The sequence below is a fragment of the Streptomyces sp. NPDC020489 genome (assembly GCF_044386545.1).
Classification (GTDB): Bacteria; Actinomycetota; Actinomycetes; order Streptomycetales; family Streptomycetaceae; genus Streptomyces.
Window position 1 is genome coordinate 489,110 of the sequence record NZ_JBIRUZ010000001.1, and the last position, 57,237, is coordinate 546,346.

Consider the following 57,237-nt stretch of genomic DNA (forward strand, 5'->3'; position numbering starts at 1 on the left):
CGGACTGCCGAGGGCCGCCGACGGAACCTCCGGCAAGGGGCAGGCCCCCGCCCGTCTACCCGAAGGGGAGGCACCCCCGACCGCCGAGGGCCGTCCACAACAGCCCCGGCAGGGGGCAGGCCCCCACAGGCCCCGCCGTCTACCCGAAGGTGGAGCACCTCCGACCGCCGAAGGCCGTCCACGGCGTCCCCGGCAGGGGGCAGGCCCCCGCAGACCCCCACCCGTCTAGTCGAACCGTTCCAGATCCCGGAGCCACGCCGCTGCCGAGCTGTCCGACGGGGCCCGCCAGTCGCCCCGCGGGGACAGGGAGCCGCCCGCCGACACCTTCGGGCCGTTCGGCATCGCCGAGCGCTTGAACTGCGCGAACGCGAAGAAGCGGCGGCAGAACACCTCCAGCCACCGCCGGATCTCCGGCAGGTCGTACGTCACGCGCTTGGCCGCGGGGAAGTTCGGCGGCCAGTCGCCGGACTTCTCGTCGTGCCAGGCGTGCCAGGCCAGGAAGGCGATCTTCGAGGGCCGGAAGCCGTAGCGCAGGACGTGGAAGAGCGTGAAGTCGTGCAGCGCGTACGGGCCGATCTTCGACTCGGTGGACTGCATCTCCTCGCCCGGCACCAGCTCCGGGCTGATCTCGGTGTCGAGGATCGCGGCGAGGATGTCACCGGTCTCCTCGTCGAACTGCTCGCTGCTGATGACCCAGCGGATCAGGTGCTGCATCAGCGTCTTCGGGACGCCCGAGTTGACGTTGTAGTGGCTCATCTGGTCGCCCACGCCGTACGTGGACCAGCCGAGCGCCAGCTCGGAGAGGTCGCCGGTGCCGAGCACGATGCCGCCGCGCTGGTTGGCGAGCCGGAACAGGTAGTCGGTGCGCAGGCCCGCCTGGACGTTCTCGAAGGTGACGTCGTAGACCGGCTCACCGGCGGCGAAGGGGTGGTCCATCTCCTTCAGCATCAGCCGCGCGGTCGGCGTGATGTCCAGCTCGGCCGCGGTGACGCCGAGGGCCCGCATCAGCTTGTGGGCGTTGCCCTTGGTGTGGTCGCTGGTGGCGAAGCCGGGCAGCGTCCAGGCGAGGATGTCGCTGCGCGGGCGCCCCGCCCGGTCCATCGCGCGGGCGGCGACGATCAGGGCGTGGGTGGAGTCCAGGCCGCCGGAGACGCCGATGACCACCTTCGGGCCACCGATCGCCGCGAGCCGCTGCTGGAGCCCGGCGACCTGGATGTTGTAGGCCTCGTAGCAGTCCTGGGCGAGCCGGTCGGCGTCGGCCGGCACGAACGGGAAGCGTTCCAGACGGCGCCTGAGGCCCAGGTCGCCCGCGGGCGGGTCGAGTTCGAACGACACCGTACGGAAGTCACCGGCCCGCGTCCGATGGGTGCGCCGGTTCTCGTCGAACGAGCCCATCCGCATCCGCTCCTGCCGCAGCAGGTCCAGGTCCACGTCGGCCACCGCGTACTCGTCGCCCAGCGGGAACCGCTCGGTCTCGGCCAGCAGCACACCGTTCTCGTAGACCATGGCCTGGCCGTCCCAGGACAGGTCGGTCGTCGACTCGCCGAGTCCGGCCGCCGCGTAGACGTACGCGGCCAGGCAGCGCGAGGACGCCGAGCGGCACAGCAGCTTGCGGTCCTCGGCCCGGCCGACCGTGATGGGGCTGCCGGAGAGGTTGACCAGCACGGTCGCTCCGGCGAGGGCGGCCTCCGCGCTGGGCGGCACCGGCACCCACATGTCCTCGCAGATCTCCGCGTGCAGCACCAGACCGGGGACGTCGGCGGCCTCGAACAGCAGGTCCACACCGAACGGGACGACCGCGCCGCCCAGGCGGATCGACCCGCCGCGTTCGTCGGCGCCGTCGCCGATCTGCCGACGCTCGTAGAACTCGCGGTAGTTGGGCGGGTACGACTTCGGTACGACCCCGAGGACCCGGCCGCGGTGCACGATCACCGCGCAGTTGTAGACCCGGTTGCGGTGGCGCAGCGGGGCGCCGACGACCAGCACCGGGAGCAGGTCGGCCGACCCGGTGACGACGTCCGCGAGCGCGGTCTCGACCTCGTCGAGCAGGGCGTCCTGGAGGAGCAGGTCCTCGATGGAGTAGCCGCACAGCCCCAACTCCGGGAAGACGGCGACCGCGACCCCCTCCTCGGAGCACCGGCGCGCGTGCCGCAGTACCGCTTCGGCGTTGGCGGGCGGGTCCGCGAGGACGGTGTGCCCCGTGCACGCGGCGACGCGTGCGAACCCGTGCTGATAGATGGACCAGAAGTTCGAGGCAGTCACGGGATCAGTGTAATCGTCAGAGCGACGCGATGGGCTGGGGGTGCGCGGGCTCTTACCCGCGCCCCTTACTTCCGCCCTCTACCCTCCCCCTCGATGAGCGCCATGAGCGGCATGAGCGCCACGACCCGGGGGCGGGACGAGCGGCATGAGCGATGACGGTCCGAGCCGTACGGCGGAATGGGGCTGGTTCCTGGCCTGGCTCCTGGTGGGAGCGGGCGCCGGCGTCGGTCTCGCGGCGATCCTGACGGTGGGCGCGGCCTTCGTCGTGCTCGCCGTGCTGGCCGCGGTGGCGCTGCTGCGCACAGGGCCCGCACGCGCTGTCGTGGGCGCCGTCTCGGGGCTGGCCCTGCCCCTGTTCCACCTCGCCTACCTGAACCGGGGCGGCCCGGGCGAGGTGTGCCACGCGCTGCCGGGCGGGCAGAGCTGCACCGAGGAGTACGCGCCGCTGCCGTTCCTCGTCGCCGGGGTTCTCCTGCTGGCCGCGGGGCTCGTGAGCCACCTGATGATCGGCCGCCGGGCGCGTACGGCTCCCGGGGCGCGACGGTAGGCGGGGCATGCGCGAGGGTCCGGTCCCGAAGGTGCTCGCCTTCGGGACCGGGCCCTCACAGACGTACTCGGGACCGGGCCCTCACAGACGTACGTCGTCCGGTCAGTGCTGCTTGAACGACTGGACGTACCCCTTCGCGGGCGTGCCCACGCCGGTGACGTCGTCGTAGCCCTTGACCGCGGACAGCGAGCTGTCCTTGCCGAGGCTGCGGACCGAGGTGGTCAGGCCGTCGGCGGCGTCGAAGCCGTTGGTGTAGTCGACGCGCGCCACCGCGAGTCCGGAGCCCGTCGGGTCGTCCGTGACGTCGTGGTACGCGCGGGACCCGTACTTCGAGTAGATCGACGGGTTGGCGAACCCGAGCGCCTTGCCGCCGCCCGCCTGCTGCGCCAGCGCCTGCACGGCCGCGATCACCGGCGAGGCCAGCGAGGTGCCGCCGATGCGGTACTCGCTGTACTGCTGCGAGCCGTCCGGGAAGGTCTGCGTCTGGCCCACCAGGAAACCGGTGTTCGGGTCGGCGACCGCCGCGATGTCCGGCACGACACGGTTGCCGGCGGCGTTGTTGGCCTTGGCGAGCGCGTCCGGGACGACCTTCTTCTGGTAGAAGGGCTCGGCGACCGTCCTGCTGGTGCCCCCGCCCGCACCCGAGGTGAACGCGCCGGGGAAGCCGGTCCAGCTCTTGCCGTCCGCGGACAGCGTGGCCTTCTCGGTGCCCCAGCCGGTCTCCCACTGGTAGGTGTCGCCCTTGCCGACGGCCAGCGAGGTACCGCCGACCGCCGTCACCCACGCCGAGTTGGCGGGGGTGTCGACCTGCTTCGTCCCGGTGTTGGCGACCTCGTCGCCGTTGTCGCCGGAGGAGAAGTAGAAGCCGATGCCCTCGACCGCGCCGAACTGGAAGACCTGGTCGTAGGCGGCCGCGAGGTCCGGCGTCTGGTTGGCCTCGATGTCGCCCCAGGAGTTGGAGACGATGTCGGCCAGGTGGTCGTCGACGATCTTGCTGAGCGAGTCGAGCAGGTCGTCGTCGTAGCAGGACGCGGCACCCACGTACGTGATGTTCGCGTCCGGCGCGACCGCGTGCACGGCCTCGACGTCGAGGGTCTCCTCGCCGTACCAGCCGGCCGCCCCGCACTCCTCGGTCTTGGTGTAGTTCTTCGGCAGGACCTGCTTCAGCTGGCCCGTCCGGTAGGCGGCGTCGCCGTTCTTCTTCGCGTAGGTGGCCGCGTCGAAGGCGATCGTCGGGGAGGCGTACGCGTCGGTGATCGCGACGCGCACCCCCTTGCCGGTGTACGTGCCCGCGCCGTAGGCGGCGCGCAGCTGCTTGCCCGTGTAGCCCTTGATCGCGTACGGGATCTTCGCGCCGTAGGCCTCGGGCAGCGTCTTCGCGATCTTCGAGCCGTAGTACGAGGAGAACGGCCCGGCGTTCTTGAACACGGCGTCCGGCGGCGGCAGTTGGTCCTTGCTGCTGGCCTTGTGCGGCGCGTTGTCCAGGCCGGTGACGGTCAGGACGGCACCGTTCAGGCTCTCCGGCGCGGAGGCCGCCTTCGCGGGCGCGCGGTAAGTCTTCGAGCCCTTGGCGTAGTTGTGCAGCTGGGTGCCGAACGCCTTCTCGGCGGCGGCCACGTCACCGGAGACGGCGACGTAGTGGCGCGTGACACCGGTGACCTTCAGACCCGCCGACGTCAGCCAGGACGTCACCGCCGCCACCTGGGCCCTCGTCGCGCCGAAGCGGGCCTGCGCCTGCCGCGCGGTCAGGTGCTTGCCGTAGGACGCCGAGGACGGGTCGGAGACGGCCTTCGCGTACGCGGCGAGGCCGGCCGCGTCCCGCCCTGCGAGGTAGACCCGGGCGGACACCCGGGAGGTGTCCGCCGTGGCGCCCTTGTCGGCCTTGGCCGTGGCCCACGCGGGCCTGGTCCCGGCCAGCGTGTCCCGGGCGGGGCCGTCCGCGGCGTGCGCCGCGGGTATGCCGAGCGCGAGCGCGCCGACGATCATGGGCAGTGTCGCTGCCATGCTCACACCGGCGCGCGTCGCGGCGCGGTTGGATCTCATGGAACCCCCTGGGTGCGGTTCATCTCGAGTGGATCACTCGACGGTGGTCACTCTGTCGACGAACCGTTCATGTCAGGGGAATACGAGCCCCAAGAGGAGCCCAATTAACCTAATGACCACGCCATTTGAGGGTTGAGACGCGCCTTTGACCGAGGGTTAACCCTCTATGGACGGGCCTTCGCGCCCCGCTCCTCGAGCATGTCGGCCATCAACTGGATCTCCGACTCCTGGCCGTTGACCATGCCCTGCGCGATCTGCTTCTCCACCGTCACCGAGCAGCGTTCGACACAGGCCTCGGCCATGTGGATACCGCCCTTGTGATGGTCGGTCATCAACTGGAGATAGAAGACCTCGGCCTGCTTGCCGCTGAGCTTGCGCAACTTCGCCATCTCGGTGTTGGTGGCCATGCCCGGCATCAGCGCGCCGTCCTCGCCAGAGGCCATGCCGCCCATGCCCATCCACGTCATCGGCGGGTCCGAGGACACCTTCGGCAGCTCCCACAGGTCCAGCCAACCCAGCAGCATGCCGCGCTGGTTGGCCTGGGTCTGCGCGATGTCGTACGCGAGCAGCCGCACGTCCTCGTTCTGCGTGCGGTCGCGGACGATGAACGACATCTCCACCGCCTGCTGGTGGTGCACCGCCATGTCCCGTGCGAACCCGGCGTCCGCGGAGTCCGCGGCCGGGGTGTCGCCGGAGCCGCCGTCCTGGGCGACGGCACAGGTGATCCCGCCGGCCGCGACGAGTACCGCCGCCGCGGCCGAGGCAATCCAGCCGGCCTTCCTCACTACGACAGACCGCCCGTGCACGCCGCACCCTTCTCCGGTGTCTGCTCGCCCTGGACGAACTTCTCGAAGAACTTCGCCACGTTCGGGTCGTCGGCGCTCGTCACCGTCCGCTGGTGGCCCCACGCCGTCAGCATGATCGGGGCCGCCTGCTTCTCGTACGGGCTCATCAGCGTGTACGGCGTCTTCTTCACCTTCGCCGCCAGCGCGTCCACGTCGGCCTTCTTGGCCTTGGAGGTGTACGTCACCCAGACCGAGCCGTGCTCCAGCGAGTGCACGGCGTTCATGTCGTTGAGTTCCTTGGTGTAGACGTCGCCGTTGCAGTTCATCCAGCGGGCGTCGTGGTCACCGCCGGCCGGGGGCGTCATCGGGTACTTCACGGTCTTGGTGACATGGGTCTGGCTGAGCTTCGCCGACCAGGTCTTCACGCCGTCCTTGCCCGTGGTCCAGTGCCCCGGGTTGCTGGAGTCGGCCACCGAGCCGCCGTCGTCGTCCTGCGACTGCACGAGCACGACACCGCCCACGACGAGACCGGTGACGACGACCACGCTCGCCGCGATCGTCAGGAGCCGGTTGCGGCGCTCGCGGGCCTGTTCGGCACGCCGCATCTCCGCTATTCGCACCTTGCGCTCGGCGGAGTTCTTGTTCTTGGCGGAGCCCATGGGAGGTGTCCTTCTGGGTAAGGAGTGCCGATCGGGTCCGCTGATCGTAATGGGGAAGGGGGTGCTCTTAGAAAGGGAGGGCACAGAATGGCCGAAGAGCCGATGATCGCCGCGCGGCAGGTTCCGGCCCGTCCGGCATTACGGATGGGGGCGCGAGCAGGCAAGATGGGCGGCGGAACAGTACACCTGCCGTACGTGGGGCGTTCGCTCAGGGGTCGGCCCGCCGATCATGGTCCGCAACACGGATGAAATGGTGTTGTGGTGGGATGCTCAGGTGTCCGGTCCGTCTCGACGGGACCCGAGACAGGCGGCCTGACCAGCAAGGATGGGGAAGCTAGATGGACAAGCAGCAGGAGTTCGTGCTCCGTACGTTGGAGGAGCGGGACATCCGGTTCGTACGCCTGTGGTTCACGGACGTGCTGGGCTTCCTCAAGTCCGTCGCCGTGGCCCCGGCCGAGCTGGAACAGGCCTTCGACGAGGGCATCGGCTTCGACGGCTCCGCGATCGAGGGCTTCGCCCGGGTCTACGAGTCCGACATGATCGCCAAGCCGGACCCGTCGACCTTCCAGGTCCTGCCCTGGCGCGCGGAGGCCCCCGGCACCGCCCGGATGTTCTGCGACATCCTGATGCCGGACGGCAGCCCGTCCTTCGCGGACCCCCGGTACGTCCTCAAGCGCGCCCTGGCCCGCACCTCCGACCTGGGCTTCACCTTCTACACCCACCCGGAGATCGAGTTCTTCCTGCTGAAGGACCGCCCGCTGGACGGCTCGCGCCCCACCCCGGCCGACAACTCCGGCTACTTCGACCACACCCCCCAGAACATCGGCATGGACTTCCGCCGCCAGGCGATCACCATGCTGGAGTCCATGGGCATCTCGGTCGAGTTCTCCCACCACGAGGGCGCCCCCGGCCAGCAGGAGATCGACCTGCGCTACGCCGACGCGCTCTCCACGGCCGACAACATCATGACGTTCCGCCTGGTGATGAAGCAGGTGGCGCTGGAGCAGGGCGTCCAGGCGACCTTCATGCCGAAGCCGTTCTCGGAGCACCCCGGCTCGGGCATGCACACCCACCTCTCGCTCTTCGAGGGCGACCGCAACGCGTTCTACGAGTCGGGCTCGGAGTACCAGCTCTCCAAGGTCGGCCGCTCCTTCATCGCGGGCCTGCTCAAGCACGCGGCGGAGATCTCCGCGGTCACCAACCAGTGGGTCAACTCCTACAAGCGCATCTGGGGCGGCACCGAGCGCACCGCCGGCGCCGGCGGCGAGGCCCCCTCGTACATCTGCTGGGGCCACAACAACCGCTCCGCCCTGGTCCGCGTCCCGATGTACAAGCCCGGCAAGACCGGTTCGGCCCGCATCGAGGTCCGCTCCCTCGACTCCGGCGCCAACCCGTACCTCGCCTACGCCCTCCTGCTGGCCGCCGGCCTCAAGGGCGTCGAGGAGGGCTACGAGCTCCCGCCGGGCGCCGAGGACGACGTCTGGGCCCTGTCGAACGCCGAGCGTCGCGCCATGGGCATCGAGCCCCTGCCCCAGAACCTGGGCGAGGCCCTGACCCTGATGGAGCGCAGCGACCTGGTCGCCGAGACGCTGGGCGAGCACGTCTTCGACTTCTTCCTGCGCAACAAGCGCCAGGAGTGGGAGGAGTACCGGTCCGAGGTCACCGCGTTCGAGCTGCGGAAGAACCTGCCGGTGCTGTAGCGCGCGGTACGAAGGGGCCGGCGGTCGTGGACCGCCGGCCCCTTCGGCGTACGGGGGAGTCCGAGGACTACTGGCCCGCCGGCCTGGCCAGCACCTGGTGCAGCGGTTCCGTCAGCCGGCGCTTGTACTCCTGGATCGCCCAGCCGTTGCCGTCCGGGTCCCGGAAGTACATGAACGTGGCGCCGTCGTCGGGGGTGTACTGGACCGGCTCGGACACCTCCAGACCGCGCTCGGTGAGCTCCGCGTGCGCCGCCTTGATGTCGCTCACGCACAGTTGCAGGCCCTGATAGGAGCCGGGGGCCGGGCGGGGGCCGTCCATGGTCTCCCAGATGCTGTCGCCGAGCGCGATCGAACAGCCCGAGCCCGGGGGCGTGAGCTGGACGATCCGCATGCCGGGCATGACCTCCTGGTCGATGTCGACGTGGAAGCCGACCTTGTCCCGGTAGAAGTCCCGGGCCCGGTCGATGTCGCTCACGGGCAGCGGAATCACTTCGAGCGTGAAGTCCATCGCTAGTCCTCCTGGAATCGCCAACGGGTCTGGCTGAACGGCTCCCCTTACCGAAGCCGAAAACGGTGCGCGGCGCCACCGAGAACACGAAAGCGCCCCGCCCCGCGGTGTACGGCGGTCCCGCCGGGCCGCTGGACGATCGAGGCTCGCGGTGTCGGCACCGCGCGGTGCGGGCCCGTCACCCCGCTCCCTCCGTCCCGGCGCTTCTCACCCCCTGTCCGGTTAGGCTCGGGCGGGTACGACCTTGATCGGAGGAGGCCGAGGATGACGGCGCCGGGGCGCAGGAGCAGTACCTTCAGCCGGCTGCTGCGGCACGGGTTCACCGATCCCTCGGCGGCCGAGCGGCTGCTGGAGAGCGGCGAGCTGTCCGCCGTACGCAACGACCCGGTGCTGCTGGAGGCCCTCGGGGCCACCGCCGACCCCGATCTCGCGCTGCACGGTCTCGTACGGCTCCTGGAGGCCCAGCCCGACCGCGAGCTGCTGGACACGGTGATAGCGGCCAAGCCCCTGCGGGACCGGCTGCTGGGAGTGCTGGGCGCGTCCTCCGCGCTCGCCGAGCATCTGGCCCGGCACGCGGGCGACTGGCAGGCGCTGGTGATGTACGAGCCGCGCGATCTGCACCCGGGGGTGGAGGAGTTCGAGCGGGGACTGGCCGAGGCCACGGACCCCGTCGCGCTGCGGGTCGCCTACCGGCGCTGTCTGCTGTCCATCGCCGCCCGTGACGTGTGCGGCACCACCGACGTCGCCCAGACCGCCGCCGAGCTCGCCGACCTCGCCACCGCGACCCTGCGCGCCGCCCTCGCCATCGCCCGCGCCGCCGCCCCCGAGGACGCCGCGCTGTGCCGGCTCGCGGTCGTCGCCATGGGCAAGTGCGGTGGCCACGAACTGAACTACGTCTCCGACGTGGACGTCATCTTCGTCGGCGAGGCGGTGGAGGGCGCCGACGAGGGCAAGGCCCTGCGCTCCGCCACCAAGCTGGCCTCGCACATGATGCGGATCTGCTCCGAGACCACCGTGGAGGGCTCGATCTGGCCGGTCGACGCCAACCTCCGCCCCGAGGGCCGCAACGGCCCCCTGGTGCGCACGCTCGCCAGCCACCTCGCCTACTACCAGCGCTGGGCCAAGACCTGGGAGTTCCAGGCCCTGCTCAAGGCCCGCCCGGTCGCCGGGGACATCGACCTCGGCGAGCAGTACGTCGCCGCCCTCGAACCCCTGGTCTGGAAGGCCGCCGAGCGCGAGAACTTCGTCGCCGACGTGCAGAAGATGCGGCGCCGGGTCGTCGAGAACATCCCCGTGGCGGAGGTCGACCGCGAGCTGAAGCTCGGGCCCGGCGGCCTCAGGGACGTCGAATTCGCCGTGCAGCTCCTGCAGTTGGTGCACGGCCGCGCCGACGCCTCGCTGCGCAGCGGCACCACCCTCGACGCGCTCCAGGCGCTCGCCGCCGGCGGCTATGTCGGCCGCGACGACGCCGTCCAGCTCGACGACGCCTACCGGTTCCTGCGCACCATGGAGCACCGCATCCAGCTGTACCGGCTGCGCCGCACCCACCTCGTCCCCGAGGACGAGGCCGACCAGCGCCGCATCGGCCGCTCCCTCGGCCTGCGCACCGACCCGGTCGCCGAGCTGAACCGCGAGTGGAAGCGGCACAGCAGTGTCGTACGACGGCTGCACGAGAAGCTTTTCTACCGGCCGCTGCTCGATGCCGTCGCCCAACTCGCCCCCGGGGAGTCCCGGTTGAGCCCGGAAGCGGCCCGGGAACGGCTCGTCGCCCTCGGGTACGCCGACCCGGCCGCGGCCCTGCGCCACCTGGAAGCCCTCGCCTCCGGCGTCACCCGCAAGGCGGCCATCCAGCGCACCCTCCTGCCCGTCCTGCTCGGCTGGTTCGCCGACTCCGCCGACCCGGACGCCGGTCTGCTCAACTTCCGCAAGGTGTCGGACGCGTTGGGCAAGACACCCTGGTACCTGCGGTTGCTGCGCGACGAGGGCGCCGCCGCCGAGAACCTCGCCCGGGTCCTGTCCGCCGGGCGCCTCGCCCCCGACCTGCTGATGCGCGCGCCGGAAGCGGTGGCGCTGCTCGGCGACAGCGACGGCACCGGCGGCGGGCTCGCCCCGCGTGGCCGGGCCGCCCTCGAACAGGAGATCCTCGCCGCGGTCCGGCGCGCGGACGGCGCCGAGCAAGCGGTCACCGCGGCCCGCGGAGTACGCCGCCGCGAGCTGTTCCGCACCGCGGCCGCGGACATCGTCGGCTCCTACGGCACCGAGACCCGGCCCGTCGAGGCCGACCAGGGCGCCCTGGTGGACCGGGTCGGCGCGGCCGTCTCCGACCTCACCGCGGCCACCCTCGCGGGCACCCTGCGCGCGGTCGTGCGGGACACCTGGGGCGACACCCTGCCGACCCGGTTCGCCGTCATCGGCATGGGCCGCTTCGGCGGCCACGAACTCGGCTACGGCTCCGACGCGGACGTCCTGTTCGTCCACGAGCCCCGCAACGGTGTACCCGAGCGGTCCGCGTCCGAGGCGGCCAACAAGGTCGTCTCCGAGATGCGCCGCCTGCTCCAGATCCCGAGCGCCGACCCGCCGCTGCTGATCGACGCCGACCTGCGCCCGGAGGGCAAGTCCGGGCCGCTGGTCAGGACGTTGAAGTCGTACGAGGCGTACTACCGCCGGTGGTCCCTGGGTTGGGAGTCCCAGGCGCTGCTGCGCGCCGAGGTCGTCGCGGGCGACGAGGATCTGGGCCGCCGCTTCATCGAGCTGATCGATCCGCTGCGGTACCCGGAGCGGGGGCTCGGGGAGGACGCCGTACGGGAGATCCGGCGGCTGAAGGCGCGCATGGAGTCCGAGCGGCTGCCTCGCGGGGCCGACCCCAAGCTGCACACCAAGCTCGGGCCGGGCGGGCTGTCCGACGTCGAATGGGTCGTGCAGCTCATGCAGTTGCGGCACGCGCACGCCGAGCCCGGCCTGCGCACCACCCGGACCCGGGAAGGGCTCGCGGCGGCCCGCGCGGCCGGGCTGGTCTCCGAGGAGGACGCCGAGACCCTCGACGAGGCGTGGGTGCTGGCCACACGCGTGCGCAACGCGGTGATGCTGGTCCGCGGACGAGCCGGGGACACGTTCCCCTCCGACCCACGTGAACTGGCCGCGGTGGGCCGGTACTTGGGGTACGGCCCCGGCCATGTGGGCGACATGCTGGACGACTACCGACGCACCACGCGCAAGGCGCGGGGGGTCGTGGAGACGCTGTTCTACGGGGCGTAGCCCTTCTTCGGGGCCGGCCGGGCGGTGCAGGCCCCTTCGGGCCCGGCACCGCCCGGCCGGCCCGCGCGGCGGGACCCCTTCGGGCCCGCCACCGCAGCACTGGCCCGCGCGGCGCCGGCGGCGGACCCGGCGCGGCCCGGCACCGCAGTGGTCGCCTACGCGGCGCTGGCTGCGGACTCGGCACGGCCCGGCACCACCCGGCTGGCCCTCGCGGCAGTGGCTGCGGACTAGGCACGGCCCGGCGCCGCCGTGGTGGTCCGCCCGCTCTGGCTGCGGACTCGGCACCGCTCCGCGCCGTCGTAGTCGCCTGCACGGCGCTGGTCGCGGACCCGGCGCGTCCGGCACCGCCCGGCTGGCCCGCGCGGCCCTGGCCGCGGACTAGGCACGGCCTGGCGCCGCCGTGGTCGCCTGCACGGCGCTGCCCGCGGACCCGGCACGGCCCGGCGCCGCCGCAGTCGCCCGCGTCGCGCTGGTCGCGGACCCGGCACCGCCCCGCGCCGCCGTGGTCGCCCGCGCCGCGGCCCCCGCACCACCCCGCGCCGCCCTCGGGCGTGTCATCGCGACGCCTGTCAGGACGATCGCCATGCCTGTCAGGACTCGGATGCCGACCTGTTCGCCCAGGACCAGCGCGCCCAGGGCCACGGAGACCACCGGCAGGAGGTAGCCGACCGTTGCCGCCGAAGTGGGGCCCTCGTCGGCGATCAGGCGGTAGTTGAGGTAGAAGGTCACGCCGGTGCCCAGGACGCCCAGGGCGGTGACCGCGAGGAGTGCGGTGAGGTCCGCCTCGACCGGGCCGGCGACCGGCAGGGACAGGGTGGTCCAGCCGGTCGCGACCATCAGCTGGGCGGCGGACATCGCCATCGGGGCCCGCTTGTCGGTGAGCTTGCGGGCCATGTACGCGAACGCCACGGCGTAGCTCGCGGCCGCGCCCAGCAGGGCCAGCGCGCTCCAGCTCAGTAGGCCGGAGCGCTGCCACGGGGCGAAGATCAGCACCGTGCCGGCGAAGCCGAGAAGGAGACCGGCCAGGCGCAGCGGACGCAGTCCGCGGTCGGTGCCCAGCAGGACGCCGATCAGCAGCGACCACAGGGGCGTCGTGGCGTTGAGGACCCCGGCGATGCCCGAGTCCAGGTTCTGCTCACCCACCGCGAACAGGGCGAAGGGGATCGCGTTGCAGAACAGCGCGGCCACGACCAGGTGGCCCCAGGCGGCCCGGGAGCGGGGCAGCCGCTGACCGGCCGCGCGGGCCAGCACCAGCAGGGTCGCGGTGCCCAGCGCGCACCGCACGATGGTGATCTGCGCGGGGGACAGGCCGTGGTCGAGAGCGAGCTTGATCCAGAGGAACCCCGAGCCCCACAGGAGGGCGAGGACGGCCATGCGGAGCGTGGAGGCGGGAGACATGGCTCTACCGTCCGCGACAGAACGCGTGAGGACAAGTGAAGAGTTCTGGATGAGTCGTTAAGCTGTCCTACATGTTGGATGTGCGTCGGATGCAGATGCTGCGGGCCGTGGTGAGCAGCGGGTCGGTGACGGGCGCGGCGACGCTGCTCGGCTACACGCCCTCGGCGGTGAGCCAGCAGATCGCCGCGCTGGAGAAGGAGACCGGCACGGACCTGCTGGAACGGGTCGGGCGAGGGGTGCGCCCCACGGCGGCGGGGCTGCTCCTGACCGAGTACGCGGACACCATCAGCCGCCAGGTCGCCGAGGCGGAGACGGCACTGGCGGATCTGCTGGCGGGACGCACGGGCCGGCTGTCGGTGCGGTACTTCGCCACGGCGGGCGCCTCACTGGTCGCCCCGGCGGTGGCCCGGCTGCGGAGGGAACACCCCGGCGTGCAGATCGAGTTGAAGCTGATCGACCCCGACGACCCGCTGCCGGACGTCCGGGAGGGCCGGGCGGATCTGGCGCTGGTGGTGGGGCCGCGGACCGCGGCTCCCGACGGCGTGCGCCTGCTGCACCTGCTCGACGACCCGTACCTCGCGGTGCTGCCCGAGGGGCACCGCCTCGCGGACGCCGCCGTGCTGGAGATGTCCGACCTCGCCGAGGAGGCCTGGGTCGGCAGCGAGTGGCCCGGCCCCTGCCTGGACGCCCAGCTCGGCGCCTGCGAGGCGGCCGGCTTCCGCCCTCGGTTCGTGGTCGACAGCGAGGACTACGTCACCGCGCAGGGCTTCGTCGCGGCCGGGCTGGGCGTGAGCATGATCCCCAGACTGGGGCTCGGTGTAGGCCTCCGGCCGGGTGTGGTCGTACGGCAGCTGCGGGGCCCGCGGCCGACGCGCTCGATCCACGCGGCCGTACGGGAGACGGCACCGCCGCAGCCGGCGCTGCGGGCGTTCATCGCGGCCATGCGGGAGGCGGCCGGAGCGGAGCCGGTCGGCCCCTCCGGGCGGCAGGACGGCCGGTAGGCTCCCGTCCATGGGTGCGTTACTGCCGTTCCTGTTCCTGCTCGGCGGCCTCGCCGTGGTCCTGGGCCTGCTCACCTGGCTGGCCGCGCGCATCCGCCGCCGAGGGCTGGCGGGCGGGGCGATGAGCGCGGCCCTGGCCTCCTACGAGGAGGCGTTCCGCGTCACCGCGCACGCGTCGCACGTGGAGATCCGCGCGCAGGCGGAGCGCAAGGCGCCGCTGCTGTCCCCGGACGACCACTGGCAGCGCGACGACCCCGGTGCCGCCGCGACGGGACCCCGGCGGCCGGTGCGGTCGGGGCCGCGGCGGGCCCGACGCGGGCTCGGGCGCTGGGTGGGACGCCTGCGGTCCGGGCGCTGAACGACGAGCGCAGAGCTAGGAGCGGGAGACCGTCCGCGAGGCCGGCACGCGTCCCGTCGGTACCAGCCGCGGCAGGGAGTACGGCAGGGCCCCGTACCAGAGGCGGGCCACCGCGAAGCCGAAGGCGAGGCAGAGGACGCCGCCGACCGCGTCGAGCCAGAAGTGGTTGGCGGTGGCGACGATGACGACCAGGGTGGCCGCCGGGTACAGCAGGCCCAGGACCTTCACCCACGGCACCGACGCCAACGCGAAGATCGTCAGACCGCACCACAGGGACCAGCCGATGTGCATGGACGGCATCGCGGCGTACTGGTTCGACATGTTCTTCAGGTCGCCGGACGCCATCGAACCCCACGTCTGGTGCACCACGACCGTGTCGACGAAGTCGCCGCCGTTCATCAGCCGGGGCGGGGCCAGCGGGTACAGGTAGTAACCGACCAGGGCCACGCCGGTCGTCGCGAACAGCACCGTGCGCGTCGCCGCGTAACGGCCCGGGTGACTGCGGAAGAGCCACACCAGGACACCCAGCGTCACCACGAAGTGCAGTGTCGCGTAGTAGTAGTTCATGCCCACGATCAGCCAAGTCACCGAGTTCACGGCGTGGTTGACCGACTCCTCGACCGCGATCCCCAGGTCGTGCTCGACCCGCCAGATCCAGTCGGCGTTGCGCAGCGCCTCGGCCCGCTGCTCCGGGACCGCGTTGCGGATCAGTGAGTACGTCCAGTAACTCACCGCGATCAGCAGGATCTCGAACCAGAGGCGGGGGCGGCGCGGGGTGCGCAGCCGGTGCCGGAAACCCGGCCTCGTGTCGGCCGCGACAGGCTGGGACACGGCCTCTTCGCGGCCTTCCAGTGTCGTCACGGTCGAATCACCCATGGACACAGAGTCTGCCAGAAAAGCCCTTGCCCCCAGATCATCCCCCGGTCGGGTCCAGGACGCATGTCCTACGGCGAGACGAGGCCTCGAGCTCATCCCTGCGCATGCCCCGGGAGGCCCGGTTCCTCCGCCCTAAGGACGATTCCGGTCCCCAGGGGCCGAAGCGGTCGAACCGCGCACCACCAGCTCCGGCATGAACACGAACTCGCTGTGCGGCGCGGGCGTTCCGCCGATCTCCTCGAGCAGCGTGCGCACCGCGGCCTGTCCCATCGCGGGCACCGGCTTGCGGACCGTGGTGAGCGGCGGGTCGGTGAAGGCGATCAGCGGGGAGTCGTCGAAGCCGACCACCGAGATGTCCTTCGGTACCTCCAGGCCGAGCTGCCGGGCGGTCCGTATCGCCCCCAGCGCCATCATGTCGCTCGCGCAGACCACCGCCGTGCAGTCGCGGGCGATCAGCGCCGCGGCGGCGGCCTGGCCGCCCTCCAGGGTGTAGAGCGAGTGCTGGACCAGTTCCGTCTCGATCGTCTGCGCGGGCAGCCCCAGCTGGTCCTGCATCGCGCGCACGAAGCCCTCGATCTTGCGCTGCACGGGCACGAACCGCTTCGGCCCCAGCGCCAGGCCGATCCTGGTGTGCCCGAGCGAGGCCAGGTGCGTCACCGCCAGCGTCATCGCCGCCCGGTCGTCGGGGGAGATGAACGGCGCCTGCACCTTCGGCGAGAAACCGTCCACGAGCACGAACGGCACGCCCTGGCCGCGCAGCTGCTCGTAGCGCTGCATGTCGGCGGAGGTGTCCGCGTGCAGTCCGGAGACGAAGATGATGCCGGCCACGCCCCGGTCGACGAGCATCTCGGTGAGTTCGTCCTCGGTGGAGCCGCCCGGGGTCTGGGTGGCGAGGACCGGGGTGTAGCCCTGCCGCGTCAGCGCCTGCCCGATGACCTGGGCCAGCGCCGGGAATATGGGGTTCTCCAGCTCCGGGGTTATCAGGCCCACCAGGCCCTCGCTGCGCTGGCGCAGCCGCACGGGACGCTCGTAGCCGAGCACGTCCAGTGCGGCCAGCACGGACTGGCGGGTGGTGGCGGCGACCCCCGGCTTGCCGTTGAGGACCCGGCTGACGGTCGCTTCGCTCACCCCCGCTTGCGCGGCGATGTCCGCAAGCCGTGTGGTCACAGGGGTGGACTGTACCGGCCGGGTCTGCCCTTGCCCACCAATGGGGCGCCGCGGCCGACCTGTTGGCCGTGTGGCTCCGGGTTGCTGCGTCATCGCGCTCCCTCATGAAAGTGATGGCAAGAGCTTGCAGAGTCTTGCACAACCCGCCGTGTGCCGCCCCACCGTTGGAAACAAGGGTCTCACGGCAGTTGCCCCCAGGTCACGCGCGGATAACTTCGCGGGCGTCTTGCACTTTTTTGCTGCAAGGTCTTTCGCAACGCTTACAGCGCTGTTACGTTCGGCCACGCCCGGCGGCGGCAACGGCGCAGTCGGCACGACGGCAGGGAGAGCGGTCGGGACCGCACCCCCTGCACCAGCAGGGACGGCAGACGGGGCCACCCCTGCACCACACGGGCTTTCACCCTCAAGGAGAACTCATGCGGCGTGGCATAGCGGCCACCGCACTGGTGGCGTCCCTCGCCCTCGCGGCGACGGCCTGCAACGGCGACAGCGACAGTGGCGGCGACTCGAGCGGTCCGGTGACCATCACGTGGTGGGACACCTCCAACGCCACCAATGAGGCACCGACGTACAAGGCCCTCATCAAGGACTTCGAGGCCGCCAACAAGGACGTCAAGGTCAAGTACGTCAACGTCCCCTTCGACCAGGCGCAGAACAAGTTCGACACCGCCGCCGGCGCCTCGGGCGCCCCGGACGTGCTGCGCTCCGAGGTCGGCTGGACCCCGGCCTTCGCCAAGAAGGGCTACCTCCTGCCGCTGGACGGCACCGAGGCCCTCGCCGACCAGAGCAAGTTCAAGCCGAACCTGATCGAGCAGGCCAAGTACGAGGGCAAGACCTACGGTGTCCCGCTGGTCACCGACACCCTCGCCCTCGTCTACAACAAGGCCCTCCTGAAGAAGGCCGGCGTCGAGGCCCCCAAGACCTGGGACGACCTGAAGAAGGCCGCCGCCACGATCAAGGACAAGACCGGCGTCGACGGCTACTGGGGCTCCACCCAGGCCTACTACGCCCAGTCCTTCCTCTACGGCGAGGGCACCGACACCGTCGACGCCGACGCCCGGAAGGTCACGGTGAACTCCGCCGCCGCGAAGAAGGCGTACGGCACCTGGCTGAGCCTGTTCTCCGGCAAGGGCCTGCACAAGGCCGACACCACCGCCGACGCCTACGCCCACATCCAGGACGCGTTCGTCAACGGCAAGGTCGCCGCGATCATCCAGGGCCCGTGGGAGATCACCAACTTCTACAAGGGCGCCGCGTTCAAGGACAGGAACAACCTCGGCATCGCCACCGTGCCGGCCGGCTCCACCGGCAAGGCGGGCGCCCCGACCGGCGGTCACAACCTGTCCGTCTACGCCGGCTCCGACGAGGCCCACCAGAAGGCCGCGCTGAAGTTCGTCAACTTCATGACCTCCGCGAAGTCCCAGTCGGCCATCGCGCTGAAGAACTCCACGCTGCCCACCCGTGACGACGCCTACACCACCGAGGTCAAGGCCGACCCGGGCATCGCCGGTTACGGCACGGTCCTGTCCGCCGCCCAGCCGCGCCCGGCGCTGCCGGAGTACAGCTCCCTGTGGGGCCCGCTGGACACCGAGCTGCCCAAGATCGCCGGTGGCAAGGAGTCCCTGGACAAGGGGCTGAGCAACGCCGAGACCGCGATCGCCAAGCTGGTCCCGGACTTCAGCAAGTAAGCCCCGAGCGGCCGCCGGATCCCCGGACCACGGGGGAGGGATCCGGCGGCCATCGGCCTGTGAGCCGTACACCCCTTGAACTCCCAGAAGGTGTCGAACCATGACAGTCGCCATCGACCGCGCGACCGGCAAGCGCCGCGGTGACCGCGGGCCGGGCCCCGGGCTGGGCCAGCGCCTGAAGAACCGCTACCACAAGCACTGGTACGCGTACGCGATGATCGCCCCCGTGGTGGTCGTGCTCGGCGTCCTCGTGCTCTACCCGCTGGTGTACGGCCTCTACCTCACGCTCACCGACGCCAACAGCCTGAACACGGCGCGGACCATCGGCGTCAACCACATCGACGCCACCTACAAGTTCATCGGCCTGGACAACTACGCCGACATCCTGTGGGGCGACACCGCCTACGACCGCTTCTGGTCGCACTTCATCTGGACGATCGTGTGGACGGCCGCCTGTGTGGCCCTGCACTACGGCATCGGACTCGCCCTCGCCCTGCTGCTCAACCAGAAGCTGCGCGGCCGCACCCTCTACCGGCTGATCCTGGTCCTGCCGTGGGCCGTGCCGACCTTCGTCACCGTCTTCGGCTGGCGGTTCATGCTCGCCGACGGCGGCGTCATCAACAGCTTCCTGGAGACCCTCCACCTGCCCGCCCCGCTGTGGCTGGAGGACACCTTCTGGCAGCGGTTCGCCGCGATCATGGTCAACACCTGGTGCGGTGTGCCGTTCATGATGGTCTCGCTGCTCGGCGGGCTCCAGTCCATCGACGCCTCGCTGTACGAGGCCGCCGAGATGGACGGCGCCAGCGCCTGGCAGCGGTTCCGCTACGTCACCCTGCCGGGGCTCAGGTCCGTCAGCTCCACCGTGGTCCTGCTCGGCATCATCTGGACCTTCAACCAGTTCGCCATCATCTTCCTGCTGTTCGGCGACACCGCCCCCGACGCCCAGATCCTGGTCACCTGGGCGTACTACCTCGGCTTCGGACAGCAGCCGCGTGACTTCGCCCAGTCGGCCGCCTACGGCATTCTGCTGCTGGCCATCCTGATCGTCTTCACCTCCTTCTACCGCCGCTGGCTGAACCGCAACGACCAGCAGCTCGCGATCTGAGGCAGGAGCCCCATGAGTACGACCACAGTCGAGACCTCCGCCGCGGTGTCCAAGGCCGGCCCCGCACCGGCCCCCGGCCGGATCCGCCGCGGTGAGCAGAGCCGCGCCGGCTCCCTCGTCTCGCACGGCATCCTGATCGTCGCGAGCCTCGTCGCGCTCTTCCCGATCGTCTGGCTGGTCTTCCTGTCCCTCGGCCCGGACAAGGACGACTACCTCCACCCGGGCGGCATCTGGAAGAAGATGACGTTCGAGAACTACGCGTTCGTCCTCCAGCACACCGAGTTCTTCAGCTGGCTCAAGAGCTCGCTGATCGTCTCGCTGGGCACCACGGTGATCGGTGTGCTGCTGGCCGCGACCACCGGGTACGCCGTGTCCCGGATGCGCTTTCCGGGCTACCGCAAGTTCATGTGGGTGCTCCTGGTCACCCAGATGTTCCCGGTGGCCGTCCTCATGGTGCCGATGTACCAGATGCTCTCGGACCTCCAGCTCATCAACAGCTACCTCGGGCTCGTCCTGGTGTACTGCACCACGGCGGTGCCGTACTGCGCCTGGCTGCTCAAGGGGTACTTCGACACCATCCCGTTCGAGATCGACGAGGCCGGACGCATCGACGGGCTGACGCCCTTCGGGACGTTCGCGCGGCTGATCCTGCCGCTCGCCAAACCCGGACTCGCGGTCGCCGCGTTCTACAGCTTCCTCACCGCCTTCGGCGAGGTCGCGTTCGCCTCGACGTTCATGCTGTCCGACACGAAGTACACGTTCGCCGTCGGCCTCCAGAGCTTCGTGAGCGAGCACGACGCCCAGCGCAACCTGATGGCCGCGACGGCCGTGCTGATCGCGATACCGGTCTCGGCGTTCTTCTACCTCGTGCAGAAGAACCTCGTCACGGGCCTGACCGCGGGCGGTACCAAGGGCTGAGCGCCCTCCCGTTGCCCGGGGCGGCCGTGGTCGCCATCCGACCCCGCTGTGACCACGGTCGCCCCGTCACCCTCCTGCCTTTGACCTGATGAACCCGTCACCCACCAAGGACGCCATGAGCCAGCAGCACTCCGCCCTCGCCCCGGCCCCCCACCCCGCCGAAGCCAAGCGCGGCGACTGGTGGCGGGACGCGGTGATCTACCAGGTGTATCCGCGCAGCTTCGCCGACAGCAACGGCGACGGCATGGGCGACCTGGAAGGCGTACGCTCCCGACTCCCGTACCTGCGCGACCTCGGCGTGGACGCCGTGTGGCTCAGCCCCTTCTACGCCTCCCCGCAGGCCGACGCCGGCTACGACGTCGCCGACTACCGTGCCGTGGACCCGATGTTCGGCAATCTGCTCGACGCCGACGCGCTGATCCGCGACGCGCACGAACTGGGTCTGCGGATCATCGTCGACCTGGTCCCGAACCACTCCTCGGACCAGCACGAGTGGTTCAAGCGGGCGCTGCGCGAGGGCCCCGGCTCGCCCCTGCGGGACCGCTACCACTTCCGCCCCGGCAAGGGCGCCGACGGTGAACTCCCGCCCAACGACTGGGAGTCCATCTTCGGCGGCCCGGCGTGGACGCGGGTGACCGAACCGGACGGCACCCCGGGCGAGTGGTACCTGCACCTCTTCGCCCCGGAGCAGCCGGACCTCAACTGGGAACACCCGGCCGTCGGCGACGAGTTCCGCTCCATCCTGCGCTTCTGGCTGGACATGGGCGTCGACGGGTTCCGCATCGACGTGGCCCACGGCATGGTGAAGGCCGAGGGCCTGCCCGACATCGGCGGCGCCGGCGATCAGCTCAAACTGCTGGGCAACGATGTCATGCCGTTCTTCGACCAGGACGGCGTGCACGAGATCTACCGCGAGTGGCGCCTCATCCTCGACGAGTACCCCGGCGAGCGCATCTTCGTCGCCGAGGCCTGGACCCCGACGGTCGAGCGCACCGCGAACTACGTCCGCCCCGACGAACTGCACCAGGCCTTCAACTTCCAGTACCTGAGCACGGCCTGGGAGGCGGCGGAGCTGCGGCAGGTGATCGACCGCACGCTGGAGGCGATGCGCCCGGTGGGGGCCCCGGCCACGTGGGTCCTGTCCAACCACGACGTCACCCGCCACGCGACCCGCTTCGCCAACCCGCCCGGCCTCGGCACCCAGATCCGGGAGGCCGGCGACCGGGAGCTGGGTCTGCGCCGCGCACGGGCGGCCACGCTCCTGATGCTGGCCCTGCCCGGCTCGGCCTACGTCTACCAGGGCGAGGAGCTGGGTCTGCCGGACGTCGTCGACCTCCCCGACGAGGTCCGCCAGGACCCGGCCTACTTCCGCGGCCAGGGCCAGGACGGCTTCCGCGACGGCTGCCGGGTGCCGATCCCGTGGACCCGCGAGGGCTCCTCGTACGGCTTCGGCTCCGGCGGCAGCTGGCTGCCGCAGCCCGCGAGCTGGGCGGAGCTGAGCGTGGAGGCCCAGACGGGCACCCCGGGCTCGACGCTGGAGCTGTACCGCGCGGCACTGGAGATCCGCCGCACCCGGCCGGACCTCGGCGCCGGTGACGCGGTGGAGTGGCTGCGCGCACCCGAGGGCGTCCTCGCCTTCCGCCGCGGCGAGTTCGTGTGCGTGGCGAACACCAGCGGCGAGTCGGTGGCGACCCCCTCGTACGGCCGCGTCCTGCTGACGAACGGTGAGCTCACGGAGGCCGACGGCGAGACGAAGGTGCCCTCGGACACCACGGTGTGGTGGACCACGGCCTGACCGACCCGCGGCCTGCCAGGGCCCGTCGCCCCGACAGGCGGCGGGCCCTGGCCTGTTGCCGCCGCGCCGCCGTCCCGTACCCTCGCCGACCGTGGAGATCGCACGGATGATCCGGGGCCGCTCACGGGAGTCGGCCGCTGTGGACCGCCTCGTCCGGCTCTGGCAGGACGGCGCGTACGAGGAGCTGGAGGCCGGGGCGAGGGAGCTTCAGGCGCAGGCAGGGCGGCTGCGCGGGCGCGAACAGCGCCTCGTGTGGGAGCAGTGCGCCAGGGCCATGGCGACCGGGGCCGCGTGCGCCCTGGGGCGGGGCGCGCGAGTGCTCCCCGAACTGGAGTCCCTCGCCGCGGAGTTGCGGCAGACGCCGGGTACGGCGGCGCAGCAGCTGTCGCTGATGGTGCGCAGCAACCGCATGGTGGTCCTCGCCGAGGCGGGGCGCCACGTCGAGGCCGAGGCGGAAGGCCTGGACATCCTGCGCGGGGTCACCCGGCTCAAGCATCTGGCCCCGGTGTGGGACATCGAGCTGTCCGTGCTGGACAACCTGGTCGCCGTGCTGTGCGTACAGGGCCGCCACGAGGAGGCCGAGGCCATCGCCCGCGGGAACCTGCCCCGGGCCGAGGGCGCCTCCCTCGCCGCACTCCACTGCGGCCTGGTGCGCAGCCTGAGCGGTCAGGGACGGTACGAGGAGGCCCTGGCCGAGGCCCGCCGGTACACCCCGCCCCGGGTACGGGCCCACAGCGGGGGCCTGGATCTGGCCACCGCCGAGGCCCTGCACGGCCTGGGGCGCCGGGACGAGGCGGAGACGGTCGCGCGGCGGGCGGTGAGCGACTGCGAGCGGTTCCTGCACCCGGAGCATCCCCGGATCCCCAGGGCCCGGGCCCTGTTGGCCGAGATCACCGGCGAGGACCCGGAGAGTCGGTGAAAATTCTTGCCGTCGGTTTCAAGCCTCTTGCTGTAAACCTTTCGTCGGCGGTACGTTCACGCCGACGTCGGGCAAGGGTGCCCGCCCGTCCGCAAGGAGCCCCCCGTGATATCGAGATGGTCCGCCAGCGCCTCCCTGACCGCGCTCGCCGCAGCCGCGGCCCTCCTCACCCCCGCCGGGACCGCCCACGCCTCCCCGCCCGGCACCAAGGACGTCACCGCGGTGATGTTCGAGTGGAACTTCGCCTCCGTCGCCAAGGAGTGCACCCGCACCCTCGGCCCCGCCGGTTACGGCTACGTCCAGGTCTCCCCGCCCGCCGAGCACATCCAGGGCTCGCAGTGGTGGACGTCGTACCAGCCCGTCAGTTACCGGATCGCCGGGCGCCTCGGCGACGCCACCGCCTTCAAGAGCATGGTGGACACGTGTCACGCGGCCGGCGTGAAGGTCGTCGTCGACACCGTGATCAACCACATGTCCGCGGGCAGCGGCACCGGCACCGGCGGCTCGTCGTACACCAAGTACGCCTACCCGGGCCTGTACTCGTCCTACGACTTCGACGACTGCACGTCCACCATCACCGACTACACCAACCGCGCCAACGTCCAGAACTGCGAACTCGTCGGCCTCGCCGACCTGGACACCGGCGAGCCGTACGTCCGCGCCACCATCGCCGGATACCTGAACTCCCTGCTCGGCTACGGGGTGGACGGCTTCCGCATCGACGCGGCCAAGCACATCCCGGCGGCCGACCTCGCCAACATCAGGTCGCGGCTGTCCAACACCTCCGCGTACTGGAAGCAGGAGGTCATCTTCGGCAGCGGAGAGGCCGTCCAGCCCACCGAGTACACGGGCAACGGCGATGTGCAGGAGTTCCGTTACGCCTTCGACCTCAAGCGCGTCTTCACCAACGAGAACCTCGCCTATCTGAAGAACTACGGCGAGGGCTGGGGGTACCTGAGCAGCTCGGTCGCCGGTGTCTTCGTCGACAACCACGACACCGAGCGCAACGGCTCCACCCTCACCTACAAGGACGGCGCGACCTACACCCTGGCCAACGTCTTCATGCTCGCCCACCCGTACGGCGCCCCGGACGTCAACTCCGGCTACGAGTGGTCCTCCACCGACGCCGGGCCGCCCAACAACGGCTCGGTAACCGCCTGTTGGCAGGACGGCTGGAAGTGCCAGCACGCCTGGCCGGAGATCCTGCGCATGGTCGCCTTCCGCAACGCCACCCGCGGCCAGGCCGTCACCGACTGGTGGGACAACGGGGGCGACGCCATCGCCTTCGGGCGCGGCAGCAAGGGGTACGTGGCGATCAACCACGAGTCGGGCAGCCTGAGCCGCACCTACCAGACCTCCCTCGCCGCCGGTACGTACTGCAACGTGCAGAACAACACCACGGTGAGCGTGAACTCCGCCGGCCAGTTCACCGCGACGCTGGGCGCCCACACGGCCCTCGCGATCTACGCGGGCAAGTCGAGCTGCTGAGTCGTTCTGAAACTTCTTTCCATTGCTTTCACGACTCTTGCTGTAAGCGTTGCGGCGGCGATACGGTCGCGCGGGGTCGGACCCACGTAGAGCCGCCGCAATCGCAAGGAGTCCATCCGTGATACCGAGATGGCCGTCGCCGTCGAGGCGCCGCACCGCCCACGCCGGACGGATCGCCGCGGTCACCGTCACCGCGCTGGCCGCAGCGCTCGTCCAACCCCTCGCGGCGCGGGCCGACACCCCGCCTCCGCCACCGTCCGACGCCAAGCTCGCCGCCGAGCCCGCCCGGCACGACGCCACCCGCGAGCAGTTCTACTTCGTCCTGCCGGACCGTTTCGCCAACGGCGACACCGGCAACGACAAGGGCGGCCTGACCGGCACCCGCCTCACCACCGGGTACGACCCCACCGACAAGGGCTTCTACCAGGGCGGCGACCTCAAGGGCCTGACGCAGAAGCTCGACTACATCAAGGGCCTGGGCACCACCGCCATCTGGATGGCCCCCCTCTTCAAGAACCAGCCCGTGCAGGGGACCGGCAGCGACGCCTCCGCCGGCTACCACGGCTACTGGATCACCGACTTCACCCAGGTCGACCCGCACTTCGGGACGAACAAGGACCTGGAGAACCTGATCTCCAAGGCCCACGCCAAGGGCATGAAGGTCTTCTTCGACGTCATCACCAACCACACCGCCGACGTCGTCGACTACGAGGAGAAGTCTTACGGCTACCTCTCCAAGGGCGCCTTCCCGTACCTGACGGAGGACGGCGAGCCCTTCGACGACTCCGACCACGCCGACGGCGAGCGGGACTTCCCCGACGTCGACACCGACTCCTTCCCGCGCACGCCGACCGTGGCCGCCGCGAGGAAGAACGTCAAGGTGCCGTCGTGGCTCAACGACCCCACGATGTACCACAACCGCGGCGACTCCACCTTCGCCGGTGAGAGCTCCGACCAGGGCGACTTCTCCGGCCTCGACGACCTGTGGACCGAGCGTCCCGAGGTCGTCAGCGGCATGGAGAAGATCTACGAGAGATGGGTGCGGGACTTCCGGGTCGACGGCTTTCGGATCGACACCGTGAAGCACGTCAACACCGAGTTCTGGACCCAGTGGGCCACCGCCCTCGACGCCTACGCCGCCAAGAGGGGGCGCGAGGACTTCTTCATGTTCGGCGAGGTCTACTCCGCCGACACGGACGTCACCTCGCCCTACGTCACCCAGGGCCGCCTCGACGCCACGCTCGACTTCCCCTTCCAGGAGGCGGCGCGGCAGTACGCCTCCCAGGGCGGCAGCGCCCAGCGGCTGGCCGCGGTCTTCGGCGACGACTACAAGTACACGACCGACAAGGCCAACGCGTACGAGCAGGTCACCTTCCTCGGCAACCACGACATGGGCCGCATCGGGTCCTTCCTGAAACAGGACAACCCGAAGGCGACCGACGCCGAGCTGCTCGCCAAGGGCAGGCTCGCCAACGAGCTGATGTTCCTCAGCCGCGGCAACCCGGTCGTCTACTACGGCGACGAGCAGGGCTTCACGGGCGCCGGCGGCGACAAGGACGCCCGCCAGACGATGTTCGCCTCGAAGACCGCCGACTACCTCGACGACGACGAGATCGGCACCGACCGCACCCACGCGAGCGACGCGTACGACACGAACACGCCGCTCTACCGGCAGATCGCCGCACTCGCCAAGCTCCGCAAGGCCGACCCGGCCCTCACCGACGGCGTCCAGACCGAGCGCCACGCGGCCGACGGCCCCGGGGTCTACGCCTTCTCGCGCACCGACGCCAAGACGGGCACCGAGTACGTCGTGGCGTTCAACAACGCCGGTGAGACCAAGTCGGCGACGTTCGCGGTGGGTTCGGCCGGCATGACGTACCACGGGCGCTACGGCACCGACGCCACCGTGACGTCGGGCGGCGACAAGAGGCTCACCGTCAGCGTCCCGGCCGGCTCCGCGATCGTCCTCAAGGCGGCCGGCAGGCCCGCCAAGCCCGCCACCGCGCCGACGCTCACCCTCAAGGCCCCGACCCCCGGCGCCACCGGCACGGTGGAGATCTCCGCCGACGTCGACGGCGGCGGCCTGAACCGGGTCGTCTTCGCCGCGCAGGTCGCGGGCGGTAAGTGGCGCACCCTCGGCTCCGCCGACCACGCCCCGTACAAGGTCACACAGGTCCTCGGGAAGAAGCTGCCGACCGGAACCGCGCTGCGCTACAAGGCCGTTGTCATCGACTCGGCAGGCCGCACCGCGAGCGCCACGGCGGCCTCCACCACCGGCACCCCGCCCGCCGAGGAGATCCCCACCGCCTCCTCCCGCGACTACGCGATCGTGCACTACAAGCGCACCGACGGCGACTACGCCAACTGGGGCCTGTACGCCTGGGGCGACATCGCCGACGGCGAGGCCACGAACTGGCCGGACAGCCACCCCTTCATCGGCCGTGACGCCTACGGGGCCTTCGCCTGGGTCAAGTTGAAGCCGGGCGCCAGCAGCGTCGGCTACCTCGTCATCGACAAGGACGGCACCAAGGACGTCTCCGCCGACCGCACGATCGACGTCACCAGAACCGGCGAGGTGTGGATCGAGCAGGGCAAGACGGACGTCGTCACCGAGAGGCCGGACTACCCCGCGCAGGACAAGACCAAGGCGGTCCTGCACTACCACCGGGCCGACGGGAACTACGACGGCTGGGGACTGCACGTCTGGACGGGCGCCGCGAACCCCACGGACTGGTCGAAGCCCCTTCAGCCGGTGAAGACTGACGCCTATGGCGCGGTCTACGAGGTTCCGCTCACCGACGGGGCCACCAGCCTCAGCTACATCCTCCACAAGGGCGACGAGAAGGACCTGCCCGGCGACCAGTCGCTGGACCTCACGGCGAACGGCCACGAGGTGTGGCTGGTGAACGGCCAGGAGAAGTACCTGCTCCCGCAGCCCGCGGGCACCGCGGCCGCCCTCGACCTGACCACCGCCAAGGCGGTCTGGCTCGACCGCGACACGGTCGCCTGGAACGGCGCCGAGACGGCCGCCTCCACCCAGCTGCTCTACAGCCGCAGCGGCTCGATCACGGCCCGGAACGGGACGCTGACCAGCGACGACGAGCGCTGGCTGCGACTGTCGAAAGCCACCCTCACCGACGCCCAGAAGAAGAGGTTCCCGCACCTGAAGGGCTACACCGCCTGGACGGTCGACCCGCGGGACCGCGACCGGGTCCGCGAGGCACTGAGGGGCCAGGTCGTCGCCTCCCAGCGGGCCGTGAACGGCGCCGTGCTCGCGGCGACCGGGGTGCAGCTCGCCGGCGTCCTCGACGATCTGTACCCGGGCGCGACCAAGGCGGAGCTGGGCCCCACGTTCGACAGGAGCGGCCGCCCGAGGCTGTCCGTGTGGGCGCCGACCGCGCAGAACGTGGCCCTGGAGCTCGACGGCTCCACGGTGCGGATGAAGCGCGACGCCGCCACCGGCGTCTGGTCCGTCACCGGCCCCACGTCCTGGAAGGGCAAGGCCTACCGGTACGTGGTGAAGGTCTGGGCCCCCAGCGTCCGGAAGGTCGTCACCAACAAGGTCACCGACCCCTACTCGGTCGCCCTGACCACCGACTCCGAGCGCAGCCTCGTCGTCGACCTGCACGACAAGTCCCTCGCCCCGCGCGGCTGGTCGACGTACACCAAGCCGAAGGCCGTCCCGCTCAAGGACGCCCAGATCCAGGAGCTGCACGTCCGGGACTTCTCCGTCGCGGACCGGACCGCCAGTGACCCGGGGACGTACCTCGCCTTCACCGACAAGGACAGCGACGGCTCCAGGCACCTGAAGGCGCTCGCGAGGTCGGGCACCTCCTACGTCCATCTCCTCCCGGCCTTCGACATCGCCACCATCCCCGAGCGCCGCGCGGACCAGGCGACCCCGGACTGCGACCTGGCCTCCTACCCGGCCGACTCCGACAAGCAGCAGGAGTGCGTGGCGAAGTCCGCGGCCAAGGACGCCTACAACTGGGGCTACGACCCCTACCACTACACGGTCCCCGAGGGCTCGTACGCCACCGATCCCGAAGGTACCGCCCGTACCGTCGAGTTCCGCGAGATGGTCAAGTCCCTGAACGAGGACGGCCTGCGGGTCGTCATGGACGTCGTCTACAACCACACCGCCGCCAGCGGCCAGGCCGACACCAGCGTCCTCGACAAGGTCGTCCCCGGCTACTACCAGCGCCTGCTCGCCGACGGCTCGGTCGCCAACAGCACCTGCTGCTCCAACACGGCCACCGAGAACGCCATGATGGGCAAGCTGGTCGTCGACTCCATCGTCACCTGGGCCAAGGAGTACAAGGTCGACGGCTTCCGCTTCGACTTGATGGGCCACCACCCGAAGGCCAACATCCTGGCGGTCCGCAAGGCCCTGGACGCGCTGACCCCCGCCAAGGACGGCGTCGACGGCAAGAAGATCATCCTGTACGGCGAGGGCTGGAACTTCGGCGAGGTCGCCGACGACGCCCGCTTCGTCCAGGCCACCCAGAAGAACATGGCCGGAACCGGCATCGCCACCTTCTCCGACCGGGCCCGCGACGCGGTGCGCGGCGGCGGCCCCTTCGACGAGGACCCGGGCGTCCAGGGCTTCGCCTCCGGCCTCTACACCGACCCCAACTCCTCCACCAGCAACGGCACCTCGGCCGAGCAGCGGTCCCGCCTGCTGCACTACCAGGACCTCATCAAGGTCGGCCTCTCGGGCAACCTGAGCGCGTACACCTTCACCGACACCAGCGGCAAGGAGGTCAAGGGCTCCGACGTCGACTACAACGGCGCCCCCGCCGGCTACGCGGACGCCCCCGGCGACGCCCTCGCCTACGCCGACGCGCACGACAACGAGTCGCTGTTCGACGCGCTGACGTACAAACTGCCCGCCACCACCAGCGCCGACGACCGCGCCCGGATGCAGGTCCTCGCCATGGCGACCGCGACCCTCTCGCAGGGCCCGTCGCTCTCCCAGGCGGGCACCGACCTGTTGCGCTCCAAGTCCCTGGACCGCAACTCCTACGACAGCGGCGACTGGTTCAACGCCATCCACTGGAACTGCCGGGACGGCAACGGCTTCGGACGCGGACTGCCGATGGCGGCCGACAACGCGTCCAAGTGGACCTGGGCCAAGCCGCTGTTGGGCTCGGTCGAGGTCGGCTGCCCGCAGATCGAGGGCGCCTCGGCGGCCTACCGGGACCTGCTGCGGATCCGGGCGACGGAGAGCCTGTTCTCCCTCGGCACGGCCGCGCAGGTGCAGTCGCAGCTCTCCTTCCCGCTCTCGGGCACCGAGGAGACGCCGGGCGTGATCACCATGGCGCTCGGTGACCGCAGCGATCTCGTCGTGGTGTTCAACGCGACGCCGCGGGCGCAGGAGCAGCGGGTGGCCGCGCTGGCCGGTACGGCGTACGCGCTGCACGAGGTGCAGGCGGCGGGCGCGGACTCCACCGTCAAGAGGTCGTCCTACGAACGGGCTTCGGGCACCTTCACCGTTCCCGGGCGGACCGTGGCCGTATTCTCCCGCGATTCCTGACCAGGGCACTACCGTGGTGGGGCAGGCCCGTCCGGGTCTGCCCCACCGTGCTGTCCAAGGGCTGAACGCATGGACGTCAAAGGAAACCCGACCGGCACGACCGTGATGCTCGTGGACGACACGGAAGCGAGCCGGTCCGCCCTGGGCACCCTGCTGAGCCGGGCGGGCCACCGGGTCGTCCCGGTCGCCACCGGCGCCGAGGCGCTCGCCGAACTCGACGCACGGCTGCGCAAGGGCACCCTGCCCGACGTGGCCCTCGTCGACGTGGGCCTGCCGGACATGAGCGGCTTCGACCTGTGCCGCCTGTTCAGACAGCGGCCCCACACGGCCGCACTGCCCGTCGTGCACTTCTCGGCCGCCCCGGTGGCCCCGGCCACCTACTGCGAGGGCCTGGGCGCGGGGTTCGAGGCGTATCTGAAGGTGCCCGCAGATCCTCTGGAGATCGAGGCCGTGGTCCGGGCCGCCGTGCGCCACGCACAGGTGCGGGCCGACGACCGGGCCCTCGTGCGGCGGCTGACCCAGCTGTCGGAGACCATCGTCACCATTCAGGCGGCACGCTCCCTGCCGGAACTCGCCGACGCGGCGGCCGAGGGCACCGCCCGGCTCACGGGCACCCCCGCCGCCGCCTTCGTCCTGGACCAGGGCGACCGCCTGTACCGCGGCCTGTCCCGGGACCGCATCCCCGTGGCCCTTCCCGACGACGCGGCCAACCGGGCGGTGGCCACCCTGCTCCAGCGGCTCGCCCGGGGACAGTCCGCCATGCAGCTCACGACGGTGCCCGCGCCGATGTGGCCGGCCGGGTACTTCCGGCCCGGCGTGGAGCACGACGCCCGGCTGGCACTCGTCCCCACCCAGGACGGCAGGGCGGCCGTGTGCCTGGCGGCTCCCGCCCGCGGGATGCGCCGCATGGGCGGCGAGAGCGACACCCTGCTGGCCCGGCTGGCCCAGGCCACCGCGTTCGCCGCCCATCCGCTGCTCATGTACCAGGTGGAGCGGCACGTCGCCCTCACCCTCCAGCACAGCTTCCTGCCCCAGCCGCACCGGCTGCCGGAGCTGCCGGGCGTGGACGTCGTGGTCCGCTATGTGCCCGCCTCCCAGGAGACCGAGATCGGCGGCGACTTCTACGCGGTGCTGCGGACCGACGACGGCGTGCTCACCGCGGTCGGCGACGTCGTCGGGCACTCGCTGGACGCGGCCACCGTCATGGTGGAGATCCGGCACGCGCTGCGCGCCTACGCCGTCGAGGACAGTGACCCGGCCGTGCTCGCCGAGCGCCTGGACCGGATGCTCCGGCGCTACCACCCCGACCTCACGGCCACCGTCTGCCTGGCCCTGATCGACCCCGGCACCGGGCGGACGCGCCTGGCCAACGCGGGGCACATCCCGCCGCTGATCGTCCGGGACACCGGCGGCGCCGACTACGTCAAGGCGGCAGGACCGCTGCTCGGCATCGGCCTGCCCCGTCCGCCGGCCACCGAGTTCTTCCTCGAACCCACCGACCGGCTCCTCATGGTCACCGACGGCCTGATCGAGACCCGCGGCGTCGACCTCGCGGCCTCGATGGAGCACCTCCGCGCGGCCGCGGTCGGCTCCCTGCCTGGCCTGGACGCCCTGTGCGACACCCTCCTGGCCTCCTTCGGCCATGACCGGGAGGACGACATCGCCATGCTCGCGCTGCGGTTGCGATGAGACGGCCCTGTGAGGGCTCCCGCACGACGGTTAGGGTGCCCTCGTCGCCCTAGAACAGGAGTCCGTCCTCATGCCGCAGATCACCATCGAACGCTCCCCGCACCTCGACCACGTCGACTGGGAGGAGTTCGCCCTCGCGCTGCACCCGGTGGTCGTCGAGACCGCGGCCGCGAAGCTGGAGGCGTGCAAGACGCGAGTGCTGCGCACCGGGGACGAGGCGGTCGGCGGCGAGAAGGAGGGCCACGCGATCGTGAACGTCACGCTCGCGCTGCTCGCCGGACGGACCGAGGAGACCAAGGCGAAGCTCACCGAGGCCGTGGTGGAGCTGCTGCGCAAGCACGTCGGGCCCCAGGACGGCGTCACCGTGCACCTCTCCGCGGAGGTGCGCGACCTGGACGCCTCCTACACCAAGGCCGTCCTGGAGAACCCGGTGAGGTCCTAGGAGGCCAGCGCGATCAGCCGGGCCGCCAGGTCGGTGAACGGCCCGTCACCCGGCTCGTCCCGCAGGATCCGGGACAGCAGCGTGCGCATCTCCTCGTCGTGGGCCGCGCTCACCGCGGCCAGCGCGGCGAAGTCCTGCACGAGCTGCTTCTCCAGCTCGGCGCGCGGGATGCGCCGGCCGTCCAGCCAGATCAGCGCGGTCGACTCGGCGAGGGAGATCCAGGAGCGGATGACCAGCTCCAGCCGCGGCGGCGGATCCTCCACCCGCAGATGCGAAAGGATCTGGTCGTAGGCGGCCTGCCGTACGGCGTCGATGAGCGCGTTCGTCGCCGAGGAGCCGACCGCCGGACCGCCCCGCATCAGCGCCGAGAAACCGGGCCCGTGGTCGTCGACGAAGTCGAAGTAGCGCCGCATCACCCGCAGCAGACGGCCCCCCAGGGGCCCTTCCCGCGGCTCGACGAACCGACTCGACAAATCGTCCGCCGCGCGCTTCAACGCGGCCTCGTACAGGCTGAGTTTGCCGGGAAAGTAGTGGTAGACCAGCGGGCGCGAGATGCCGGCCGCGGTCGCTATCTCGTCGATGGAGACGTCGTCGGGCGAGCGTTGGCTGAACAGTTCGAGGGCGACGCCGATCAGCTGCTGCCGCCGCTCCTCGACTCCCATTCTTCGCCGTACCCCGGTAGTCATGCGAACACCTTACCGATCGGATCCGGCCTGGAACGGCCCGGTCCGGTCAAGGGTGTTCACAGAACCAGCACAAGCGGATCACTTCGCATGGGGCCGGCGACGGGACGGCCGGACTACCGGAGCCCGTTGATCGTCCGCCCGTCCTCCAGCGTCCCCTTCAGCCCGGCCCGCGCGCCCTCCTTGGTCTTCACGGCCAGCAGGTTCCCCCGCGCGGAGCCGCTCACCGCACCCGTCGTACGGATCGACGCCGTGTTCGCGCTGCCCGCGGCCAGCAGGTACCACGACCCCGTCTGGGACTTCCACAGCACACCCGCCAGCACCTGCGGGTCCCGCGGCCCGCACGCCGGGACGTTCTCGCCCTGTGCCGCGACCGCCCCGTAGGCCCCGCCCGGGGTGTGGAACTGCGCCAGCGTCCGGGTGCCGCCACCGCGCCAGGTCTCGGCGCGCGTGCACACCCAGTCCGCCGCCCCGCCCGCGTCGGGCAGCGGCTGCTCGGCGTACGCCCACGCGTTCACCGTCCGCACCCCCGCCGAGCGCATCGCTGACAGGGAACAGGCGAACGGCGCCCAGGTACGCAGCGCCTGGGCGCCCGAGGCCTCGTGGAGCGCGCCCGGGCGGCCGGTGGTGAGCCGCGCCGGGACCAGTTCGCCGAGGTCGGTCAGCAGCCGGGTGCCGTCGCGGTCCGTCAGTTCCAGGACGTTCCAGGACGTGCAGCCGCCGTTGCCCCGGGCCGGACCGGACAGCGGCGAGGTCACCCCGTCGGTGAGCGGCAGGGCCATCGCGCCGGAGGAGGGCTTCAGCAGGTCCCGCTCGGCGGCCTTCTTCACCCAAGGGGCCATCAGATAGCGGACGTTGCCGTCCGACCGGCCCAGCACGACCGCGCTCGCCTCGGCGGAGGTCGCGCCGTCCACCCGGGCGAAGTCGAGGGCCGCGCCCTGCGTGCCGTCCTTCGGCTCGGCGTAGCGGGCGATGCGCAGACCGTCGTAGAGGATCACCACGCGCGCGCTGTCGACGGTGCCCGCGTAGAGGAGCTGGGCCGGTCCGGCGGGCCCGCCGGACGGGGTGCCGGGGGTCGCGGAGACGTGGACGGTCTGGCCGGGGCGGGCCCACACCGCGAGGGCGCGGCGCAGGAGCGCGGTGTCGTCGGTGAGGTCGCCGCGGGCGGGCCAGACGGAGAAGTCGTTGCGGGAGGCGGCCTGCCAGGCGAGGGCCGGGACGCGGACCAGCCGGCCCGGGTCGAGGGCGGCCTGCGCGGCGGGGTTCTGCGCGTACGGCGGCGCGGCGGCACCGTCCGGTGCCCAGCCGTCGCCCGGCAGCCCCAGCAGGGCCCCGCACACGGCGAGCGCGGCGGCGGTGGCGAGCCCGGCCTTCAGGTGCTGGCGCCGCCGCATGAGGTCGGTGGGCCGGGCCTGGAGGGAGCAGGGGTCGAACTCGGGGGCGTCGAGGAGCGGGTACCGCTCGGCCGGGACGGTGTCGGCCTCCTCCAGCGCCGCGTCCGTCCCCGTCACCCCGACCGCGGTGAGCACCCGCCGCACGTCTCCGTCGGGGAGCCGCTCCAGGCCGCGCAGGACATAGGCGGCACGCCCCGGGGCCGACAGCGTGGACAGCTTCTGGTCCAGGGCGAGTTCGTCGGCGCCGCCCGAGCGCGGGAAGAGCCGCAGGCCCCACACCTGGGGGAGCAGCGGCGGCAGCTGGGAGCGCTTCGGCCACGCCTTGCGGCTCAGCGGCCGGCCCGCCTCCAGCGCCGTACGCAGCACCTGGAGGCGGACGAACGCGTACCCCGGGTCGCCGTCGCGGCCGGTCGACTGGGCCGGGATGACCGGCGTCTCGGCCCGGCCGCGGGGCAGCGCGCGCTGGGTGAGGGCGTGCGCCGTCAGGACCCGCCGGTTGCGGCCGAGGCTCGGCGGCAGCACCAGATAGGCGAGCCGGACGAGCCGGGGGTAGTGCTCGACGAGCGCGGCCTCGGCCTGTTCGACGTCGACGAACGGCTCGGGGGCGGGTGCGGGGCGCGGTTCGACATCCTGTGACTGCACGTTCAGCAGAACGAGCGAATCGTGAGTTGGTCACCGCCGCCCGGGTGAGTCAGGCCCCCGGCTCCACCAGAGCACGCGCGTAGCGGGCCATCGACCGCTGGTAGCGCGGCAGATGGGGGGCCAGCGCGCCGAGGACGAGCGAGAGGCCCTCGCGGTCCCGGCCCAGGCTGGACAGGCACAGCGCGAGCGTCGCGCGTACGGCGTCGTCCAACTCGTCCGAAGGGGCGTCCAGTTCGGGCGTCAGCAGCTTGACGCCCTCCTCGGCCTGCCCGATGTTCCGCAGCGAACTGGACAGCTGGATCTTGGCCCGGCGGCCCTTGTACCCGGTCAGGCCCAGCGCCAGCGCCTCCCGGTACAGCGGGACGGCCCGGTCGGAGTGGCCGGTGGAGTCCCAGGCGCAGGCCCGCTCGAAGGGCCCGTCCGGATGGCCGGCGGGGAGTTCGGCGACGAGGTCGTCGATCACCGCGCGGAACTCGGCGGCTCGCTCCTCGGGGTAGTCGTCGAAAGTGGCCCAGGCGGCCGTGACCCGCTTTTCCCAGTCGTCGTTCACCGGCACACTCTCGCACGGGTGTGCGCGCCGGGACAGCGGATTTGAGCAGACCCGGGCCCGTGGCCGTATGGAAGGGGACGGGCGCCCAGGCCCACGGGAAGGTTCCGGAGGAACAGATGAGGTTGACCCGACCGATGCTCGCGGCCGCCGCGGCGGCCCTCGTGCTGACCGGCTGCGGATCCGGCGGCGACGACGACAGCGCCGCCGTGCCGCGAACGGCCACCGGCAGCCTGGAGCATCTGGCCGCCGAGGTCGGCTGCGAGCCGACGATCCAGATCGACGCCGACGAGATCCGCCAGGGCTCCTGCCGCAAGAGCGACGCCGACGGCAAGTTCATCCTCGCCACCTTCGCCACCGACCGCGGCCAGCGAGAGTGGATCAACGGGGCCAAGGACTACGGCGGTCACTACCTCGTCGGCCGCAAGTGGATCGCGGTCGGCGCGACGAAGACCGTGACCGCCCTGCGCGCCACGCTCGGCGGCGACATCGAGGAGGGCCAGGACCACTCGGCCCACACGGGAAGCCACTCCGGCGGTCACTGAACATCGGGGCACAAGACAACCGGCGGTGGGAGATCCCACCGCCGGTTCTCTGTGGGGCTAGCCCCGGGTCACTGGCACTTCTGGCCGCTGTTGATGCACTTGACCATCTTGTTCATCGTGTTCGCCGAGAAGAAGTTGATGAAGTCGTTGTGGTCGGTGATCGGCTTGTGCAGGTTCTCCGGGAAGGAGTCCACCGCGTAGGGCTTCACGACCTGTCCGTTCTGGATGGTCGGGGCCGGAACGTTGTAGACCAGCCGGACCTGAAGCTGCGGGATCGCCTTGAAGCCGTTGGCGCAGGTGCCGTCGGCCTGGACGAACGCCACGTGGGTGCGGTGGTTGGCGCTGTCGATGTTCTTGCCGTCCCAGCAGCTCTGGAAGTTGGTCGTACGGACCACCTGGCTGCCCTGCGGGCAGATCGGGTACTTGTCCTTGAGCTGGACCTTGTTCTCGAAGCCGGTGCAGCTCCAGTTCACGTTGGCGTTGGCGTTGCCGTTGACGAAGGCCTTGGCGTCACCGGTGATGATGCGCAGCGCGGTCGGCATGGCGACGACGTTGCCCCGCTTGTTGCCGACGAACTTCAGCTGTGCCTGGGCGGGCTGGAGGATCTTGCCCACGTTGCCCTCGGTGCCACCGCCGGCCGCGTTCTGGTCGAAGTCCTGCGAACCGTCCTGCACGCGCAGCACCGGCCAGAAGTACGACGACTTGTCGCCCTGGTTCTGGCAGGTGGTCTGGGCCCCCGCCAGCTCCTGGTCGCTAGCGAACGCGTCGTTGCTCTGGTTGCCGACGTAGTCGTGCAGGTGGTGGGCGCCGTTGGAGACACCCGGGGCGACGATCACGTTGTCCGTGTTGTGGTTGTCGTTCCCGTTCGTGCCGCACTTGGTGGTGAAGGTGCCTCGCGAACCCGAACGGCCGTTGGCCGGGAGTCCGTTGGCGCCGACACCGAGCTGGGCGTTGGCTTGGACCTTCGTGATGTCCACGAAGTCGGCGGCCGTCGGACCGTTGCCGCCCTGTCCGTTCTGCTGACCACCCTGCTGCTGGCCGCCGCCCTGCTGGCCGCCTTGCTGCTGGCCGCCGTTCTGCTGCTGGCCGCCGCCCTGCTGCTGGCCGCCGGTCTGGCCGGCCGCGCCGTCGTTGGTCTGCGGCTGCGCGGCCGGGACACCGGTGCATCCGGCGAACTGACCCAGGTTGACCACCTGTCCGCCCGCCCGCTGGATGTTGATCCGGATCCGGTCCAGGGCCGCGGACCGCTTGTCCTTGAGCGGGCCGAGGATGGCGTTCTGCACGAACCCCGCGTCCCGCGCCTGCGCCTGGCGGGTGGCGGCGAGCCGTGCGTAGGCCTCGGTGATCTGCTTGTCCAGATTCGCCAGCTCCGTACTCACGCCGTTCCGGGCGCCGTTCGGGACGTTCGTCAGCTTCTGACCGACGTCCGGGCACTGGATCGTGGCGATCTGGGCCCCGGCGGCCTTCACCTGGTTGCGTCCCGCGTTCGACTCATGAGCCGATGCGTAGAAGTTCGCCCAGACAAGCCCGCCCCCACCGAGCGCTAGGGCTGCCGACCCCGCCACGACCTTGGTGGTCATCGACGTACGGCGTTTGCGATTGTTGCGTCCCATGGAACTCCTCTGACTTCCTTGCGGGGGCTATCGAGGCGCCCGACAGGAGTGAAGCGGCGCACTTCCATACGGACGCCGTCCCAAGGGTGTTCAGCCGTCCCACAAACAAATCAGAGGATTGATCGGCCACCTGGCCCCAACAACGGCCTGAGCAGCGGGTGTTACACAGAATCAGGGAGCTGTCACCGGCCCCGGTCCAGATAGGCGAGGACCGCCAGAACGCGTCGATTGTCATCGTCCGACACCTCCAGGCCCAGTTTGGCGAAGATGTTGGAGGTGTGCTTGGCAATGGCCCGTTCCGTGACGACGAGCTGGTCCGCGATCGCGGCGTTGGTACGGCCCTGCGCCATCAGCTCCAGCACCTCCAGCTCCCGGGGCGTCAGCCGCCCGAGCGGCTGGTCGGCCGCCGCCCGCCGGGTCAGCAGCTGCTGGATCACCTGCGGGTCCATGGCCGTCCCGCCCGCCGCCACCCGGCGCACGGCGTCCACGAACTGCGCCGCGTCGAACACCCGGTCCTTCAGCAGGTACCCCACCCCACCGGTGCCGTCCGCCAGCAGCTCCCGCGCGTACAGCTGCTCCACGTGCTGCGACAGCACCAGCACCGGCAGCCCGGGTCGCTCCCGCCGCGCCTGGAGCGCGCACTGCAGGCCCTCGTCGGTGTGCGTGGGCGGCAGCCGTACGTCGACCACGGCGACGTCCGGCTCCAGTTCGGCCAGCGCGCGGGCGAGCTCGGGGCCGGACTCGACGGCCGCGGCGATCTCGAAGTCATGGGCCTCGAGCAACCGGACCAGTCCGTCCCGCAGCAGGAACAGGTCTTCGGCTAGGACAACGCGCAAGGGATCTCCATGGTGACCATGGTGGGACCGCCCGCGGGAGAGCTGACGGCCAGGACGCCGTCGAATGTACCCAGCCGGCGCTCCACCCCGGCCAGCCCCGACCCCGCCCCGACCGTCGCTCCGCCCCTGCCGTCGTCGGTGACGGTGATCCGCAGCATGCCCTCGGCGTGGTGCAGGTCCACCCACAGCCGGTCGGCGCCCGAGTGCTTCACGGCGTTGGTGAGCACCTCGCTGACCGCGAAGTACGCCGCCGTCTCCACCGGCTCCTCGACCCGCCCGGGCAGTTCCACCGTCACCTCGGAGGGCAGCGGCAGCCGCAGCGCCAACGCCCGTACGGCGTCCCCGAGTCCGCGCTCGGCGAGCACCGGCGGATGGATGCCGCGCACCAGGTCGCGCAGCTCGGCGAGAGCGTCCACGGACGACCTGCGGGCCTGCGCGAGCAACTCCCGCGCTTTCTCCGGGTCCTTGTCCAGGAGCATCTCGATGGTGCCCAGGTCCATGCCCATGGCGACCAGCCGGGCCTGCGCCCCGTCGTGCAGATCCCGTTCGATGCGCCGTAGTTCGGCGGCGGAGGTGTCCACGGCGTCACGGCGCGTCTCGGTCAGCACCCGTACCCGCTCGGCGAGTTCGCCCTGGCCGGCGCCGAGGACGGCCCGGGTGAGCCGGAAGTGGGCCTGCAACGCGCGGAGCGTGAAGGAGTGGGCGAACAGGAGGATCACGAGCCCGAGGGCGCCGGCGAGCAGCGCCGTACCCTGCCCGGTGACCGGCACGAACCCGTACCAGTACCCGTCGGGGAACACCCGCCACAGCCCCACCGCCAGCGCGAGCCCCTCCAGCGGATAGAGCACGAGCACGGCCGGGAGCAGCGCGGTGACGAACCCCGCCGTCATGTCGACCGGCAGCCACCGCAGGTCCCGCCAGGTCGCCGGGTCACGCAGCATGCCGAAGGTGCGGGCCCAGGGGTTGGCGTCCGCGGGGATCGGCCGGTACGCCGACGGGATCCGTACCCCGCCCCATTCGGCGGCCAGCACCCGCCGCCAGTCGGCGAACGCCCGCACCCCGGTGAGCACCCACGGTGTGGTGACGATCCCGACGCCGATCGGGATGAGCGCGACGGACACCACCGACAGCGTGAAACAGAGCACGGCCCCCGGCAGCGCGACCAGCGCCAGCCCCAACCCCCGAACCGCCGCCCGTGCCATGCCCTTTGGCCCCACAGGGCCGCTGCCGTCCCGCGTCTCGATGTCCATGGCAGCAGTCTCGCCGAGGTCGGGGGGCGGTGGCACGGGGCCTGGCCACCGGGTCGGGGGGTGGTGCCAGGTACACCCCCCGGGACGCGACACCCCCGGGTCACGCCCCGGTCAGGCCCAGCACCTTCGCCTCCAGCGCCGGGTCCAGCCCCACCGCGGGCCGGTCGGGCCGCCGCGGCGCGCTACCGCCGAGCTCCCGCAGCCAGTCCCAGGTGTCGGCCACCGTCTCCGCGACCGGCCGGCAGCGGAGCCCCGCCGCGATCGCCCGTGACACGTCCGCCCCGTGCAGCGCGTCGTGCAGGTCGCTGCCCGGCGGCACCCACACCGGCAGTTGGGTCCACGGTTCGATCCCGGCGCCCAGCACCACCTCCGGGTCGGTCCACCGCAGCTCGGCGGCGCCCCCGGTCACCCGCGCGCAGGCGTCGAGGAGGGCGCCCATGGTGGTGTGCCCCCGCTCGCTCATCAGGTTGTACGGCCCGCTCAGCTCCCGCTCCACCCCGTCCAGCACCCATGCGGCGAGGTCCCGTACGTCGACGTACTGGAGCGGCAGCTCGCGCGGCCCCGGGGCCAGCACCGGGCCGCCCCGCGCCATCCGGTCCAGCCACCACGGCAGCCGCCCGACGTTCTCGTACGGCCCGATCAGCAGCCCCGACCGGACGAGCAGCGAGCGGTCCGCGCCGAAGGCCTCGGTCGCGGCCAGCTCGCCGCCCCGCTTGTCACGGGCGTAGTCGCTCTGCCCGGCGTCGGCACGGGCGCCCTCCACCAGGGGAGCGTCCTCGGTGTACCCGGCGGGCGGTGCCCAGGCGTACACCGAGCAGCTCGACACGTACACGTACCGCCCGGCGCGCTCCCGCAGCAGTCGGGCCGAGTCCCGCACCGCGGACGGCGCCGCCGACCAGGTGTCGACCACGGCGTCCCAGGTGTCCCCGGTCCCGGTGAGCGCGGCGAGCCCGTCGGGCGCGGTGCGGTCGCCGCGCAGGGCCCGCACACCGGCCACGGGCGCGTGCCGTCCCCGGTGCAGGACGGTCACGTCCCAGCCCCGCCCGAGGGCCGCCTCGACGACGGCCCGTCCCGCGAACTCCGTACCACCCAGCACCAGAAGTCTCATGACACGGACTCTGTACGGTCGTACGGCCGAAGGGAACGGCTGTCTGCCCTCAGCAGACAGCCCCGGAGGTCACCGCCCGGCCGGCGGGGCGTACTTGTAGCCCACCCGGCGGATCGTCTGGATGACCTGCCGGTGCTCGGCGCCCAGCTTGCGGCGCAGCCGGGCGATGTGGACGTCGACGGTACGGCCGTCGCCCACGTGTCCGTACCCCCACACCGTGGTGACCAGCTGGTCGCGGGTGTGCACCCGGTGCGGGTTGGCCACGAGATGGGCGAGCAGCTCGAACTCCAGGTAGGTGAGGTCGAGTTCGGCGCCGTTCACCGCGGCGGTGCGCTGCACGGTGTCGATGCGGACGAGCGGGTCGGCACCGGCCGCGCCGACCGCCTCCGCGGCCACGGGCGGCTGCTGGTCGGCCGGGACGAGCACCAGGTAGCCGATCATCGGCGGCCGGCCCGGCAGGACGGGCAGGGTGTGCGGGGGAGCGGGCAGCAGGGTGGCGCCCGGCGGCAGGTAGTCCGCGAGGTCTGGGACGTCGTCGGGGCCCACGGCCCGGAGCCGGTGCCGCGTGCCGCTCTCGGCGGGGGCGGGCAGGGCGGCGGTCAGGGAACGGGTACGGGTGGTCGCCATGAGAGATCAGCTCTTTTCGCGCGAGAAGGTGCGTCGGTGGACGTACGTCGACTGCGCGCAGGCCGAAGGCCGAAGGGGTGTACGGCGTTAGAGGGCCGGCGCGTTCATCGCGCGGCAACACACCCGGTCGAAGTCATGGTGCTGACGGGAGGGCCAGAACGGCTCGAGGTCATGGCGACCTGTCGCGCGGGGGTTCTGGAAGCCGGTCATGCGCTCATTGAAGCAGACGAAGCCCCGTGACAGCAGCCTCCTCTCACAGCTTGGACGCTCCCTCGTCCCGAAAGGGCGCCCCCCACGCCGCAGGGGCGCCCACCGCACAGGTGGACGCCCCCGAAGGTCCCGGCGCACGGCTCAGACCTGGCCGGCCTTCTCCAGCGCGGAGCAGCAGGTGTCGACGAGCAGCCGCGTCACGACGTACGGGTCGACGTTGGCGTTCGGGCGACGGTCCTCGATGTAGCCCTTGCCGTCCTTCTCGACCTGCCACGGGATACGGACCGAGGCGCCGCGGTTGGAGACGCCGTAGGAGTACTCGTTCCACGGGGCGGTCTCGTGCAGGCCGGTCAGGCGGTCGTCGATGCCGGCGCCGTAGTTCTTGACGTGGTCGAGCGGCTTGGAGCCCTCGCCCAGCGACTCGGCGGCGGTGATGATCGCGTCGTAGTTCTCGCGCATCGCCTTGGTGGAGAAGTTGGTGTGCGCGCCCGCGCCGTTCCAGTCGCCCTTGACCGGCTTCGGGTCCAGGGTCGCGGCGACGCCGAAGTCCTCGGCGGTGCGGTAGAGCAGCCAGCGCGCGACCCACAGGTGGTCGGAGACCTCCAGCGGGGCGACCGGGCCGACCTGGAACTCCCACTGGCCGGGCATGACCTCGGCGTTGATGCCGGAGATCGCCAGACCCGCCTTGAGGCAGTTGTCCAGGTGCGCCTCGACGACGTCACGGCCGAAGATCTCGTCCGCGCCGACACCGCAGTAGTAGCCGCCCTGGGGGGCCGGGAAGCCGCCCTTGGGGAAGCCGAGCGGGTAGCCGTCCTTGAAGAAGGTGTACTCCTGCTCGATGCCGAAGATCGGCTCCTGGGCGGCGAACTTCTCGGCGACCTCGGCCAGCGCGGCGCGGGTGTTGGAGGAGTGCGGCGTGAAGTCGATGTTGAGGACCTCGCACAGGACCAGGATGTCGTCGCCGCCGCGGATCGGGTCCGGGCAGGAGAACACCGGCTTCAGCACACGGTCGGAGGAGTGACCTTCGGCCTGGTTCGTGGAGGACCCGTCGAAGCCCCAGATCGGCAGCTCGGCACCCTTGGCGGAGTCGGCCAGTATCTTGGTCTTCGAACGAAGCTTGGCCGTCGGCTCGGTGCCGTCGATCCAGATGTACTCAGCCTTGAAGGTCACGGGCCACATCCTTCGGGGGTGGGTCTCTAGGCGCTTGTGCGGGTGCTGCGGCGCTGCGGCACTGAAACGCCGCGCTTGCTGCCCGGCAGCCTGTCAACAGGCGATTTCCCGATCATTGCTCGAATGTGAACCCCGTGTTACCGGGCGATTCTGCGGCCCGTGGCACGGCGTGAGGCCGCCCGACGTGCGCGGACGCCTCGTATGCGATGCGGAGGGCGCCCCCGGGCGGCTGTGCCTCCAGGAGGCGGCCGCCGGCTCCCCCTCCGTGTCGAAGCCGGTGGCCGGCCCGTGCCCGGCGCCCGAGGCGCCGGGCGGGCTGGACGTGCCGGTCCCGCTGCTCGTGGCCGCGAACAGCAGGACCCATGACACGTACGAGGTGACGTCGAGGGCGGGCGAACCGCCGCCGCGCGGGGAGACGGCCGTGCTTCCGCACGTCTCCCCGCACGCGCTGCCGCGGTCCGGACCCGCCGGACTCGGCCGCCGCCTCAGCGGGTTCCTACGCCGTCGGCCTCACCCCACCTTCTCGATCACGGCCCGCCGGATCAGGAACTTCCCGGGCTCACGGACCTGCTCGAAGGCGGCGTTGTTCAACAGGACACAGCTGCCGGAGACCGAGGTGACCTCCACGGTCGTCGACTTGTCGTTGTCCAGGTTGGTGACCTTCAGCCTCGTCCCCGCCGGGAACTGGTTGCTGGAGGCGGCGGGTGCCCCGCCCTCACCGGAGAGGGTGACGGTCGACCCGGTGCAGACCTGCTGCCCCGAGGCCGCGCCCCCGCCGGCGGCCGGAGCGCTGGGCGCGGCGCTCGGCGCGGCACTCGGCACCGCGCTCGGCGCCGCCGGCTGCCCCGTCTGGGAGTCCTGAGCCGACTCCCCGACGGCGCACCCGGACGCCTGCTGCTGCACCTTGATCTGCGCGATGACCGCCTCACGGTTGGCGATCCGCGCATCGGACTGCGCGTCCGGATTCGCCCGCTGACCGTCGATGAACTTCTGGTTGTTGCCCAGGGCGGTGGCGAGCCCCTGACAGACGGCCGAGTCCGCCTTGGTCCGGGCCGCCTGCGCCGACTGCGAGGCGTTCGAGGTGCTCGCCATGACGAAGGCCCCACCGCCCGCCATCGCCGCCGCGCCGACCAGCAGCGCGACCTTCTTGCCCGGACCGAGTGTTCTCCTGCGCGACATGCGCGCCTCCTGAAGAGGTAGGGGAGCGTACGCCGCTATGTACGAGATACCGAACGAAGCTGCTCAGCGATTGACAGGAGTCACTGAAGTAACCTGCGTCACACGGCACTTGGGTCCTCGTACGCGACCACGTTGTCGTGGGCGTACCGAAGGACGTCCTCGGTCTGCCGGGTGATCGCGGCCTCCTCGGCCTGCGTCCCGTCCCCCCACCGCCCGTTGGCGAACACCACGGACCGCACGGTCATCGACCGCCGGAACACCCCGGCCGACCCCGGCGGCACGGTCGGCAGCCCCGACCGCGGCGGCGGATCCAGTGACACGACCTGATAGGCCACCGGGTCCATGGAGGCCATCGCGAACACGGTCGAGGCGTCCTCCACCCGCCGGAAGCTCAGCACGGTCACCGTCACCTGGGAGCGGCGCTCGGCGTCGGTGAACAGCGCCGCGGTCAACCGCGCACAGCCCAGCCCCCGTTCGACCAGCGCGGCCAGTTCCGGTGCCAGGCCCGTGGAGCAGTCGGTGGTGGTGGCCAGGTCGACCCGCTCGTACCGGGAACCGTCGTCCAGCCGCACGCTCGTGGCGGGGAAGGCCTGCTCGGGGCGGATCACGGGCCGGGAGAGCAGCGAGGGGAGTGCTCCGGTGGCCGAGGGGGCGGGTGGCGCGGTCGACGACGCGGCGGCGGCCGTCCCGCCCTCGTCCGTGCCGTCGTCACCCGCGTACAGCACCGCCCCCGCGGTGAGCGCCGCGACGAGCACGGTCCCCGCCCCCGCGACCGCCGCACGCCGGGTGCGCCGGCGCCGGCGTATCCGCTCCTGCTCGACCACCCACCGGGTGTACGGGTCCGTGGACCCGCACGGCGTCCCCTGATCACCGAAGCTCATGGCGGCGGAGGGTAACAGCGCCGGGGCCCCGAACTCCCGCCGCCGGACAATCGGTTGACTACCGGGACAGGGCGTCCCGTACCGCCTCGTCGGTGCGCCCGACGACCGCCGTGCCGTCGTCCGCGGTGATGATCGGACGCTGGATCAGCCTCGGGTGCTCGGCCAGCGCCCTGACCCACCGTTCCCGCGTCGAGTCGTCCCGCGCCCACTCCTTCACCCCGAGCTCCTTGGCGGCGGGCTCCTGGGTGCGGGTGATGTCCCACGGTTCGAGGCCGAGACGGTCGAGCACGTCCCTGATCTCGGCCTCGCTCGGCACGTCCTCCAGGTAGCGGCGGACGGTGTAGTCGGCGCCCTCGGCGTCGAGCAGGGTGAGGGCGCTGCGGCACTTGGAACAGGCCGGGTTGATCCAGATCTCCATGGCGCCCACGGTACGCGAAAACCCGTGCTCCACCTGCGTCACAGCACCCCCGAAAGCCCTTGTGGCCAGGGGCTTTTGTCAGTGGGGGCGGGTAGAATAGAAGCAGTGTTCGAGGGTGTTGCCGGGGGCGCCGAGGCCTTCGGCGGACGCCCTGTCCGCGACAGGAGGATGCCTGTGCCCGCTGCCGCACTGAAGCCGTTGCCCACCCAGTCGACCGTCCAGCACCCGGTGCTGCTGGACCTGCCCTACGCACCCGTGGAGAAGCGCCCGCTGCCGCCGGGACGGCCGCGCGAGTGGTACATCACGCACAACCGCCGCCTCAAGGCGATGCGGCTCGCCATCGCCCTGCTCGACTCGGGCGTCTACCTCCCCAACCAGGCGCGCGACGACACCATACGCACCACGGCGGAGACGATCGGCGTCCACCCGCCGTCGGACACGACGTGCCACATGGTGCGCGCGCTGATGCGTTACTCACGCTGAAGCAGGCCGCCGGGCGCCCCGGGTGCGGGGCGCCCGGCGGCACCCGGGTGTCCGGGGCGCCGGGCGGCGCCCAGGTCCGGCCTCGTCCGGTGTCTCAGACACACCGCCCGCTCTGGCACTGCCCTGCCTGTCGCTCTGCGGCCGGTGGCGGCGTGGCGCCCCCTGCCTGGCCAACTCCCGCTCCAACGGCGGCCGGGGCGCGGGGCGGCTCGTGTCCGGGGCGCCCGGGGGCACCCCTCCGTCCGGCCTCGTCCGGCGTTTCAGACGCGCCGCCCGCTCTGGCACCGCCGTGCCTGGCGCTCTCCGGACGGCGGTGGCGTGCTGCCCCCTGCCTGGCCAACTCCCGCTCCAACGGCGGCCGGGGCGCCGGGCGGCACTCGCGTCCGGGGGGCCGGGCGGCGTCCCCGCCCGGCCTCGACCGGCGGCCAGACACACCGCCCGCTCCGGCACCGCCCCGCCTGCCGCTCTCCGGCCGGTGGCGGCGTGGCGCCGCCCTACCCGCCCCCTACCCGGCCAACTCCCGCTCCAGCGGCGTCCGGAAGCGTGGTGTCACGCGGGTCGTCCCCAGCCAATCCCGCAGCCGGTCGGCCTCGGCCGCGATCATCGCCTCCGCCTCGCGCCCCACGTCGTCCTTCGCCGGCAGCCGCCAGACGATCTCCCCGTCGGCACGCTGGGCCCAACCTCCGACCACCCGCCCGTTCCACCACACCGTCGGCCCCACGTTGCCGCTGCGGTCGAAGAGCAAGGGCCGCAGTTCCGGGGCCAGATACCAGTCCCGCCCGAACCAGCCCATCGCCGTCGGGTCCAGCGCGGGCAGCAGCGCGGCCCAGGGCTCGTCCGGACCGGTCACCGGTTCGGCGTCCCCGGCCGCGACCCACGCCCCGCCCTCGTCGACGGCCACCGCCTCCGCCCCGATCGCCGCCAGCGCCCGCCGGACCTCCGTCACCTTCCACCCGGTCCACCACTTGAGGTCGTCCTCGGTGGCCGGCCCGCACGCCGCGAGCCAGCGGCCCAGCAGTGACGCCTGCGCCCCGGCGACGTCGAGCTCGGGGTGCGCGGGTGCCGGCGCCCAGCGGAACTGCGAGGACGTCCAGGACCCGAGCGGCCGCCCCCGTACGACCTTCCCCTCGGTGCCCAGCACCCTCAGCAGCCGGGTGGAGACCGTGTGGACCCCCTCGTAGCTCTTCCCGGCCGCGTACACGAACTGCTCCCGCAACCGGGGCTCGTCGCGGGCGAGTTCGGCCGCCGTCGCCTGCCCGCGCCGGGCGAGCGCGGCGAGCGTCGACGCCTCGACCTCCGCCAGCCACGCGGCGTCCGGCGCCCCGGCCCTCGCCATGTCCTTCACCAGCGCGGCACGCTCCCGCGCGGCGACGGCGAGCCCGGTGGAGGCGTGCACGACCGCGGTCAGCTCGGTCGGGAACACGAACACCGTCCGCCGCATGCCGTGCATCCGCACCAGCGTGCCGTCGTCGTACAACGCCCGCTCGGTCTCCGCCACCGTCCTCGCCGCCTGCTCCAGCCGCGCCCCGACGGCCAGGTACACGGTCGCCGGGTCGGTCCCGTGCAACGCCACGAGCGAGGCCGCGACGTCCTCGGGCCGTGCCGCCCGCGCCACCCCGGCCAGCCGGTGCCGCACCCCGAGCCGGGCCCGCCGCTCCTCCACGCCGACGTGCCGCTGCTTCCCCTCGCTCATCCCGCCTCCATCCGTCCGGCCGTCCGTGCGGGCATCCTCCCCGACGGCACTGACAACCGGGGGCACACCGCGGTGACGTCCGCCGCGCCCGGCCGTCACCCGACCACCGTGCCCGGCACCCGCACCCGCACCCGCCCCGGGAAAACGGGATGCACGCCGAGTAACCGGCTCCTTACGCTGGACACGCAGAGCGGAGTTGCTCCCTACCGCCTACCGCACGACCGGTTTCACCACGCGGACTCGGGGCTACTCTGCTGCTCACCCACACACGTACACGGAGGCCCGTGATGGGCACCATCGTCATGGCCGGGGCCGCGGTCCTGGTCGTCCTAGGTTTCGGAAACAGTCTCTACTGGCTCGCCGCCGCCGCGGTGCTCTTCCTCTACATGCAGTACGGCAGGAGCCCGTCCTCGCCGCCCTCGGCGCGCGGCGGTTCCTCGTCCGGGGTCGTGCCCGGCGACTACCGCGCGTACCGCGACCGCCGGGACAAGCAGGCCAAGTGGGAGCGCCGGTACCGCCGGGAGCGCCCCTTCGAGTCCCGCCGCCAGGAGCGCGAGAAGAAGGGGCGGTGAGTCCCACCGGGGTGGTGAGCCCCGCCGGGATGGCCCTCGGTCCTCACAGGCCGGGGGCGCCCCACACCGACAACCAGCGGTTCAGATCCTGCTCGATCCGCAGGTGGCCCCCGAGGGCCGCCCTGACCCGCAGTTCCAGCGCTTCGTCGCGTCGCTGCCCCGCCCCGGGCAGCGGCGCGAAGGGGAACCAGGTGCCGCGCCTGTAGAGATGGACCAGTGCGAGCGTGCGGCCCTCGGCGTCGCCGAAGTTCGCCAGCGAGCACAGCAGTTGGGGGCCGAAGCCGTTGACCTCCATCGAGGCGTTCACGGCGTGCAGGTCGTCCACCAGCAGCGGCAGCTCGTCGGGGGTGCGCTCGGACACCAGCCAGGAGCAGCCGTACGCGTCGCGCCGCAGCAGCACCGACGGGCCGTCGCGGTCGGCGTCCGCGTCCAGCAGCGCCTGAACCTCGCGGTGCGTCTGCTCGAACGCGGCACCCTCGACCGTCGTGAAGCACACCGCGCCGCCGCCGGTCGGGACGAACCCCGTGGCGGCCTCCAGGGTCACCGCCGCGGGCACCAGTGCGAAGAGCTGGTCGAGATCGGGCGCGACCGGCTTGGTCCGCCCGAGCAGGATGTCCAGCAGCCCCATGTCTTCTCAGTCCGCCTTTCCCGGGGCCGCGGGCTCGCCCAACCCGGTCGAGATCCGGCCCAGTTGATCCGGTCGCCGGTCGCCGGTCCGGGATCCAGTGGCCGGCATCCGCGCGGCGAGGCGTGACCGTCATCCCCACGGTCGGCCGCCGGTCGCTCCGGAGACGGCTCAGCGTCCGCGTCACCCCGCAGTCAGGCACGCGCCCCACTGCCAGTGTGCACGCGGCCCCACCATGAAGCGGTCGTGATCACCTCTAGGCCCAGCAAAGGTTCGGGCCACCGGATCACCGGTGCCGTCCGCCCACGCTGCCGCGCCCGTGTCTAGTACGGCGCCCGGAAGTTCGCGTACCCCAGCAGCACGATGACCGCGAACACGCAGCCGAGGACGAGGGCCGTCGACGTCCAGGGCGACCGAGGCCGGCGCACCCGCTCCGGGTCCGCGCGGAACGGCTGGGCGGCCGGCGGGTTGTCCTTCCAGCGCGCGGCGAGCATCCGGGCCCGCGCGGACGGCTCCTTGTGCGCGGCACCGTCGGCCCACCTGATGTCGAACTCCCGCTCCGAGTCGTCCTGTTCGGCCATCCCCACAACCCCCCGATCGCACGTCTGTTCCCGAAACCATACGACGGCGCCCCCGCCCTGAGAAACCAGGACGGGGGCGCCGGAACAGCCGGGAGAACCGGCCGCGGTCCGATCACACGTCGAAGTACAGCTCGAACTCGTGCGGGTGCGGACGCAGCTGGAGCGGGGCGATCTCGTTCGTCCGCTTGAAGTCGATCCACGTCTCGATCAGGTCCGGGGTGAACACGTCGCCCTGGAGCAGGAACTCGTGGTCGGCCTCGAGGGAGTCGAGGACGGCCGGCAGCGAGGTCGGGACCTGGGCGACGTTCGCGTGCTCCTCGGGAGCCAGCTCGTACAGGTCCTTGTCGATCGGCTCGGCCGGCTCGATCTTGTTCTTGATGCCGTCGAGGCCCGCGAGCAGCAGGGCCGAGAAGGCCAGGTACGGGTTGCCGGAGGAGTCGGGCGCGCGGAACTCGACGCGCTTGGCCTTCGGGTTGGAGCCCGTGATCGGGATACGCATGGCCGCGGAGCGGTTGCGCTGCGAGTACACCAGGTTGATCGGCGCCTCGAAGCCCGGGACCAGACGGTGGTAGGAGTTCACCGTCGGGTTGGTGAAGGCCAGCAGCGACGGGGCGTGCTTGAGGATGCCGCCGATGTAGTAGCGGGCGGTGTCCGACAGGCCCGCGTAGCCGGCCTCGTCGTAGAACAGCGGGTCGCCGTTGCTCCACAGTGACTGGTGGACGTGCATGCCCGAGCCGTTGTCACCGAAGATCGGCTTCGGCATGAAGGTCGCGGTCTTGCCGTTCTTCCAGGCCACGTTCTTCACGATGTACTTGAAGAGCTGGAGGTCGTCGGCCGCGGCGAGCAGCGTGTTGAACTTGTAGTTGATCTCGGCCTGGCCGGCGGTGCCCACCTCGTGGTGCTGGCGCTCGACCTGGAGGCCGGAGGCGGCCAGCTGCAGGGAGATCTCGGCACGCAGGTCGGCGAAGTGGTCGACCGGCGGGGTCGGGAAGTAGCCGCCCTTGTAGCGGACCTTGTAACCGCGGTTGTTCTCGACCGCACCGGTGTTCCAGGCGCCGGCCTCGGAGTCGATGTGGTAGAAGCTCTCGTTCGCCGAGGTCGAGAAGCGGACCGAGTCGAAGACGTAGAACTCCGCCTCGGGACCGAAGTACGCGGTGTCGGCGATACCAGTCGAGGCGAGGTAGGCCTCGGCCTTCTTGGCCACGTTGCGCGGGTCACGGCTGTACTGCTCGCCGGTGATCGGGTCGTGGATGAAGAAGTTGATGTTGAGCGTCTTGTCGCGGCGGAAGGGGTCGACCCGGGCGGTCGACAGGTCCGCGCGCAGCGCCATGTCGGACTCGTGGATGGCCTGGAAGCCACGGATCGACGAGCCGTCGAACGCCAGCTCCTCGTCCGGGTCGAACGCCTCGACAGGCAGCGTGAAGTGCTGCATGACGCCCGGCAGGTCGCAGAAGCGGACGTCGACGAACTTGACGTCCTCGTCCGCGATGAACTTCTTGGCCTCGTCGGCGTTCTGGAACATCCAGCTCCTCCTACTCCCGACGATTCGATGCCGGGGTGGTAGTTCGTTCGTGCGGCCAGTGCGGTGGCACACGCTGCTCCCGACCCTAGGGACGGGTGGTTTCTCGGGCGTGACCCATTTGTTTCGCACAAGTTAACCGGACTCCGTTCGCCTCACCCCACCTGTCCGTATCCCGAAACGCGCACAGTACGGTGGACGGGTGGACAAGAGGGAAGCAATCGGATCGTGGCTCTCGGGACCCCGCGCGGCCGCCGAGCAAGCCGGTGTGGACTTCGGTTACCGGGGGCAGCAGCTGGGCCTGCCGAAGGAGGGGCCGGGTTCCATCGCCCGGCCGGGGCGGCGGATCGGGGCGATCGTCGTGGACTGGGCGATGAGCGTGCTGATTGCATCCCAATTGATCACGCAGAGCTACACGCAGACGACCTCGAACTGGGCGCTGCTGGTCTTCTTCGTGATGAGCGTGCTCACCGTCGGGACGATCGGCTTCACCCCGGGCAAGCGCCTGTTCGGCCTGCGCGTCGTCGACCTGGCGACCGGCCGCCCGAGCCCGCTGCGCGGCCTGCTGCGCAGCGCCCTGCTGTGTCTCGCCGTCCCGGCCCTGATCTGGGACCGCGACGGCCGCGGCCTGCACGACAGGCTGGCCCGCACGGTCGAGGTGCGGATCTAGGCCCGTCCCAGGCCGGCCCTGTCCTCGTGCGACGAAGGGCCCGGCCCGTGTGACGAAGGGGGCCCGGAGAGAGATCTCCGGGCCCCCTTCGTCACACGAGGAGCTTCGTCGCACGAGGAGTCGGTCAGCGCGCCTTCGGGCCGCCCTTGGGGAGCTTCATGCCCTTCGGCATGGGCCCCTTGGGGAGCGGCATGTTCTTCATCAGGTCGCCCATCGCCCGCAGCCGGTCGTTGGTGGCGGTCACCTGCGGGCCGGTCAGCACCCGGGGCAGCTTCAGCATGGTGGTGCGCAGCTTCTTCAGCGGGATCTGGCCCTCGCCGGTGCCGACCATCAGGTCGTGCACGGGTACGTCCGCGACGATCCGGTTCATCTTCTTCTTCTCGGCGGCCAGCAGGCCCTTCACCCGGTTCGGGTTGCCCTCGGCGACGAGCACGATGCCGGCCTTGCCGACGGCCCGGTGCACCACGTCCTGGCTGCGGTTCATCGCCACCGCGGGGGTCGTCGTCCAGCCCCGGCCGATGTTGTCCAGCACGGCCGCTGCGGCACCCGGCTGGCCCTCCATCTGTCCGAAGGCGGCCCGCTCGGCCCGGCGTCCGAAGACGATCGCCGTCCCGAGGAAGGCGAGCAGAAGGCCCAGGATGCCCAGGTAGACCGGGTGGCCGATCAGGAAGCCGATCGCGAGAAAGACACCGAGGATGAGGATGAAGACACCCGCGAGAACAAGTCCGATCGTCTTGTCGGCCTTGCGGGTCATCTTGTACGTCAGGGCGATCTGCTTCAGTCGCCCGGGGTTCGCGGCATCCGCCGCACTGTCACTTCTCGCCATGCCACGAAGTCTACGTGGCCCCTGGAGCGCCGACGACGGCAGTGCCGGGAGACGAACGCCTCAGGGACGGGCCAGGAGCGTCTGCTCCAGCACGAGCTGCGCCTCGACCCTGTCCTTGGCGCGGCGACGGTCCTCCAGGACGGACGTCCAGGCGTTGCGGCGGGCGGTGCGCTGGCCGCCGCTCATGAGCAGCGACTCGACGACACGGAGTGCATCGGTGAACGACGGGATCGCGGTGGCGCGGACGGGCGCGGCCTGCATGATGGAGGTCTCCCTCGGGAAAAGGCACCGTGGCGTAGGGTGCACGGCCTGTACAAACAGGGTCACTGATTGGTGTTACCAGGGCGTGACCGGCCGGTCAAACGCACATGTCGCCTCGGTGCGCGGCCGGAGAACGCCGACGCGGCCCCGACACCGCCCCCAGCTGCGGGGACGTTCGGGGCCGCGACGATCGGCCACTACCGGGCGGTAGCTGCTTGTGCGCAGATTCACACGCACCGGATGGCACTGCGTGCCATCAGACGGCCTGGGAGGCCACGTACGCGCCGCGCTTCTCGATGGCCATCTGGTACAGGCGGCCCGCGCGGTACGAGGACCGGACCAGCGGGCCCGACATCACACCGGAGAAGCCGATCTGGTCGGCCTCCTCCTTCAGCTCTACGAACTCCTGCGGCTTGACCCAGCGCTCCACGGGGTGGTGGCGGACGGAGGGCCGCAGGTACTGCGTGATGGTGATGAGCTCGCAGCCGGCGTCGTGCAGCTGCTTCAGCGCCTCGCTGACCTCCTCGCGGGTCTCGCCCATGCCGAGGATCAGGTTGGACTTGGTCACCAGGCCGAAGTCGCGGGCCTCGGTGATGACCTTCAGGGAGCGCTCGTAGCGGAAGCCGGGGCGGATGCGCTTGAAGATCCGCGGCACCGTCTCGACGTTGTGCGCGAAGACCTCGGGGCGGGACTCGAAGACCTCCCGGAGCAGCTCCGGGACGGCGTTGAAGTCCGGGGCCAGCAGCTCGACCTTGGTGCGGCCGGCCTCGCGACCCGCGGTCTGCTCGTGGATCTGGCGCACCGTCTCGGCGTACAGCCAGGCGCCGCCGTCCTCCAGGTCGTCGCGGGCGACGCCGGTGATGGTGGCGTAGTTCAGGTCCATGGTGACCACGGACTCGCCCACCCGGCGCGGCTCGTCGCGGTCCAGGGCCTCGGGCTTGCCGGTGTCGATCTGGCAGAAGTCGCAGCGCCGGGTGCACTGGTCGCCGCCGATGAGGAAGGTCGCCTCGCGGTCCTCCCAGCACTCGTAGATGTTGGGACAGCCGGCTTCCTGGCAGACCGTGTGCAGGCCCTCGCTCTTGACGAGCTTCTGCATCGCGGTGTACTCGGGACCCATTTTCGCCCGCGTCTTGATCCACTCGGGCTTGCGCTCGATGGGGGTCTGGGCGTTCCGGACCTCCAGGCGCAGCATCTTGCGTCCGTCGGGTGTGACTGCGGACACATCGGCTCCCTGTAGCTTCGATTCTTCGGCGTACACCAGGGTACGCCCGTGTTTTGTAGGGCCCTACAGCTGAGGCCAACCGCAGGGCTCCGGGCACCATTCCCGGCCCGGCGGAGGCGCGGGGAACTGCCCGACCGCCCCCGGCCGACCCTCACCGGCCCGCAGGCACCGCCGACCGATTACGCCGGAGCCTTCTCGATCTCCCGAGGCTTCAGATCGGCATTCTCGAGGACGTCCCTCAGGTGCCGCTCGACCACCGGCAGCACCTCGGAGATCGTCACGTCCCGCCCGAGTTCGTCCGCCAGGGACGCCACCCCCGCGTCCCGGATGCCGCACGGGATGATCCGGTCGAACCAGCGGTTGTCCGGGTTCACGTTCAGCGCGAAGCCGTGCATGGTGACGCCCTTGGCGACCCGGATGCCGATCGCGGCGATCTTGCGGTCCTCGCGGCGCTGGCCGGCGTTGGACGGCGCGTACTCGGGCCCGTTCAGCCGCGGGTCGAACTCCTCGTCGTGCAGCCGGGGGTCGAGGTCCAGCGAGAGGCCGCCGAGCGCCGGACGCTGCTCGACGGGGTCGCCGAGGACCCATACGCCGCTGCGCCCCTCGACGCGCGAGGTCTCCACGCCGAACTCCGCGCAGGTGCGGATCAGCGCCTCCTCCAGGCGTCGTACGTGCGCCACGACGTCCACCGGACGCGGGAGCTTCTGGATCGGGTAGCCCACCAGCTGGCCCGGGCCGTGCCAGGTGATCTTGCCGCCGCGGTCCACGTCGATGACCGGCGTCCCGTCCAGGGGCCGCTCGCTCTCCGCCGTGCGCCGGCCGGCCGTGTACACCGGCGGGTGTTCGAGCAGCAGGACGGTGTCGGGGACCTCGTCCGCGAACCGCGCCGCGTGCACCCGGCGCTGCTCGTCCCACGCCTGCTGGTACTCGACGGCATCCGCACCGAATCCCATGCGGACGAACCGCAACTCACTCACGGCAAGCGCCTCCCTGGAGAGCTGTAAGGCACGAACTGTGCCTACGCCACTGTACGACCGAGCGTCGAGCGTCAGCCGTGCGGTCAATCCTCACACGATCGGATGAACGAACGTCGAAGTGTGCGAGGGCCTGCTTACTCTCCGCTACATTCGCGCCGTCCTACAGAAGGCCAAAAGGGCTGCTCACCGGCAATCCGGGCAGGAGACACCACCGCAGATGACGGAACGACCCGCGCAGCGCACTCCCAATCGACAGCTCGCCGCGCTCATCGCAGAAGCGGGGTTCTCCAACGCGGGACTCGCCCGTCGCGTGGACCAGCTCGGACTGGAACACGGGCTTGATCTGAGATACGACAAGACATCGGTCACCCGGTGGCTGCGCGGCCAGCAGCCCCGCGGCACCACCCCCGCCCTCATCGCCGAGGTCTTCACCCGCCGGCTCGGCCGCCGCCTCAGCGCCCAGGACCTGGGACTGGACGCCTGTGCCCCGGTCTACGCGGGCCTGGAGTTCGCGGCCACCCCCGAGGAGGCCGTCGACATCGTCAGCGGGCTGTGGCGCAAGGACTCCGGCAGCCACGCCGAACTGCGCAAGATCGCCTTCACCCCGGCCGGACTCGTCGTGCCCAGCCGTGACTGGCTGATCGGCCGGGCCGACGAGAAGGTGGCCCGCGGCGAGCCACCGGCCCGCGTCCCCCTCCAGGGCCGCCCCGCGGTGCCCCGGCAGCGCGGCGCCGAACGCGGCCCCGGCCAGAAGGTCACCGGCGGCGACATCGCCGCCCTGCGCTCGGTCGGCGAGCTCTTCCGCTCCCTCGACAACATGTACGGCGGCGGCCACGCCCGCCAGGCCCTCGTGCGCTACCTGGAGCACGAGTGCGAGCCGATGCTGCGCGGCACCTACGGCGAGCAGACCGGCCGCCGGCTCTTCGCGGCCGCGGCCGACCTGACCCGGCTCGCCGGCTGGACCTCGTACGACATCGCGGCGCACGGGCTCGCGCAGCGGTACTTCGTGCAGTCGCTGCGGCTCGCGCAGGCGGCGGCGGACCGGGCCTACGGCAGTTATGTGCTGATCACGATGAGCCGTCAGGCGGTCTACCTCGGGCACGGGCGCGAGGCGGTGCAGCTGGCGCGGGTGGCCCAGCAGGGCGTCGGCACCAACGCCCCGCCGGTGGTGCAGGCGCTGCTGCACGCGGTCGAGGCGCGCGGTCACGGGGTGCTGGGGGAGGTGCGGGCCTGCACCGGGGCGCTGGTGCGGGCCGAGCGCGCCCTGGAGGCGGCCCGGCCCGGTGACGAGGTCCCGTACTGGGCGCGGTTCTTCGACGAGGCGCAGCTGGCGGACGAGTTCGGGCACGCGCACCGGGATCTTCAGCAGTTCCGCGCGGCCGCCCAGCACGCCGAGCGGTCCCTGCAGTTGCGGGCGCCCGCGTTCGCCCGGAGCCGGCTCTTCTGCCGGGTGGTGCTGGCCTCCGCCCGGCTGGGGCTGGGGGAGTTGGACCAGGCGTGCGCGTTGGGGGCGGAGGCGGCGGGGGCGGCCGTGGAGATGCGGTCGGTGCGGGCGATCGAGTATGTGCGCGACTTCGAGAAGCGGTTGGAGCCGTACAAGGACGCGGCACCGGTGCGGGGGTATCGCGACAAGGTCGCGGCCATGGGGTGAGGCGGTCGCCAGGGCCCGGGGGGACTGCGCGACACCGTCGCGGCTTGTCGCGCAGTTCCCCGCGCCCCTGGGTGGGTTCAGGCGGCCTGCGTGGTGGGCAGGGGTTCCGCCCGGTGCATCGGGACCGCCGAGCCGAGGTCCGTCAGGATCGCCGTGGACGCCCGGTGGCCCGAGTGCAGGGCGCCCTGGACCGTGCTGGTGTCGCGGTGGTCGCCGCACACGTACAGGCCGGCCAGGAGCCGCACCGGGCGCCGCAGGTCGTGCGGTGCCCGCATGGCCGGTACTGCCTGCGGGGTGTGGTGGACGGCGAGGGTCTCCCAGCGGTCGGTGGGGGTGCCGTAGAGGCGGGCGAGGTGCATGCGGACGGCCGTGTCGACGTCCGGCGGGGGCGGGCCGAGGACGGTCGAGCTGACCAGGGCGCGGCCCGCCGGCGCGCGGCTCGGGTCCACGTGGCTCACCACCGCCGTGTGGGCCACCGGACCGCCCCGGTCCGCGTCCAGCAGCATCGACGCACCCGTCTGCGGCGGTTCGTCCGTGGTGTGGTGGACCACGGTCACCGGGTGGAAGTCCGGTACCCGCAGGCCCGGCAGCAGGTCCGCCGCGGTACGGGCGTCGGTGGCCAGCAGGACCGCGCGGCAGCGGAACGCGCCGTGGTCCGCCGTGCTGACCGAGCTGGTCGACACCGACGTGACCCGGACCCCCGTGTGCACCGTCCCCGGCGGCAACGAGCGCGCCAGCAGCTCCGGCAGCACCTCCGCGCCGCCCTCCGGCACACACAGCCGCCCGGCGGCGAAGGCGCGCAGCGCGAGGTCGGCGCAGCGGCTGGACGTGGTCAGCTCCGGGTCGCACAGCAGCGCGGCGAGCAGCGGGCGCAGGAAGCCGTCGATCGTCCGGGCGGGCAGACCGCGCGCGGCG

49 protein-coding genes (1 of these 49 running past the window's edge) are annotated in these 57,237 nt (G+C 71.5%); 20 read left to right on the forward strand and 29 right to left on the reverse strand.

Annotated features, from left to right (window positions below):
* Positions 1-225: 225 nt before the first annotated feature.
* The gene (locus tag ACH41F_RS02200) at positions 226-2,262 is read right to left on the reverse strand and encodes an NAD(+) synthase (RefSeq protein ID WP_391229678.1); all 2,037 of its coding nucleotides are present in this window, start codon (positions 2,260-2,262) and stop codon (positions 226-228) included.
* Between the two features lie 145 nt (positions 2,263-2,407).
* Here ACH41F_RS02200 and ACH41F_RS02205 point away from each other — a divergent pair, with 145 nt between their 5' ends.
* Positions 2,408-2,809, forward strand: a complete 402-nt coding sequence (locus ACH41F_RS02205; protein WP_391229680.1) for a hypothetical protein — start codon at positions 2,408-2,410, stop codon at positions 2,807-2,809.
* Between the two features lie 102 nt (positions 2,810-2,911).
* Here the strand turns inward: ACH41F_RS02205 and ACH41F_RS02210 are convergent, their stop codons facing one another.
* The 3 genes from ACH41F_RS02210 to ACH41F_RS02220 all read right to left on the reverse strand — a co-directional run bounded on the left by ACH41F_RS02210 (position 2,912) and on the right by ACH41F_RS02220 (position 6,296).
* Complete coding sequence (locus tag ACH41F_RS02210) at positions 2,912-4,852, reverse strand: protease pro-enzyme activation domain-containing protein (RefSeq protein WP_391229683.1); 1,941 nt, start codon at positions 4,850-4,852, stop codon at positions 2,912-2,914.
* A 164-nt stretch (positions 4,853-5,016) separates the two neighbouring features.
* Entirely contained in the window at positions 5,017-5,658 is a 642-nt protein-coding gene (locus ACH41F_RS02215) for a DUF305 domain-containing protein (RefSeq protein WP_391229685.1), read from the reverse strand.
* Positions 5,637-6,296, reverse strand: coding sequence for a DUF3105 domain-containing protein (locus tag ACH41F_RS02220; RefSeq protein WP_391229687.1), 660 nt, complete (start codon positions 6,294-6,296; stop codon positions 5,637-5,639). The genes ACH41F_RS02215 and ACH41F_RS02220 overlap by 22 nt, the downstream gene beginning before the upstream one ends.
* 338 nt (positions 6,297-6,634) lie before the next feature.
* Between ACH41F_RS02220 and glnA (ACH41F_RS02225) the strand changes: the two genes are divergently transcribed.
* Positions 6,635-7,996, forward strand: coding sequence for a type I glutamate--ammonia ligase (gene glnA, locus ACH41F_RS02225; protein ID WP_391229689.1), 1,362 nt, complete (start codon positions 6,635-6,637; stop codon positions 7,994-7,996).
* 67 nt (positions 7,997-8,063) lie between these two features.
* Here glnA (ACH41F_RS02225) and ACH41F_RS02230 read toward each other — a convergent pair whose 3' ends face one another.
* Complete coding sequence (locus ACH41F_RS02230; RefSeq protein WP_391229692.1) at positions 8,064-8,504, reverse strand: VOC family protein; 441 nt, start codon at positions 8,502-8,504, stop codon at positions 8,064-8,066.
* 264 nt (positions 8,505-8,768) lie between these two features.
* Here ACH41F_RS02230 and ACH41F_RS02235 point away from each other — a divergent pair, with 264 nt between their 5' ends.
* The gene (locus tag ACH41F_RS02235; RefSeq protein WP_391229694.1) at positions 8,769-11,759 is read left to right on the forward strand and encodes a bifunctional [glutamine synthetase] adenylyltransferase/[glutamine synthetase]-adenylyl-L-tyrosine phosphorylase; all 2,991 of its coding nucleotides are present in this window, start codon (positions 8,769-8,771) and stop codon (positions 11,757-11,759) included.
* 24 nt (positions 11,760-11,783) lie between these two features.
* Positions 11,784-11,990: a hypothetical protein gene (locus ACH41F_RS02240; protein WP_398832266.1), complete on the forward strand. Its 207-nt coding sequence runs from the start codon at positions 11,784-11,786 to the stop codon at positions 11,988-11,990.
* Between the two features lie 147 nt (positions 11,991-12,137).
* Here ACH41F_RS02240 and ACH41F_RS02245 read toward each other — a convergent pair whose 3' ends face one another.
* Positions 12,138-13,157 carry a DMT family transporter gene (locus ACH41F_RS02245; RefSeq protein ID WP_398832269.1) on the reverse strand — a complete coding sequence of 340 codons (1,020 nt, stop codon included), beginning with the start codon at positions 13,155-13,157 and terminating at the stop codon, positions 12,138-12,140.
* 71 nt (positions 13,158-13,228) lie between these two features.
* Here ACH41F_RS02245 and ACH41F_RS02250 point away from each other — a divergent pair, with 71 nt between their 5' ends.
* Entirely contained in the window at positions 13,229-14,158 is a 930-nt protein-coding gene (locus ACH41F_RS02250; RefSeq protein WP_391229699.1) for a LysR substrate-binding domain-containing protein, read from the forward strand.
* Between the two features lie 10 nt (positions 14,159-14,168).
* Positions 14,169-14,516 carry a hypothetical protein gene (locus ACH41F_RS02255; protein WP_391229701.1) on the forward strand — a complete coding sequence of 116 codons (348 nt, stop codon included), beginning with the start codon at positions 14,169-14,171 and terminating at the stop codon, positions 14,514-14,516.
* Positions 14,517-14,531: 15 nt separating this feature from the next.
* Here ACH41F_RS02255 and ACH41F_RS02260 read toward each other — a convergent pair whose 3' ends face one another.
* The gene (locus ACH41F_RS02260) at positions 14,532-15,392 is read right to left on the reverse strand and encodes a phosphatase PAP2 family protein (RefSeq protein ID WP_391229703.1); all 861 of its coding nucleotides are present in this window, start codon (positions 15,390-15,392) and stop codon (positions 14,532-14,534) included.
* Between the two features lie 132 nt (positions 15,393-15,524).
* Positions 15,525-16,559 carry a substrate-binding domain-containing protein gene (locus tag ACH41F_RS02265; RefSeq protein WP_391229705.1) on the reverse strand — a complete coding sequence of 345 codons (1,035 nt, stop codon included), beginning with the start codon at positions 16,557-16,559 and terminating at the stop codon, positions 15,525-15,527.
* Positions 16,560-16,975: 416 nt separating this feature from the next.
* Here ACH41F_RS02265 and ACH41F_RS02270 point away from each other — a divergent pair, with 416 nt between their 5' ends.
* From ACH41F_RS02270 to ACH41F_RS02310, 9 genes are all read left to right on the forward strand, one after another.
* Complete coding sequence (locus tag ACH41F_RS02270) at positions 16,976-18,247, forward strand: extracellular solute-binding protein (protein ID WP_391229707.1); 1,272 nt, start codon at positions 16,976-16,978, stop codon at positions 18,245-18,247.
* Between the two features lie 100 nt (positions 18,248-18,347).
* Positions 18,348-19,352 carry an ABC transporter permease subunit gene (locus ACH41F_RS02275; protein WP_391229710.1) on the forward strand — a complete coding sequence of 335 codons (1,005 nt, stop codon included), beginning with the start codon at positions 18,348-18,350 and terminating at the stop codon, positions 19,350-19,352.
* A gap of 12 nt (positions 19,353-19,364) precedes the next feature.
* Positions 19,365-20,270, forward strand: coding sequence for a sugar ABC transporter permease (locus ACH41F_RS02280; RefSeq protein WP_398832277.1), 906 nt, complete (start codon positions 19,365-19,367; stop codon positions 20,268-20,270).
* A gap of 115 nt (positions 20,271-20,385) precedes the next feature.
* Entirely contained in the window at positions 20,386-22,065 is a 1,680-nt protein-coding gene (locus ACH41F_RS02285) for an alpha-amylase family glycosyl hydrolase (RefSeq protein ID WP_391230577.1), read from the forward strand.
* Between the two features lie 91 nt (positions 22,066-22,156).
* On the forward strand, positions 22,157-22,984 hold the full coding sequence (locus ACH41F_RS02290) for a tetratricopeptide repeat protein (protein ID WP_398832280.1): 828 nt from the start codon (positions 22,157-22,159) through the stop codon (positions 22,982-22,984).
* A gap of 105 nt (positions 22,985-23,089) precedes the next feature.
* Positions 23,090-24,472: an alpha-amylase family protein gene (locus tag ACH41F_RS02295; RefSeq protein ID WP_398832282.1), complete on the forward strand. Its 1,383-nt coding sequence runs from the start codon at positions 23,090-23,092 to the stop codon at positions 24,470-24,472.
* Between the two features lie 118 nt (positions 24,473-24,590).
* Entirely contained in the window at positions 24,591-30,008 is a 5,418-nt protein-coding gene (gene pulA / locus ACH41F_RS02300; protein WP_398832284.1) for a pullulanase-type alpha-1,6-glucosidase, read from the forward strand.
* Between the two features lie 69 nt (positions 30,009-30,077).
* On the forward strand, positions 30,078-31,697 hold the full coding sequence (locus ACH41F_RS02305) for a SpoIIE family protein phosphatase (protein ID WP_398832286.1): 1,620 nt from the start codon (positions 30,078-30,080) through the stop codon (positions 31,695-31,697).
* Between the two features lie 70 nt (positions 31,698-31,767).
* Positions 31,768-32,139 carry a 5-carboxymethyl-2-hydroxymuconate Delta-isomerase gene (locus ACH41F_RS02310; RefSeq protein ID WP_391229722.1) on the forward strand — a complete coding sequence of 124 codons (372 nt, stop codon included), beginning with the start codon at positions 31,768-31,770 and terminating at the stop codon, positions 32,137-32,139.
* On the opposite strand, the gene ACH41F_RS02315 is transcribed toward ACH41F_RS02310, so the two are convergent.
* The 3 genes from ACH41F_RS02315 to ACH41F_RS02325 form a co-directional block, all read right to left on the reverse strand.
* Entirely contained in the window at positions 32,136-32,825 is a 690-nt protein-coding gene (locus ACH41F_RS02315; protein ID WP_391229724.1) for a TetR family transcriptional regulator, read from the reverse strand. The two genes, ACH41F_RS02310 and ACH41F_RS02315, sit on opposite strands and share 4 nt — an antisense overlap.
* A 113-nt stretch (positions 32,826-32,938) precedes the next feature.
* Positions 32,939-34,858 (reverse strand): hypothetical protein, encoded by a 1,920-nt coding sequence (locus ACH41F_RS02320; RefSeq protein WP_398832289.1) that lies wholly within the window; start codon positions 34,856-34,858, stop codon positions 32,939-32,941.
* 49 nt (positions 34,859-34,907) lie between these two features.
* On the reverse strand, positions 34,908-35,408 hold the full coding sequence (locus ACH41F_RS02325) for a tetratricopeptide repeat protein (protein WP_391229730.1): 501 nt from the start codon (positions 35,406-35,408) through the stop codon (positions 34,908-34,910).
* Positions 35,409-35,524: 116 nt separating this feature from the next.
* Here ACH41F_RS02325 and ACH41F_RS02330 point away from each other — a divergent pair, with 116 nt between their 5' ends.
* Positions 35,525-35,950: a hypothetical protein gene (locus ACH41F_RS02330; RefSeq protein WP_398832291.1), complete on the forward strand. Its 426-nt coding sequence runs from the start codon at positions 35,525-35,527 to the stop codon at positions 35,948-35,950.
* Positions 35,951-36,018: 68 nt separating this feature from the next.
* Here the strand turns inward: ACH41F_RS02330 and ACH41F_RS02335 are convergent, their stop codons facing one another.
* The 9 genes from ACH41F_RS02335 to ACH41F_RS02375 form a co-directional block, all read right to left on the reverse strand.
* The gene (locus ACH41F_RS02335; protein ID WP_398832294.1) at positions 36,019-37,563 is read right to left on the reverse strand and encodes a DUF1996 domain-containing protein; all 1,545 of its coding nucleotides are present in this window, start codon (positions 37,561-37,563) and stop codon (positions 36,019-36,021) included.
* Positions 37,564-37,745: 182 nt separating this feature from the next.
* Positions 37,746-38,399 carry a LuxR C-terminal-related transcriptional regulator gene (locus ACH41F_RS02340; protein WP_391229736.1) on the reverse strand — a complete coding sequence of 218 codons (654 nt, stop codon included), beginning with the start codon at positions 38,397-38,399 and terminating at the stop codon, positions 37,746-37,748.
* Positions 38,384-39,649 (reverse strand): sensor histidine kinase, encoded by a 1,266-nt coding sequence (locus ACH41F_RS02345; RefSeq protein WP_398832297.1) that lies wholly within the window; start codon positions 39,647-39,649, stop codon positions 38,384-38,386. The genes ACH41F_RS02340 and ACH41F_RS02345 overlap by 16 nt, the downstream gene beginning before the upstream one ends.
* Before the next feature lie 100 nt (positions 39,650-39,749).
* Positions 39,750-40,757 carry an SDR family oxidoreductase gene (locus tag ACH41F_RS02350; RefSeq protein ID WP_398832298.1) on the reverse strand — a complete coding sequence of 336 codons (1,008 nt, stop codon included), beginning with the start codon at positions 40,755-40,757 and terminating at the stop codon, positions 39,750-39,752.
* Positions 40,758-40,826: 69 nt separating this feature from the next.
* Positions 40,827-41,384, reverse strand: a complete 558-nt coding sequence (locus tag ACH41F_RS02355; RefSeq protein WP_391229740.1) for a winged helix-turn-helix domain-containing protein — start codon at positions 41,382-41,384, stop codon at positions 40,827-40,829.
* 351 nt (positions 41,385-41,735) lie between these two features.
* Positions 41,736-42,764 carry a glutamine synthetase gene (glnII, locus tag ACH41F_RS02360; protein ID WP_391229741.1) on the reverse strand — a complete coding sequence of 343 codons (1,029 nt, stop codon included), beginning with the start codon at positions 42,762-42,764 and terminating at the stop codon, positions 41,736-41,738.
* Between the two features lie 510 nt (positions 42,765-43,274).
* Positions 43,275-43,943, reverse strand: coding sequence for a hypothetical protein (locus tag ACH41F_RS02365; protein ID WP_398832301.1), 669 nt, complete (start codon positions 43,941-43,943; stop codon positions 43,275-43,277).
* 98 nt (positions 43,944-44,041) lie between these two features.
* Positions 44,042-44,824, reverse strand: coding sequence for a hypothetical protein (locus ACH41F_RS02370; RefSeq protein ID WP_398832304.1), 783 nt, complete (start codon positions 44,822-44,824; stop codon positions 44,042-44,044).
* 58 nt (positions 44,825-44,882) lie between these two features.
* Positions 44,883-45,242: an ArsC/Spx/MgsR family protein gene (locus ACH41F_RS02375; protein WP_391229745.1), complete on the reverse strand. Its 360-nt coding sequence runs from the start codon at positions 45,240-45,242 to the stop codon at positions 44,883-44,885.
* A gap of 174 nt (positions 45,243-45,416) precedes the next feature.
* Between ACH41F_RS02375 and ACH41F_RS02380 the strand changes: the two genes are divergently transcribed.
* On the forward strand, positions 45,417-45,725 hold the full coding sequence (locus ACH41F_RS02380) for a hypothetical protein (RefSeq protein WP_398832308.1): 309 nt from the start codon (positions 45,417-45,419) through the stop codon (positions 45,723-45,725).
* 505 nt (positions 45,726-46,230) lie between these two features.
* Here ACH41F_RS02380 and ACH41F_RS02385 read toward each other — a convergent pair.
* Positions 46,231-47,418: a winged helix DNA-binding domain-containing protein gene (locus tag ACH41F_RS02385; RefSeq protein ID WP_398832309.1), complete on the reverse strand. Its 1,188-nt coding sequence runs from the start codon at positions 47,416-47,418 to the stop codon at positions 46,231-46,233.
* Positions 47,419-47,705: 287 nt separating this feature from the next.
* Between ACH41F_RS02385 and ACH41F_RS02390 the strand changes: the two genes are divergently transcribed.
* Positions 47,706-47,990, forward strand: a complete 285-nt coding sequence (locus tag ACH41F_RS02390; RefSeq protein ID WP_398832312.1) for a hypothetical protein — start codon at positions 47,706-47,708, stop codon at positions 47,988-47,990.
* 43 nt (positions 47,991-48,033) lie between these two features.
* On the opposite strand, the gene ACH41F_RS02395 is transcribed toward ACH41F_RS02390, so the two are convergent.
* From ACH41F_RS02395 to glnA (ACH41F_RS02405), 3 genes are all read right to left on the reverse strand, one after another.
* Positions 48,034-48,618, reverse strand: coding sequence for a hypothetical protein (locus ACH41F_RS02395; protein ID WP_398832314.1), 585 nt, complete (start codon positions 48,616-48,618; stop codon positions 48,034-48,036).
* Between the two features lie 320 nt (positions 48,619-48,938).
* Entirely contained in the window at positions 48,939-49,196 is a 258-nt protein-coding gene (locus ACH41F_RS02400) for a hypothetical protein (protein ID WP_391229753.1), read from the reverse strand.
* Positions 49,197-49,308: 112 nt separating this feature from the next.
* On the reverse strand, positions 49,309-50,718 hold the full coding sequence (gene glnA / locus ACH41F_RS02405; protein ID WP_391229755.1) for a type I glutamate--ammonia ligase: 1,410 nt from the start codon (positions 50,716-50,718) through the stop codon (positions 49,309-49,311).
* A gap of 199 nt (positions 50,719-50,917) precedes the next feature.
* Here glnA (ACH41F_RS02405) and ACH41F_RS02410 point away from each other — a divergent pair, with 199 nt between their 5' ends.
* Positions 50,918-51,385, forward strand: a complete 468-nt coding sequence (locus tag ACH41F_RS02410; protein ID WP_398832317.1) for an RDD family protein — start codon at positions 50,918-50,920, stop codon at positions 51,383-51,385.
* Between the two features lie 124 nt (positions 51,386-51,509).
* Here the strand turns inward: ACH41F_RS02410 and ACH41F_RS02415 are convergent, their stop codons facing one another.
* From ACH41F_RS02415 to lipB, 4 genes are all read right to left on the reverse strand, one after another.
* Complete coding sequence (locus tag ACH41F_RS02415) at positions 51,510-52,211, reverse strand: DUF4191 family protein (RefSeq protein ID WP_391229758.1); 702 nt, start codon at positions 52,209-52,211, stop codon at positions 51,510-51,512.
* A gap of 60 nt (positions 52,212-52,271) precedes the next feature.
* A complete protein-coding gene (locus ACH41F_RS02420; protein ID WP_391229760.1) occupies positions 52,272-52,472 on the reverse strand; it encodes a hypothetical protein in 201 nt (66 codons plus the stop codon).
* A gap of 256 nt (positions 52,473-52,728) precedes the next feature.
* Positions 52,729-53,694, reverse strand: a complete 966-nt coding sequence (gene lipA, locus ACH41F_RS02425; RefSeq protein ID WP_391229761.1) for a lipoyl synthase — start codon at positions 53,692-53,694, stop codon at positions 52,729-52,731.
* A 179-nt stretch (positions 53,695-53,873) separates the two neighbouring features.
* Positions 53,874-54,671 (reverse strand): lipoyl(octanoyl) transferase LipB, encoded by a 798-nt coding sequence (gene lipB / locus ACH41F_RS02430; protein ID WP_398832320.1) that lies wholly within the window; start codon positions 54,669-54,671, stop codon positions 53,874-53,876.
* 217 nt (positions 54,672-54,888) lie between these two features.
* Between lipB and ACH41F_RS02435 the strand changes: the two genes are divergently transcribed.
* The gene (locus tag ACH41F_RS02435; protein ID WP_391229765.1) at positions 54,889-56,322 is read left to right on the forward strand and encodes a regulator; all 1,434 of its coding nucleotides are present in this window, start codon (positions 54,889-54,891) and stop codon (positions 56,320-56,322) included.
* Positions 56,323-56,399: 77 nt separating this feature from the next.
* Here ACH41F_RS02435 and ACH41F_RS02440 read toward each other — a convergent pair whose 3' ends face one another.
* Positions 56,400-57,237, reverse strand: the 3' portion of a protein-coding gene (locus ACH41F_RS02440; protein ID WP_398832323.1) for an NAD(P)/FAD-dependent oxidoreductase. The gene runs 506 nt beyond the window's last position; 838 of the gene's 1,344 nt are visible here — the last part of the coding sequence; its start codon lies off the right edge, out of view; the stop codon is at positions 56,400-56,402.

What these genes read in the sequence shown, in the direction of transcription:
- ACH41F_RS02270 (WP_391229707.1), top strand. Translation starts at nt 16,976, where the DNA reads ATGCGGCGTGGCATAGCGGCCACCGCACTGGTGGCGTCCCTCGCCCTC.
- ACH41F_RS02280 (WP_398832277.1), top strand. Translation starts at nt 19,365, where the DNA reads ATGAGTACGACCACAGTCGAGACCTCCGCCGCGGTGTCCAAGGCCGGC.
- ACH41F_RS02230 (WP_391229692.1), bottom strand. Translation starts at nt 8,504, where the DNA reads ATGGACTTCACGCTCGAAGTGATTCCGCTGCCCGTGAGCGACATCGAC.
- ACH41F_RS02400 (WP_391229753.1), bottom strand. Translation starts at nt 49,196, where the DNA reads ATGGCCGAACAGGACGACTCGGAGCGGGAGTTCGACATCAGGTGGGCC.
- ACH41F_RS02315 (WP_391229724.1), bottom strand. Translation starts at nt 32,825, where the DNA reads ATGACTACCGGGGTACGGCGAAGAATGGGAGTCGAGGAGCGGCGGCAG.
- ACH41F_RS02260 (WP_391229703.1), bottom strand. Translation starts at nt 15,392, where the DNA reads ATGGGTGATTCGACCGTGACGACACTGGAAGGCCGCGAAGAGGCCGTG.
- ACH41F_RS02345 (WP_398832297.1), bottom strand. Translation starts at nt 39,649, where the DNA reads ATGGACATCGAGACGCGGGACGGCAGCGGCCCTGTGGGGCCAAAGGGC.
- ACH41F_RS02285 (WP_391230577.1), top strand. Translation starts at nt 20,386, where the DNA reads ATGAGCCAGCAGCACTCCGCCCTCGCCCCGGCCCCCCACCCCGCCGAA.
- ACH41F_RS02365 (WP_398832301.1), bottom strand. Translation starts at nt 43,943, where the DNA reads ATGTCGCGCAGGAGAACACTCGGTCCGGGCAAGAAGGTCGCGCTGCTG.
- ACH41F_RS02210 (WP_391229683.1), bottom strand. Translation starts at nt 4,852, where the DNA reads ATGAGATCCAACCGCGCCGCGACGCGCGCCGGTGTGAGCATGGCAGCG.
- ACH41F_RS02255 (WP_391229701.1), top strand. Translation starts at nt 14,169, where the DNA reads ATGGGTGCGTTACTGCCGTTCCTGTTCCTGCTCGGCGGCCTCGCCGTG.
- ACH41F_RS02305 (WP_398832286.1), top strand. Translation starts at nt 30,078, where the DNA reads ATGGACGTCAAAGGAAACCCGACCGGCACGACCGTGATGCTCGTGGAC.
- ACH41F_RS02275 (WP_391229710.1), top strand. Translation starts at nt 18,348, where the DNA reads ATGACAGTCGCCATCGACCGCGCGACCGGCAAGCGCCGCGGTGACCGC.
- ACH41F_RS02390 (WP_398832312.1), top strand. Translation starts at nt 47,706, where the DNA reads ATGGGCACCATCGTCATGGCCGGGGCCGCGGTCCTGGTCGTCCTAGGT.
- glnA (WP_391229755.1), bottom strand. Translation starts at nt 50,718, where the DNA reads ATGTTCCAGAACGCCGACGAGGCCAAGAAGTTCATCGCGGACGAGGAC.
- ACH41F_RS02355 (WP_391229740.1), bottom strand. Translation starts at nt 41,384, where the DNA reads ATGGCGACCACCCGTACCCGTTCCCTGACCGCCGCCCTGCCCGCCCCC.
- ACH41F_RS02335 (WP_398832294.1), bottom strand. Translation starts at nt 37,563, where the DNA reads ATGGGACGCAACAATCGCAAACGCCGTACGTCGATGACCACCAAGGTC.
- ACH41F_RS02220 (WP_391229687.1), bottom strand. Translation starts at nt 6,296, where the DNA reads ATGGGCTCCGCCAAGAACAAGAACTCCGCCGAGCGCAAGGTGCGAATA.
- ACH41F_RS02330 (WP_398832291.1), top strand. Translation starts at nt 35,525, where the DNA reads ATGAGGTTGACCCGACCGATGCTCGCGGCCGCCGCGGCGGCCCTCGTG.
- glnA (WP_391229689.1), top strand. Translation starts at nt 6,635, where the DNA reads ATGGACAAGCAGCAGGAGTTCGTGCTCCGTACGTTGGAGGAGCGGGAC.
- ACH41F_RS02250 (WP_391229699.1), top strand. Translation starts at nt 13,229, where the DNA reads ATGTTGGATGTGCGTCGGATGCAGATGCTGCGGGCCGTGGTGAGCAGC.
- ACH41F_RS02415 (WP_391229758.1), bottom strand. Translation starts at nt 52,211, where the DNA reads ATGGCGAGAAGTGACAGTGCGGCGGATGCCGCGAACCCCGGGCGACTG.
- ACH41F_RS02205 (WP_391229680.1), top strand. Translation starts at nt 2,408, where the DNA reads ATGAGCGATGACGGTCCGAGCCGTACGGCGGAATGGGGCTGGTTCCTG.
- ACH41F_RS02235 (WP_391229694.1), top strand. Translation starts at nt 8,769, where the DNA reads ATGACGGCGCCGGGGCGCAGGAGCAGTACCTTCAGCCGGCTGCTGCGG.
- ACH41F_RS02375 (WP_391229745.1), bottom strand. Translation starts at nt 45,242, where the DNA reads ATGGAGATCTGGATCAACCCGGCCTGTTCCAAGTGCCGCAGCGCCCTC.
- ACH41F_RS02370 (WP_398832304.1), bottom strand. Translation starts at nt 44,824, where the DNA reads ATGAGCTTCGGTGATCAGGGGACGCCGTGCGGGTCCACGGACCCGTAC.
- ACH41F_RS02310 (WP_391229722.1), top strand. Translation starts at nt 31,768, where the DNA reads ATGCCGCAGATCACCATCGAACGCTCCCCGCACCTCGACCACGTCGAC.
- ACH41F_RS02420 (WP_391229760.1), bottom strand. Translation starts at nt 52,472, where the DNA reads ATGCAGGCCGCGCCCGTCCGCGCCACCGCGATCCCGTCGTTCACCGAT.
- ACH41F_RS02385 (WP_398832309.1), bottom strand. Translation starts at nt 47,418, where the DNA reads ATGAGCGAGGGGAAGCAGCGGCACGTCGGCGTGGAGGAGCGGCGGGCC.
- ACH41F_RS02245 (WP_398832269.1), bottom strand. Translation starts at nt 13,157, where the DNA reads ATGTCTCCCGCCTCCACGCTCCGCATGGCCGTCCTCGCCCTCCTGTGG.
- ACH41F_RS02395 (WP_398832314.1), bottom strand. Translation starts at nt 48,618, where the DNA reads ATGGGGCTGCTGGACATCCTGCTCGGGCGGACCAAGCCGGTCGCGCCC.
- ACH41F_RS02435 (WP_391229765.1), top strand. Translation starts at nt 54,889, where the DNA reads ATGACGGAACGACCCGCGCAGCGCACTCCCAATCGACAGCTCGCCGCG.
- ACH41F_RS02350 (WP_398832298.1), bottom strand. Translation starts at nt 40,757, where the DNA reads ATGAGACTTCTGGTGCTGGGTGGTACGGAGTTCGCGGGACGGGCCGTC.